The organism is Cryobacterium sp. M25, assembly GCF_002929635.1.
Lineage (GTDB): Bacteria > Actinomycetota > Actinomycetes > Actinomycetales > Microbacteriaceae > Cryobacterium > Cryobacterium sandaracinum.
Map to the genome: position 1 here is coordinate 1 of NZ_PJJU01000041.1, position 57671 is coordinate 57671.

Genomic DNA, 57671 nt, shown 5'->3' on the forward strand with positions numbered 1-57671 from the left:
GGGCCGCCTGGGCCGGGGTGACCGGCCGTGACGCGGGCTGCTGTGCTGCGGGCTGGGGCGCGGGCTGGGCCGCCAGCTGCCGGGGCGTGCTCTTGCCGCCCGCGGCCTTCTGGGCGTCGGCTGCGGTCTTTTGGGCGGCCGCCGCCTGCGCCCGGGCGAGGGCCGCCGTCGCCGCCTCGGCATCTTGACCGGCTCGGTAGGCGCGTTCGGCCTCGGCCGTGGTGTCCTTCAACAGGGCCAGCTGCGCGAACAGCTCGGTGGAGCGCCGCTGCTCGGTCTCGTAGGCCGTCTCGGCGGCCTGCGCGGCCACATTCGCCGCCTCGTAGCTGGCCAGCGATTCCGCGCTGAGCCGGGTGCGTTCCTCGGCAGCGGATGCCGCCTGCTCCCCGAGCGACTCGGAGGTGTTCTTATCCTGCAGTGCTTCGCGGTAGATCGTGTCCGACTGCTCACTCAGCTTGCTCGCGGTGCCGAGCCGTCCAAGCAACTCATCGGAGTTGTCGCCGTTGAGAAACAGGCTCAGCGACAGATCCTGGGCGCCGGTCTTCGCCAGGTGGGCTGCGATCAGGCCAGCCCGCAGCTTCGAGGTCGCGGCACGGGCCTCCGCCGTCTGGGCCTGCTTCGCCAGGCTCGCTTCACGGGCCGTGGCCGCTTCGAGGTCGTCCAGCGCGACCCGGTAGGCCTCCGCCGCGATTAGCGAGGCTTTGGTGGCCGCCGCCGCCGAGATCTGCAGGCCCTGGAGCATCTCGGTGATCGATTCGATCTCGGCCTGCTTGGTGGCCTCGCTGAGCTTGGCCTTAGCCACGTCGTCCCAGCTGGGGTAGCCGGGCACGGCGAACGCCGCCGGCGCCGCGACGCCCACGGATGCCGAGACAGCTCCGAGGGCGACCGCCGCGACCAGACGGGAGGGCTTCTTGCGCCACCCCCGTCGGTCGGTGTCCCTAGCCAAGGGACGCGCCCCGGTCCGACATGAACGGAACCGGGTTGATCTGGCTGCCGTTGGTGCGCACCTCGAAGTGGAGGTGGCAGCCGCTGGCCGCACCGGTCTCCCCAACGCTGGCGATGTTCTCCCCCGCGGAGACGCTCTCGCCGTTGGAGACGAAGATGCCGCCCGAGCGGATGTGGGCATACCCGGTGGAGATGCCGTTGGCGTGCTGGATCAAAACGAAGTTGCCGTAGGTTCCGTAGAGACCGGCGTAGACGACGGTGCCGCTGCTGGCCGCGTAGATTCCCGAGCCGCAGCCGGCGCCGAGGTCCGTGCCGCTGTGGAAGCCCTTGCTGCAGCCCTCGTTGCCGCAGATCTGCGCACGCGGGCCGTAGCCGTCCGTGATGCGCCCGCCGGATGGAACCGCCCAGCCACCGCCGCCGACTGAGCCGCCGGAGCTGCCGGACGAGCCTCCCCCGTTGCTCGGCCTCGCGGCCGCTGCAGCTGCGGCCGCTGCGGCCGCCCGCGCGCTGGCCGCAGCGCGCTCGACGCGCACCCGTTCCGCTTCGATGGCGGCCAGTCGCGCCCGCTCGACCACGCCGGCCTCGTAGCCGGCCGACGTGGTGGCCTGCGCATCCTGCATGAACGCCAGCTGGGCGTCGAGTTCGACTCTCTTCGCCTCCGACTCGGCCAGGGCATTGGCGGCCGCCTGCGCGGCGGCCTGCGCGGCGACGAGCGCTTCCTCGGCCGCGATGCGGAGCTTCTCGCGCTCGGCTTGGGCGACCTTGGCCTGGTCACCCAGAGACTCGGCCACGTTGGTGGCGGTCTGCGCCTGCTCGTAGACGCTGCTGCTGCGTTCGACGAGCTTACTCATGCTGCCGAGCTTGGACAGGAGCGCATCGGCGTCTTCGCCGCGCCCCTCGCCGTCGAGAAAGAGGTTCACGCTCAGGTCGGTGCCGCCGGTGCGGTAGAGCTGGGCGGCAAGTTGACCGGCCTGGCGAGTCGCGGTCGCCGCCACCGCGGAGCTCGCGGCGGACTGCGCCTCGAGGTCGGCGGCGCGCCGGCTGGCCTCGTCGAACTTCTCTTGCGCTGCCTGCAGTTCCGCTCCGCGGGCCTCGGATTCGGCTTGGGTCTGCGCCACCTGGGTCTGCAGGTCGGCGATCAGACCCTGGATCTGGCTGACCTGCGCCGAGGCGGCGGCCGTGTTGGACTTGGCGTTCTGCACGTCCTGCCACGTTGGATAGTCGATGGCCCGGGCCGGGCCGACCGGACCGATGAGGGAGACAAAGAGGGAGAGCGCAGCAACGAGACCGGTCGCCAGACTGACACGGTGGCGGCGACTGCGCCTGCTGCCCGCGGATCCGTCACCCGCCTTTCTCGCTCGTGCTTCCCGGCTGAAGGGAACTGTCGTGCGCTTCATTACTCCCCGATCGGGCTCGTTACACACATCTGCTACTGCTTGAGAACGGCTCAGAGTAACAACAACAGGGCAAAAACACCCCCCTTGAATCTAGCGGCCCGTCAAGCGAAACCTGGGAAATTCACGGGCTCAATGCCTGCGACACCCCCGGGAGGAACACTTTCTGCTCTCGATTTGAGATTCCCGGGCGGTAGACCGTATGCTTATGCGTCGGAAGCCATGAGGTTTATGGCGTCTCGGCCCCATCGTTTAGCGGCCTAGGACGGCGCCCTTTCACGGCGTTAACACGGGTTCGAATCCCGTTGGGGCTACGCATCCTGCAGGTCTGGGATGTGCAAGAATAAGGAAGTACGAAAACAGCTAGACAAAGTTCGACTCTCGTTAGCTCTTCATACGAGGCCCTGTAGCGCAGTTGGTTAGCGCGCCGCCCTGTCACGGCGGAGGTCGCCGGTTCAAGTCCGGTCAGGGTCGCACAGGCAACAAGCCCTTTCGAAAGAGAGGGTTTTTTTCCTTGGAGCGGCTTCTCGGAGCCACTTCTGGCCCTGTAGCTCAGTTGGTAGAGCGTTCGACTGAAAATCGAAAGGTCACCGGATCGACGCCGGTCGGGGCCACTGAAGGTCATTCCCAGGCTTCTACTGGGGTGGCCTTCTTTTTTTGCCTCGCAGCCCGGTATCCGTAGGCCGCCCGGGCAAGACTCCGGCTCGCAGCGCGTTCATCTCCCGAACCAAGCCCCCCCCCCCCAAGAGGTCCTAGTAGCTTGCGTCCGAACGGGGGTACATTCCGTGCTGTGACACGCTGAGAAAACGTCAGATTGTTCGCAGATATCGTGCGAGGATTCCCGGCAGCGGCGCACGCGGCAACCACCGCGGCAGCACTTCTCCGACCTGTAACCCGAACTGCAGGGAATCACCGTGAATACGCTTCTTTATCGTCGATTCCTCCGCCCCCTCGCGGAGCACCCGACCCTTTCCCTGCCGCCCGAGGGACCGTGATGGGAGTCGCGGCGTCGGCCGAGATCGATCCAAGCGCCATCATCGGCCCCGGTTGCACGATCCGCCCGCTGGTGCAGGTGCGCGAATACGCGCGGTTGGGCCCCGAGTGCGTTCTCGCCCGCGGCGCCTATATCGGACCCGGCGTCGTGGTTGGGCGGCACTGTACGATCCAGGACTACGCGGTCATCTACGAGCCTTCCCTATTGGAGGACGGGGTTTTCGTGGGCGCCGCGGCGGTCTTCACCAATGACACGCATCCTCGGGCCGTGAATCCCGACGGAACGCTCAGGGCCACCGACGACCGCGACCTCGTGGGGGTGACCGTGCGTACCGGCGCGTCGATCGGCGCCCACGCGGTCTGCATCGCCCCGCTCACGATCGGACGGTGGGCCATGGTGGCAGCCGGTGCGGTCGTCACCGAGAATGTCCCCGACTACGCCCTGGTGGTCGGCGTGCCGGCTCGGCGCACCGGCTGGGTCGGGCGCAGCGGCCTGCCCCTGCGGGCCGAGGGAGACAACCGCTTCGTGTGTCCGGTCACCGGCGAAGATTACATCGAACACGACGGCATGCTCACGCGCAACTGACTCGCCCGCCCTACAGCACCGCGTCGGCCGGCGCGAACGTGTCGCAGCTACCGGCGCCTTCGTCGAAGCCTGTCTGGAACCACCGCTGGCGCTGTTCGCTGGAGCCGTGGGTACAGGCCTCCGGGTTGACCTGGCCCTGCATGGACTCCTGGATGCGGTCGTCGCCGATCGCGGATGCCGCACTGAGAGCATCTTGAATCTGTGCCGGGGTGATGGGCATCAGCAAGGGCACTCCGCCGGTCTCGCGGGTGCCGGAGGCGGCCCCGGCCCAGGCGCCGGCGAAACAATCGGCCTGAAGTTCGACGCGCACCGCGTTGGAGCCGGCCCCGGTCTGTCCATCGTGGGAGGCCGCGAGGGTTCCATCGAGATTCTGGATGTGGTGGCCCCATTCGTGCGCCACGATGTACATTTCGGCGAGCGGGCCGCCCGACGAGCCAAAGCGGGTGCGCAGGTCGCCGAAGAACGCGGTGTCGATGTAGATGGTCGCATCCGGCGGGCAGTAGAACGGCCCGGTGGCGCTGGCGGCCCCGCCGCCGCCCACGGCGATTCCCGTGGTGCGGCCCCTCTTGCGGGCCCGGCCACCCGTCCGCCGTGCACATGATGCTCCAGCGCACCGAGAAGCGTGAGCTCCGCCCGCCCCGTTACTTTCTTCGTAGGCCCGAAAAGTGTGGACTGGATTGGTAATGGTCTGTCGGGTCCAGCATGATTATTGCCCCCAGTCGTTGATGATCCAGGGGGTGTCGTCACCGGACTCGATTGGCGACGGGTGATCGCTGATAGGGGCTCGATTAGGAGTAAAGCCGAGGTCGTTCAAATCGTGGATGCCGAGACTTGACGCCGTAGACCAGACCACGAATACGACTCATCGAGCAGTCATGATCGAAAACTATGACCGCGTCGACGTGTTCGTCGGTGTGGATGTTGGCAAAGGCGAGCACCACACCGTCGCCCTAAACCGGGGCTGCAAGGTCCTCTTCGACGAAGCATTACCGAACGACGAAGGCAAGATGCGGGCGGTGCTGGCAAAGCTGAAACAGTCCGGCACGGTGCTCGGCATCGCCGACCTCCACGGGGGTGAGGCGAAGACCGACGCTCGCGACGCCGCGATCACCGCTCAAGCCTCCCGCACGGTGCCACACGCGTTGCGGTCAATCCAGCTGGCCGATGAATCGGTCGCGGAACTGCCGATGCTGTGCAGTTTTGACGATGACATCCTCGGTCAAGTGACCGCGGCCAGCAACCGGATCCGCGGGCTACTCACCCAGATTGACCCAGCGTTGGAGCGGGTCGCGGCTCCGCACTTGGACCACCCGACGGTGTTACACCTGCTCCAGCATTATCCGCCACCGGCGGCGATGAAAGTAGCCGGCACCACCCGGATGGCCACTCGGCTGCAGAAGCCGGCCCCATGGATGGGCCGCCGCCTGGCGGAAGAAACCACCCACGCACTGGGCGAATAAACCGTCGTAGTCGTCGGCACCCATGCCGCCGCGACCCTCCTCCCGCGCTTGGCCGAACAGCTCGCCGCCCTGCGTCGGCAGCGGTCAGATATCGCAGTCTTGGTCGAGAAGTTGATAAACGACCACCCTCTGTCCTCCGTCCTGACGAGCATGCCCGGAGTCGGGATCAGGACCACAGCCCGGCTCCTCACCAAGGTCGCCGGCAAGTACTTCGAAACCGCCGGCCACTTCGCCTTCGACGCCGGCCTCGCACCCGTGACCCGACCCTCCGACTCCTCGATCCGCGGCGAACATCCCTCCCGACGAGGAAACAAGATCTTCAAACGTGCTTTTTCCTGTCCGCCTTCACCGCCCTGCGAGACCCCGCCTCACGGACCTACTACGACCTCAAAATCGCCCAAGACAAACGTCATAACCACGCCCTCATCACCCTCACCCGACAGGGATGTGATGTGATGTTCTATTCGCCATGCTGCGAAACTGAACACCAACTCGCCGCTTGATAAAAATATAGGAGCACCCCCCCCCTTCGGGGTCCGAGCCGACTTGGGCAATCGGGGGTATGGTCAGCTCTCAAGCAGGTGAATATTTATCATTTGTTGGATTGTTCGGGTTGTCTCGTTCCCTAGACAGGCTCCCCCGGGTGAATCCCATCCAGCTCTGTACACCCGAAATGCAGAGGATTTACGTGATCACGTCCGCGACGTGTCGACTTACTTGTCGACCCATTTTCACCGGCCCCACCCAGGCCGAGCCCCGAGCACTTCCCCGTGCCCTGCCGCGCTTCTTTACTGGCGGGGTGAGCAGACGTTGACGGACCCTCGACCGCGCCTGCCCTTTGCGGGGCGCCTCCCCAACGCCCAGCCGAAGCTGGCCCTGGTGCCGGAACCGGCGCTCAAGAACCCAGTCAGCGTCGACGCGAAGTCGTCCGGTCTGGTCTGGGCCAGACAGTTTCGGGCGAAACTTTTGATGAGCGACGTGGGCATCGTCACGACCGCGGTCGCGACAGCCCTGATCGTCAGGTTCGGCGGTGAGGATGCCCAAGCATCCGTCGGCGGATATCGGGCCGACTACTGGCTGGTCGCCCTGCTCATCGCGCTCAGCTGGATCGCGACCCTGGGGGTCTTCCACACCAGGGACTCCCACGTCATTGGTATCGGGGCCACCGAGTACAAACAGGTGATCAACGCGAGCGCGATCTCCTTTGGCCTCCTCGCCATCGGCTTCCTGGCATTCCAGGTCGACGTCGCGCGCGGCTTCTTCGTGCTCGCACTCCCCCTTGGCATGTTCGGCCTCGTCCTGGAACGTTGGCTGTGGCGCCGGTGGTTACTGCGTCAGAGGCTCTTCGGCCACTACCTAGCGCGAGTCATCGTGGTGGGCAATCGCGCCGATGTCGAGTACGTGGTCGGCCAGATCGAGAATGCCGGCGCCACCTACTACGTGGTGGGGGTGGCACTCGCGAACGGCTCGGAGTCCCCGGTGAAAATCGAAAGCCGAACGATTCCGGTGGTTTCCGATCCGGCACACGTCGCCGTCGCGGCCGCCGATCTTGCCGTCGATACGGTGATCGTCGCGGGCCAGCCTAGCTGGGGGAGCGAGTACATCCGCACCCTCGGCTGGCAGCTGGAGGGGACATCCGCAGACCTGGTGCTGTCCAATCAACTCACGGATGTCGCCGGTCCTCGTATCCATTTCCGGCCGGTCGAGGGCTTGCCCCTGATCCACGTTGAGATCCCGCAGTTCGAGGGCACAAAGCACGTACTCAAACGATTCCTGGACATCGGCGTGTCCGGGATCGCACTTCTTGTCTTCTGGCCGCTCCTGGTGGCTATCGCGATTGCGGTGAAGCTCGACTCTCCTGGTCCCGTCCTCTTTCACCAGGAGCGGTGCGGGCGCAACGAACGCACCTTCCTCATGGTCAAATTCCGTTCCATGGTGCAGACGGCAGAGGACGACCTCGCAGGCCTGCTCGACCAGAACGAGGCATCCGGGGCGCTGTTCAAGATTCGCAATGATCCGCGCATCACTCGGGTAGGACGTGTGCTCCGCAAGTACTCGCTGGACGAACTTCCTCAGCTCTGGAACATCCTGGTCGGGAACATGAGCCTCGTGGGCCCGCGCCCACCACTTCCGGTGGAGGTTGAAGCCTACGAAACTCACGTGCACCGGCGTCTCTATATCAAGCCGGGCCTGACGGGGATGTGGCAGGTCAACGGCCGATCGAATCTGAGCTGGGAGGACAGCGTGCGGCTCGACCTCTATTACGTGGAGAACTGGTCGCTGGCTGGTGACCTGATCATCATCTGGCGCACTTTCAAAACCGTCATGCGCCCGGTGGGTGCGTACTGATGGCGAACGAGAAAAACCGATCAACGGAGGAATCACCGTGACAAGAACAGTCGGCTACGCTGGCGGGGCTTTCGACCTCTTTCACATCGGCCACCTCAACATTCTCAAACACGCGAAGAACCAGTGCGACTATTTGATCTCCGGCGTGCTCTCAGACGAGATGCTCCTGGTGACCAAGGGTTCACTACCCGTTGTGCCGTTGGCCGAGAGGCTTGAGATCGTTCGTCATATCGCCTTTGTCGATGAAGCGGTAGCTGAAATCACCGAAGACAAAATAGCCACCTGGCGCTCACTTCGCTTTGACGTCTATTTCAAAGGCGACGATTGGAAGGGCACCGAGAAGGGGCGCCGTCTTGAGCATCAGTTCGCCGAGGTGGGCGTAGAAATCGTCTACTTTCCGTATACTCTTTCGACCTCGAGCACGGCCCTTCGCCTTGCACTGACGGCCCTGTCCTCCAACGCGCCGAGCAACCAACCGGTTCATGACTTCAGCAACAGCGAGCGATAGGACGACCATGGTTCCGAAACGGGCACTCATCACCGGGGTAACTGGCCAGGACGGCTCCTATCTGGCCGAGTTTCTTCTGTCCATGGGCTATGAGGTGCACGGACTCAAGCGCCGCTCGTCGCAGCTCAACACACAGCGAATCGATCACATTTATCAGGACCCGCACGAGCACAACGCGCGCTTCTTCCTACATTTCGGGGACCTCTCCGACTCCTCAAACCTCACTCGCATTATTCACGAGGTGCAGCCGGATGAGATCTACAACCTGGGTGCACAATCCCATGTTGCAGTGAGCTTCGAAATGCCCGAATATACCGCTGACATCGACGCTCTGGGCACCCTGCGACTACTAGAGGCGGTGAGATTGCTGGGGATGACGGACAGGGTCAGGTTCTACCAGGCCTCGACATCTGAACTGTTCGGACTGGTCAGGGAGTCACCTCAGAGCGAGATCACACCCTTTTATCCCCGTTCTCCGTATGCGGTCGCCAAGCTGTACGCCTACTGGATGACCGTGAATTACCGAGAGTCCTACGGGATGTACGCCTGCAACGGGATTCTTTTCAATCACGAATCCCCACGCCGCGGTGAAACGTTCGTGACGAGGAAAATCACTCGGGCCATCGCCAACATCACCCAAGGTCTCGAGCCCTGCCTGTTCCTCGGAAATCTGAACTCTCTTCGCGACTGGGGCCACGCACGCGACTACGTTCGGCTGCAATGGATGATGCTCCAGCAGGATTCACCGGAGGACTTCGTGATTGCAACGGGAGTGCAATATTCTGTGCGCGAATTCGTCGAATGGTCGGCGAGCGAGCTCGGCATCACCCTGAGATTCGAGGGTGGGGGACTTAACGAGATCGGCATTGTCGACAGCGTCGTCGGCGACCTGTCGCCTGCCGTTCACCCCGGTGATGTCATCGTACGAGTCGATCCCCGTTACTTCAGACCAGCCGAAGTCGACACCCTGCTCGGCGACTCGACACGCGCGCGCCTCAAGCTGGGCTGGCTGCCGGAGATCAGCGTGCGAGACATGTGCGCGGAAATGGTCGCTTCCGACCTGATGATCGCGCAGAAGACCGCCCTCCTGAAAAGTCACGGTTTTCCCTCCCTCGTGTCCCTGGAAAGCTGGTGAACCGCAACACCGGTGCTGCTGTCTATGTCGCGGGACACAACGGAATGGTGGGTTCGGCGATCGTGCGCCGACTCATGTCGTTGGGTTACGTCCACATCGTGACTGCCAGTCATTCGGAACTCGACCTTGTTGACCAGCGAGCAGTTCAAGGCTTCTTCGAGAGCAATCGCATCGATGAGGTCTATCTCGCCGCCGCGAAAGTCGGCGGCATTGAAGCCAACAACTCCTCACCGGCAGATTTCATCTACGACAACCTCCTGATCGAGGCCAACATCGTCAAGACCTCACACGACTTCGGCGTTTCGAAGCTTCTTTTTCTCGGCTCGTCCTGCATTTATCCCAAGTCCGCCCATCAGCCGATGGCCGAAGACGCCCTCCTGACCGGCGCGCTCGAAGCCACCAACGAACCGTATGCCATCGCCAAGATCGCCGGAATCAAACTGTGCGAGAGCTTCAATCGCCAGTACGGGCGGGACTACCGAAGCGTGATGCCCACGAATCTCTATGGTCCTGGAGACAACTATCACGCATCCTTCAGCCATGTCATCCCCGGTTTGCTCAGGCGTTTCCACGACGCACGAGAAAGCGGGGAGGATGAGGTGGTCATTTGGGGCAGCGGCAACCCGCGACGGGAATTCCTTCATGTAGACGATATGGCGGCGGCCAGCGTGCACATCATGGAACTAAACCGGGAGGTGTACCAGGCCAGCACTTCGCCGATGCTGTCGCACGTCAACGTCGGGACCGGCTCGGAATGCAGCATCAGCGACCTGGCGTTGGCGATCGCGAAAGTCACCCGCTTCACCGGCCGTCTGACTTTCGACAACAGCAAGCCCGACGGCACCCCGCGAAAGTTGATGGACGTTACCCGCATCCAGGCGCTGGGCTGGAAACCGACGATCGATCTCGAGGACGGCCTTGAAGACGCTTACGCCTGGTTTGTTTCCCATCAAGCAAATTTTCGCGGGCGGTGAGCGGGCAGATGAGGATCACCATCATCGGACTGAACTATTCCCCCGAGCCGACCGGCATCGCCGTCTACACCGCTGGGCTCTCGGAGGCACTGGCCGCGACCGGTCACCCGGTAGCTGTGATCACCGGCAATCCCCATTACCCGCAATGGCGTATCTACGACGGCTACGGCGGCCACAATCGCGCAGACGGGCGTGAACATGAGCACGAAAGAATTAGAGGTGTCAACGTCACCAGGGTCCCGCATGGTGTGCCGTCGCGACCGCGTCTGTGGAACCGATTGGGCATGGAACTCGGCTTCGGGATTCGGGCAATGTTCAGCAAATGGGACAAGCCCGACGTCGCCGTGCTGGTCACGCCGGCCTTGTTCTCCGTGGGCGCGGCGATGCTGCGTGCGCGCCTGGTCCACACCAACACCTGCATTTGGGTGCAGGACATCTACAGCCTCGGAGTGTCCGAGAGTGGAACAGGGGGCCACCTGGCCACCTGGCTGCTCCGCCGAATCGAGCGGTCCATCCTTCGCAGTGCGAACACGGTCGTCGTGATCCACGAGCGGTTCAAACGCTATCTGGTTGAGGAGCTGGCCATCGACGTCAACTCCGTTGAGGTCGTTCGCAATTGGTGCCATACCGACTACTCGAGCGACCACCGTCGGGAAGAAGTGCGCACCTCACGCGGCTGGAAATCGGACGATATCGTCGTCCTCCACGCGGGGAACATGGGTGCCAAACAGGCCCTCGAGAATGTTGTCCACGCTTCAGAGATCGCAGAGAAGCGGGGATCGAGAGTGAGATTCGTTCTCCTCGGCGACGGAAACAAACGGCACCAACTCGAAGCCATGGGCGGAAACCGCCGTCTCGACTTCATCGATCCCCTACCCGAAGGAACGTTCCAGGCGACCCTCTCAGCCGCGGACATCCTGCTCGTCAATGAGCGGCCTGGCTTGACGGAAATGTGCGTACCGAGCAAACTCACGACGTATTTCAACACGGGGTTACCCGTCATCGCGGCAACTGATGAATCCAGCGTCACTGCCGATGAGCTTGCGTTGGCCGGCGGCGGAGTCAGAATTAACGCCGCGGTCCCTGGCGACCTGGTGGACGCGGCGGAGATGCTCGGTAGCGATGCGGAGTCTTCGGCCGCGTACGGGGCGGCCGGGCGGCGGTTCTCGGCCGGCTTCCTTTCCTCAGATTCTGCAATCAGCCGGTTTCGGCGAATTCTGGAGCAGGGAGCATGTGACAGCGGTGTTGAGAAAGATCGGTTGGCAAGTCCTTTTCTGACCGGGGCAACGGATGCATACGAACCGAAGTAAAGCGGAAATGGAAAGCCCAGAACGAATGGACGTCAACTGACAAGGATTGACCTGAATTCGACCGGCGGTCCGTCCTGGTAGTTCTTGCACAGCCAGAAATAGCCTCCCCGGTAGCTCGCATCATCTATTTCCATCGACCAGCCCGCACCGTCAAGTCGCAGGATGCGAATACTGTTTGCGAGGACTTCGATCTGGAGACGCACCCATTCCGAAGCCCGGGGTGGGGCGGTCAGCATGGCTTTCAACTGCGTGCCATCGGTCGTCCCCGCGACCCGGCTGAACAATTCAAGGGAGCCATTCGCCCGGAGAATCATGTGGTACGCGGACACATCGCTAGCCGCCCTGACTCGGTAGGGCCGGTCGTCTGCGGCCCCGAAAGCGATCCCGGCGTGCTGCTCCGCCCTCGGAAGCGATTCCGGCCAACGGAGCTCACACGTGATCCGATACGAGCCGGGACCCACCGGGCACATTGAGCCCATCAGGTAGCTCTGCACGTCCCGGTGGCGCAGTGCCACGGATGCGGCGCCCGCATCGATCAGGGGCTGCACCTGGGTGCCCTCGTCAATGGTCCAGGGCAGGTCGCCGGCGGCCCGCAGCCCGGTTTCGAAGGAGTCACCTTGACTCCCAGCGGTCGTCCCGGTCACGTAGGGCAGATTGGAGCACATCATCCCGGCCACGCCCAGGTCGCTCATCCGGTCACGCATCGAGCGATAGTGCACCTCCCATGCGATAACCGGTTTGCCGAAGCCCACCAACTTGGCCACCTGCGCATCCGTCGCCCTGTGTGATACCCCGAGCAAATCGAAACGCGGCGCAAGTTCATCTGCACGCTCGAAAAGTTCCGGAGTGAAATATCCCCAGGTTGTGTAACCGTGCCCGTCGACCAGTGCGTATTGCGTTGCACCTGCCCATTGTTTCCACACGAAATGCTCCGTGGAGTGCGAGTAGCTGTCCATGACCTTGAGCAGGGCTTTCGTGTTGGTGCCTTGCTTGTCTTCGAGGAAGATCACGTGCGTTGTGGCGAAGGCATCCAATACGTCCGCGAGCAACGGCAGCGGTTCCTGTTCTGCCGCGGGGCCGAGCCAGGCTCTCGCGTCGCTGCGGAGTTGCGACAGTTCCTCCCAGGTGACTTCCGCGATCGGGAGGTCGACACCCGTCATCCGCTTGGTCGTCAGATCGTGATGGCACACGAACACGCCGTCTGAGGTGGCGCTGACCGAGACTTCGATCGCTTTGGCCCCACTATCGATCGAGCGGCTGTACGAATCGAAGCTGTGCTCAACCCAGTTGTCTCCGGAGCCACGGTGAGCTATGTAGAACGGTGTCGTTCCGAGGAGCTCTCCGATCGCATATCGTGCAGCAGCAGCCGGGGGAACGGCGACCGGGGGCACGGGCGCGGCTGCGGGTGCGGCTTGGCAGGCCGACAGCAGCAGTGTCGTGGCGCCAGCCAGGAGGAACTGCCTGCGGTTCATTGACGGCAGGGATGGAGCACGGCTGGTGTCAGCCGTGCTCCGTCCCTCGATACCGCTGGACACCTAGCCCGCTGTGTAGGTCAGGGTGAGCAGTGGGCGATACGTCGCGTTGGTGCTGTTGGTCGACCACAGCCGGAGGTTGTCCAGGCCTGCACTCACGAGCGCGACGGACACCGTTGAACCAGCGAGAGTTCTTAGCTGCGCCGCATCGAGCGTGACCGAGTAAGCCGTGTTCGTTGCCGATGCGCCGGTGAGGCTCCCCAGGTCCGCGCCCAGACCGGTGGGCCGGTTGTTCCAGTTCACCGAACCCTCCGTCCAATTCCCACTCAGCAGCTTGAACATTTGGGCGTCCGCCGTTGCCGCAGTGGTGTCGGTCGAGGTTCGGACCCGCAGTGTCGCTCCGCTGAGCACAGTGGCCTCCGGCGCGGCCGGAATAGCGAACTTCAGGTACGACTCGATGGGCGAAGTGCCGGCGCCCCTCGACGACAACTGGACATCCGATCCGAAGTTGGTCGTGGGAAGCACCCTGTAGACCATCGCATCCTCACTGGCGCCGGCCGTCAGCACCACCGGCTGCGGCGGAGCGGCCGCAACCGTCGCCGTCGCGGCGCCAGAGGCAGCACTCACGTTGCCGGAAGCATCACGCGCCACCACCTTGTAGAAGTAAACACCCGCCGCCAGACCGGAATCCGAGTACGCCGCAACCGAGACATCTGCGATCTTGTTCGACGCATCGGCGACGAACTCAGCCGTAGACCCCCGGTACACCGAATAACTCGTCACCGCGACATTGTCCGTCGACGCCGTCCAGGCCACCGAAACCGCACTCCCCGACACCGACGCCGTTAGACCGGTCGGAACACTCGGCACGACAGTGTCGGGGGTCGCCACCGTCGCAGGTACCGACGCGGAAGCCGGGCTGGCGTTGCCTCTAGCGTCGTAGGCGACCACGACGTAATGATACGTACCGTCGGCGAGCCCTGGATCCGTATAGGACGGAGCTGTCACGTCGGCGATCTTGTTCGTGGCGTCAGCGACGAAGCCGGATGCAGACCCGCGGTGCACCGAATAACCGGTGACGCCGACATTGTCAGTTGACGGAGCCCATGCCAGCGCGACGGAGCCGTTCGAGACGGTTGATGTCAGGCTGGCGGGAACGCTCGGCGCTATGGCATCGGGAGCGGTGCTGGAGCCCAGCTCGTAGTGAGCCGCGACGGCTGCTGCGCTCAGTGCCGACGGATAGACCGCCACTTCGTCGAGCATGCCCGCAAAGTAGGGACTCGCGGGCTGCGAGGGCCAGCTATTGAGGTTGCCACCACCGGCACGCCAGTAGCCGTCGAACGCTTGGTTGAAGTTGGTAGGGTTCGAGCCGACCTCTGCGCCATCCAGGTAGAGCTTCATCCCATCGGGTCCCTGCGTGCCCACTACGTGATGCCAGGCGTTATTGTTGAATCCCGCCGGCGATTCGATGAATTGGAAGCCCCCGACGTACACGCCGAAGATGATGCTCCCGGAATTGGTCAGGTAGATCTGCTTGTCGTAATTCGAACCCTGACCGTTCGCGACATTCTCAAAGCCGACGATCTTCCCGCCGGATGTCGTGTCCGTCTTGAACCAAGCTTCCGTAGAGAACTGGGCGACCGACGAGCGTGCGGTCTTGGTCGCAATGCCGCCGTCCTGAGTTCCGCTGGTCTGCACGGCAGTCCCGACCTTGATCGCCTTCGGCTGCTGCAGCTGGACTGCAGCGCCGTATTCTCCTTCGCTCTGGCCGTCGAACGATGAGTCTTTCGCCGTGCTTCCAGAGGTCTCGTCGAGGCGCCAGTACACATCAGGCTCGTCCGTGTAGATCCTGGCTCCATACGCGTCTGTCGGAGTCGGCGGAACGGCGGGGGTCCCCCCAGCGAGAGTGAAGTGCTGGGCAATCTGCGCGGCGCTCAAGGCGGATCCATAGACCGCGGTGTCGTCTATCTGACCGCCGAAGAAGGCGCTAGACGGCTGGCTGGGCCATCCATTCAGGTTGTCGCCACCGACATGCCAGTTGCCGCTGTATTGCTGGCTGGTGCTGGTGGCGTTCTGGCCCACCCGGACGCCGTCCACGAACAACTTCATCCCGGTCCCGCTCTGGGTTGCCACGATGTGGTGCCACTTATCATCGTTGTACGACGAGGTCGTCTTGATCGTTTCGGTGCGACCGATGTAGACACCGAAGGTCAGGCGACCTTGGTTATCCATGTAGATGTGTTTGTCGTAGCTCCCGCTCAGGTTCGTGTTGCCAGTCCCGGTGTTCGGCCGACCATCCCCGAACCCGATGATCTTCCCCCCTTGGGTCGACGTCGTCCTGATCCAGGTTTCGATCGAGTACGTGGTGGGTGCCGGTTTCTGCTGGTCGCTCCAGATGTAGCCATCAGTCCCGTTGAACGCTGCGGAGGTGTTGGTGTCACCGGCGATCGCGCCAGCCGCCCGGTAGGTGACGCCGTTCTTGTACAGGCCGTTCAGGCCCGTGACCGTGGCACCGGACTTGTCTTGCGCCCAAGGACCGGAGGCCTCATCCATGCGCCAGTACAGCTTGGCTCCGTCCTGGATCACCTGGCTGGGGTAGTCAACCCCCTTGGTGACGGCGCGGGCTGCGACCGACGCCGAGAGCGGACTGGTGTTGACGCCGTCATTCGCCGTCACCCGGTAGGTGTAATTCGTGCCAGCGGTAACGTTCGTGTCGACGACGGTCACCTGCGGACGGGTCCACCACAGGGAACTGGCTAGGCCGGTCCAAATGGGGGTCGCCCCGCCATTCCGGTAGACGTTGTACGTCAAGGCACTGTCATCAGGGTCGACCACGGTACGGAAGCGAATCTGGTTGGCACCCGAGGTGAGCGCCTCGGCCGCAACGACCGGGGTGGGCGGCGCACCGACGTCATCCGGACCGAACCGCGTGAGGCCCTGCTGGACTGTGCCGTTGACGACGGTGAACTCACCGCCGTACCAGAGGTACTTCTTTCCCGTTGTGGCACCGGTGGCAATGGTGAGCGCTCGAGGGCCGATGCCTTCGCCTGTGCCGTCATTTGAAGTCGGGAACCAACCCAGCAAAGCCGAGTCTGAGGCGTTCTGCGCCATGAAGAACGTACGTTTCCCGTCAGGGAATGCGTTAATCGATGAGCAGTCGTGCGCGTGACTCGCGGAATACAGGGTCCCTTGGTGTTCGAGCACCGCCTGTGTCGCGCCCAGGCAGTTGTCGCGCCAGGTTTGGTCGAGCGTGCTCCAATTGATGGCGAAGCGACCGTCGAAGACTCCGCCCCCCGTTCCCTCGTTACCTCCGTAAAACGACGTGCCGTCCGACCACAGGGACTTGGTCACCGATGTCCGCGGAATGAAGCCGAGGGGGTAGTCACGCACGTTCGCGCCGGTGGTCGAATCGACGACCGCGATGGAGTGGGAGTCTTGACCGTTGACCGTGAAAAAGTCACCACCGATGGCAACTTTGGTTCGGTCGGGCGAAACGGCCACGGCCCGCCCGATAGTCTCAACCGCCGGGGCCCAGGGCAGAAGCGCCCCTGACGTCGCGTCCACCGCTGCAAATCGCTTGCGCACCTGGCCGCCGACGGACTGGAACTCTCCAGCCAGGTACAGAGTGGACGAGGTGGCAGTCATGCCGAAGACGAATGAGGACATCCCCGCCACCCGGAACGGCTTGACGGTGCAGGCGACCGGGTCGATCGCGGCAACCCGCGCGGCGTTCACTCCGCCGACGGTCGAAAAATTACCCCCGATGTAGATGGTGTTGCCGTCAGGTGACGCAATCACCGAGCGCACGGTTGGCGTGGCCCCGTTCAGAGTCATGGCAAATTGACAGCTGTCGGGGGCCCCTGTCTCCGCGTTGAAAATGGCCAGCGTGCCCTGGTTCCTCGGCACTCCCGTACCGCCGCTGGGCGGCCTGATCTGAGAAAATGTTCCGCCCGCCACAACTTTTCCATGCACCGTGCCGACCCCGTAGACGACGCCGTTCGTCTGCCAAGTCGAAAGGTTGTCCGCGCTGAAAGAGACGCCGGCGGAGAGCGCCGACGCCGGTTGCGGCACGGAACTCGCCGTGACGAGTCCGGCTACAACAGCCACGGTCGTAAATATTGCGGCAAGCGTTCGCATAGCTTCCTGTCCCTCGGGTGAACAGCCTCGTCGCCGAAAAGCTCGGATGACTGCGAATTAACTATGAGATCCAGACTCACGCGGCCTCGGAGCGCTTTGGGTAAGAAAAGCATTGCTCATGTTTTGCGAGAGGAGGTATCGGCGGAAACGTACGCCCTGTGCGCCACACGCGCAATGCCCCGAGGAGTGACGAGTAACGAGGGGCTACCATGAGCCGAAGACGGGGCACCTGCCCTCGCTTCATCAATTCGAGGATGGCCCGTGATGACACAGTTTCGTGGAACTCACGCACAGCTTGCGAGTGCGCAAAAGGCACAGGCCGGGGTGTCTCTGTACACGCGATACGTCAACCGGCCGTTGGGGCGCGTGCTGGCCTCGGTGTGTTTCGGACTCCGGATGACGCCCAATCAGGTGACCGGGCTGTCGGCCCTTGCGACAGGCGGGGGTCTTGTTCTCCTGGTCAGCGGAGAACCAAGCCCGCTCCGAGCCGCCGGCGTAATGGTCCTCCTCGTTCTCGGCTTCGCACTGGATTCGGCAGACGGTCAGGTCGCGCGCCTGACCGGTCGAGGTTCCCCCGCAGGCGAGTGGCTCGACCACGTCGTGGACGCCGGCAAGATCGTTGCCGTCCACGCCGCGATCCTCATCACGGCGTACCGATTCTGGTCGCCGGAGCCGATCTGGTATCTCGTGCCCCTCGCATTCCAGGTCGTGTCCGTAGTCACCTTCGTGGGCGGCCTGCTGACGGAGCTGCTCCTGCGTCGTTCAGCCGAAGCAGCCTCAACTGCCCCGGCCATCGGCGAGGGCAGGGTTCGGCGCCCCTCGAGAGCGAGGGCCATTGCTCTGCTGCCGGCCGACTACGGGATCCTCTCGCTCAGCTTCATCCTCACTGGTTGGCCTGGTGCCTTTGTCGTGGTCTACAGCCTGCTCTTGGCCGCCAACACGCTGATAATGGCGTTACTGCTCGGCAAATGGTTCCACACACTGTCTGCCCGCAGCTAAAGCGCGTCTTCCACAGTTTCTCCCGTGGCCGGAATGAAGACCCGGCTGGTTCCCGTGGCGGAACGCTCGAACCACTCGCCGTCGATCGGCCCGCGGAGCACAGCCGGAACACCGGCCCACAGTCCGGGCAAAGCGCCCGATCTCGCACGGGCGAGCACCGATCCCCCCGCAAGTACCGACCGGTCAGGCAGAACAGCGCCGCCAAAAAACAAACAGCGCGCTCCGACAAAACTCCGCGCTCCAATTCGCACCGGATACGCCGCTTGGGCATTTCGTTTAACGTCGATGCTGTGAGTCACAATTTTGGTTTCGTGCCCTGCGACACTGGAATACTCCCCGATGACTATGGATCCGGAGCAATCGAGCTGATGCCGGCTCGTAATTTTTGAATGAGGCCCCATTTCCAGTACCGCGCCGTTCGGGTAGAGCCGCTTATACACGGGGTGGGATGAAATGACGTTCAAGCGGCCGATCGATGCGTCATCACCAATCGACACTCGTCGCATGTTCTTGAGCAAATTCCATCGACCGATCCGGCTGTTCGCTCCCATTGAAACCTGTGTCACCCGAAGGACGAGACACGATCGAGCGATTGCGGTCGGATGAATGTCGTGGCCGATCGAGCGAAGGAGCCGGTTCTTAGCCGTGCTCGCCGGTAGCGCCCAAGCCAGCGCCCGTATCGCGTCTTTGATCTGACTCACGAGCCGCTCACCTCGATTTCCGGATCCATTGTGACGTCGAGTGCGCCCTCATTGCGATGGGCGATTGCGCGGCGCATGCCTAAGAGTTCGAGTAGCAGCCTGAGCGAAAGCCCGCCGAGAATACCACAGAGTGCACCCTCTGCCCCCCACAGCACTGCTCCAATAGCGACGCAGGGGAGGCCGACCAGAGATCCGATGGCTGTCGCTCTGGTCACCACATCGAGTCTGCGCAATGCCGCCAGGCAGGCCTTGCTGACGACCGCTTCGATCAGGCTCACTCCGGTGATGAGCGCCATCAGCATCAAGGTGAGAAAGGACGGTTTGATCTGGCCGCCGCCGAGCCAACCCACCAGTTCCGGGGCTATGGCCAGCATGAGACCAACGAGCGCAACCGCGAACACCACGGCGGCGGCCAGCCCCTTCCGCACTCGGCGGACGAGATCCTGGTTACGAGCCTTCGGCACCCAGCCCTGGAGGATCGTGACAAAGGGCCCTAGTCCCACGATCACCTGGCGCTGCACCTTCTCGACAACGGCGTAAACCGGCTGCGCGCCCGGGGCAATCAACGACACAATGACAATCGGGGTCGAGGTATATAGCGAGGAAAGCACGGTCGAGGTGACACCCAGCCGCTGCGAAGCAAGCACCACCTTAACCCGCCTGCGCGGAAGCGACCGGAGTCGTCGGAATTTCCATGGTCGCAAGATCCACACGGTGGAGGCCACGAATGCCGCCACCATCCCGATCAGCTGCCAGAGCACACCCACGAGAGCGCTTGACCCGTGAGTCATGTAGAAAATGCCGATTCCGGTACCGAGCACCCGCGGGATGGTTTCCAAAACCAAGAGTCGGTACGGTTGCATGAGACCGACGAACCACCAGTTCGCCGTCAGTCCCACGGTCGCGGTGGACAGAGCGCCCACTCCGGCGAAAACGGCGTAGTCGCGACCGACACTCCAAGCCACAAAAAAAACAAGAAGGCTGATCGGAACAATGATCAGCAGCTTGCAGATAACCGACTCTGCATATGCGGTGAGCCGCATGTGCGCGTCTGCCCTCGCCACGGAAGCCGGCCCGGAGAGCCCCCAGCCGTAAGCGACGATTACCGCACCCACTCCGCCGATGGACTGGCCTGCAGCAATCATTCCCCACGCCGCCGCGCCGCTTGCCGCGACCATCGAGGGGATGACCGCAAGCGAGACAACGGCCAGGAGCACCATAGAAATCGAATATCCGATGATGGTGTTCATGCTTGCGCGAACGCGCCTCAGCCGTCTGCTGCGCGGCGCACCTGCCCTCATCGCACCCTCATCTCGTCAGCCCACGCTCAGATCGACGGGGTTGCATGCGAACAAGCTAGCAGCACATCGTTCAACGGGATATCTAGCCGCTGATCGGTTGTCTGCGTACACTGACCGTCATGTCAGTCAACGACGCGAGACCACAGATGGCCCAACCGTCAGGTCTCCCTCGCCGGAATCTGGCCGGATTCTCTGGCGCGGGCTACGAACGGGGGCGGAATTCGCTCTGGCAGATCGCCTGGCTGCTCATCTCCGGACTCGTCGTTATCCGGTGGTGGTGCCCGGCCCGTCTCCGCGTGGTGCTCCTACGGCTTTTCGGAGCCACGATCGGTGACAATGTCTTGATCCGCCATCGCGTGCGCATCCACTGGCCATGGAAACTGGTCGTCGGTGACAACTCGTGGATTGGTGAAGAAGTCTGGATTCTGAATCTCGAGCCGGTGGTCATTGGAAGTGACGTGTGCATTTCCCAGGGTGTCATGCTGTGCACGGGCAGCCATGACCGCACCTCGCAGACATTCGAGTTCGATAATGCGCCGATTGTCGTGGAAGACGGCGCCTGGATCGCGGCCAGGGCAACAGTTCTCCGAGGCAGCAGGATCGGCCAGGACAGCGTCATCGGCGCGACGGCTCTCGTATCCGGGACCGTGCCCGCCCGCGCACTTCTGCGAGCTCCGCGCGCGGAACGACAAGCACTCTCACAGGACCGGGACCAGACCTGAATGCGTGTGCTCTCCATCGTGACACTCGTCAGTCCCAACGGTGAGTACGGAGGTCCCGTGCGCGTCGCGTTGAACCAGGCCAAAGCCCTCCGTGAAGCAGGCCACGATGTAGTGGTAGCCGGCGGCGCCCGCGGTTTCGGCGAGGCGGCCCCCCATGAATTCGACGGGGTGCCGCTCCGTCTGTTCCCCGCCCGAACGATCATCCCGGGTATTGGTTTCGCCGGCCTGTGCGCACCCGGCCTGCAGCACTGGCTCAAACAGGCCGCACGCTCGTTCGACGTCGTGCACATTCATGCCGCTCGTGACCTCGTCACCCTCCCTGCGGCGCGCTGGTTACGCAAGGCCGGCATACCGTACGTGATGCAGACTCACGGCATGATCGACCCTTCGGACAGTCCATTGGCGATTCCACTGGACGCGTTCGTCACCCGGCCGGCTCTGAGGGGGGCGCAGGTGGTGTTCTACCTCACCGACCAGGAACGGAATGATCTCAGAGCCGTTGCCGGCACGGGGCTCAATCTGAAGCATCTCGCCAATGGCGTACCAGCGCCGGCGAGCAGGAGCGGTCCCAATGCGGGCACGGAAGTTCTCTACCTGGCTCGACTCGCCCGCCGGAAGCGCCCGCAACTTTTCGTGGAAATGGCGCTCGCACTCGCTGATGAATTCCCGCAGGTGTCGTTCACCCTGGTCGGTCCCGATGAGGGAGAGGGGCCAGCGGTACAACGCCTCATCGACGCGGCCGATCGTAGAGGCGTACTTTCTTGGGAGGGGCCACTAGCCCCGGGTGCAACCAACGAACGGTTGGCGCGGGCCGCCGTCTACGTTCTGCCTTCAGTCGATGAACCGTATCCGATGTCAGTTCTCGAAGCCATGTCACTCGGCGTGCCGGTGGTCATCACAGATAGCTGCGGACTCGCTCCGGCGGTCAATGAGATCGGATGCGGAATTGTCGTGGACGACTCTCTCGAGGCTCTCATCGGCGCCGTTGCAACGGTTCTACGCGACGACGTTCTGACTCACAGCATGGGCCGCGCCGGCGCGCTGGCTAGCCGGAACCGGTTCGGGATGCAGGCGATTGCTGAAGCTCTGGCCAGTTCGTACCGCTGAGAGAGTCGCTTCCGGGGGGCCTGCCCGGCTGTCGGACGAAAAGCAGACACGCCAGCGCGACCGCCACCGCTCCCGTCGCCTGAAGCAGTGAACCGCGCAAGAGAATTGTCATATAGACCGGGAAGATTGCCCCGACAATGGCCCAGTAGCCCGAGGCATTGAATGCGGGGAGAAGTCGACTGTCCATGACACGCAAGGAGTAGCCCACCAGGAGAAAACCCACGATGAGGATGCCGATGCCTCCATTGACCAGGAATTCCGCCCAGAGCGGGGCAGAGAGGTTCTGAAAACTGTAGCCGCGATATTGAGCGAGCAAAATCCCCGTGTCCACAGGCTTATCCGGCCAGACGCCTCGGGGCACCCAGAAGAGAACACTGCCGAGCGCCTGTCGCCCCGGTTCAATCAGACCGTCAAGACCGTACGAGAATGCATTGGCGACTTGCCAGAATGCGTCATAGTCAGGGTTCCCCTCGTACTCCCCGAAGAAACCGTTGCGCACCAAGTTGACTTCCGGTCGCCGGAAGGCATCCGCCAGGGGGAACAGAAAGATCAATCCGACGAGTGCCGCAGTCAGGGTCGTTCGAACACGCGCGACGGTGAGTAGGGCTCCTGCGTATACGGCGAGGGCGAAGAGAACAGTGCCCAGGCTGTAGCGCGCACTGCTGACCGGATTCACCACCGTGAGAAGGACTGCAATCCCGACTGCGATCAGGCCGCTATAGGCCATCGACAGCGGCCCCGTCGTCCTCCGCCTCAGTTGCACGAGTGCACCGATGCCTACCAACAACGGATAGATGGCAACTGCGTACATGATCGAGCGCACGGCGGGGTCCGTCCACGCCGCTGAACGCGCGGCAAAGGCTTGATCCCTGCTACCGAATAGCGATCCCACACCGACCTTGGAGATGAAATACAAGCTGAATATGAAGCCCGCGCCGACGAGGACCAGAGTCGGCCAGGTTCGCACCCGGGTTACCGCCCGAACGGGGGCACTCCCCTGGTCTCGAATCCCGGTCGTCAGCTTGCTGCGCTCATGCCCGTAGGCAACCAATCGCCCGATTTCATAGCAGGCGACGCCGAGACAGACCAAGGCCGCCGTGGGGAGCTCGAGTGACTCGTCGATCCCTTGAGTCGTCCGCGAGATGAGACCACTTCGGATCTGGACGGTTGGAGCGATCCCCATGAAAACGTAGACGAACATCCAGAAGAAGAAGTCGAACAGCATCGGACGGCCGACAACGATGATGAGGGCGAGTCGTAGGCCCGCCCACACCACGAGGATCAAGGACAGAATCCACGCCTGTCCTCTGCCGACGTCGGGCACCTGCACCATGAGCGACAGCGGCACGACAGCGGCGAGGATTGCACCGAGAACGGTAACCCCGAGGACGGTGCGAAAAGTCGTTGCTGACCCCGACGTACTGCCGACTGCGCCGTGTCCGGGTTCCTTCACGAAAGCGCAGTTTTCACACGGGCTGCGATTGCGGCATGTCCTGCTTCGTTCACACTGATACCGTCACTTGCGACCATCGATGGATCGAGAACATTCGGTTCGAGCAGACTAACGTACGCGGCGCCGACGCGTGCCACGGCGGAGCGAACCTCTCTGTCGAATTCGACTGCCCGAGTATCGTCCATTCCGATGAGCGCCGCCGGGCCTACGACGACCAGAGTCGCATCGGGCAGTCCGACGCGCAGGGCGGCAAGTGCGGCGTTGATGGTTGCCACTGCTTCAGGCAGATCCACATTCGTGCCGGCCCGCTCCGCCGCCACCACGACGACGGAGGGATTCAGGCCGACGGTCTTGGCCACCAATTCCTGGTAGCTCGGACACGGCGAGGGCCCACAGGTTCCGGGTGTGACTCCAAAAGCGATGTCACCTCCTTTTGTCGCGAGATTGATCTCTTGCCAGCCCTTTTCTGCAGCGAGCCCAGTGGACCAGCGGGTGGCCTGGCCGCTGACTCCGGCTCCCGAGGTGGATGCCCCACCAAGGAAAACGGCCGTGGGCGCACGTGGGACGGAGGTGATGGTGGGATAAGGGTCTTTCGGCACTGCTACATCCTCCGCGCCGACCGGCCGCAGCGCGAGGAGTGCGAGCCCGATGGCACCCACGGCAAGCACCGCGACGACGGGGAATTTCCACCACCGAGGCGGCATGAGAGGTCGGGCAATCATGTGCTCATAGTGTCACGCATATGCCACCCGTACGCGGGTCGCTGTGACGAAGAGGTTCTTGATAGAGTCTCAGCATTGGCTGATCGACCCAGTGCAGCTCAAAATGGGGAAGGGCGAACGCGTGGATCAACGTGGATTCTGGAACCTATTACGATCCCGGTGGGTTGCGCTCGTCGTGTACACCATTCTTGGCGTCGTCGCCGCCTCGGGCTACGTGCTAACCACCGAGCCTGAGTACTCCGCGGAAGCAGAATTATTCGTTTCGGCAATCGGTAGCGATAACACCAGTGACCTCGCGCAGGGCAGCAACTATTCACAACAGCAGGCCCGCAATTACAGCATCATGGCGACCCGCCAGATCGTCTTGGACCCTGTGATAACCGCGCTTGGATTGAAAACCACTGTCGGCGAACTCGGTGATCGGGTATCTGCTTCGGTGCCACTGAACACGTCTCTCATTTCGATCGCGGTCACGGATACCTCGCCGGACCGCGCCGCCGCCACTGCCGACGCGGTGGCGACAAGTCTGGTCAATACTGTGATCCGTCTGGTCCCGAAAAGAAGCGACGGCACCACACCGCTACGCCTCGAGTCCGTGCAGAGTGCGACGATACCCACCTCGCCTTCCGCCCCCAGTCCGTCGATCGCACTGGTATCCGGGTTGTTGGGCGGGTTCGTTGCCGGGCTCGGCTTCATCCTCCTGCGGGAGCTGACGAGCGCAAAATTGAGGACCGCGGAGCAGCTCAGGCAACTCGGTCTGACGCTGCTCGGGACGATTGTGTACGATCGCGGGAGTGTCAACAACCCCCTGGTACTGCAGCGGGGCTTCAGCCCGATCCGGGCCGAGGAATTCAAGCAGGTCAGAACCAACCTGCATTTTCTCCAGGCAGATGAGCGCCACAAGGTGTTCGTCGTCTCCTCGTCAATTCCGGGCGAAGGAAAATCCGTCACGGCGGCCAACCTCGCCATCACACTCGCGGCTTCCGGCAGCCTAGTGTGTCTCGTCGAAGCAGACCTGCGGAGACCGTCCCTGGCCAATTATTTTGACCTCGAGGGCTCGGTCGGCCTCACGACAATTCTCGCCCACGACGCCAGCGTGGATGACGTCCTCCAATCCTGGGGGCCGGACCGGCTCCAGATCCTGTTGTCAGGGCAAGTTCCCCCGAATCCGAGCGAACTGCTTTCCTCCACACATGCACAACAGGTTTTCGCTTCGCTGCGTGACCGGTTCGACGTCGTTGTCATCGACTGCCCGCCGCTCCTGCCAGTGACTGACGCAGCAATCCTCGGAAGGTATTTCGGCGGAGCAGTTCTCGTCGTCGGGTCGGGGAAGGTCGAAATGCGAGAACTCCGGAAAGCCGTCGAGAGCCTCAAAGCGGCAGGGACGCCGGTGCTCGGCGCGATACTAAACCTTGCACCCGCTCGGCTTCTCGGCCGAAATCGGGCCAGGTATTACATGTCGAACGCGGCGGCGGAGCAGAAGCCGTCACGACATGAACAGCTCGTTCGCAGCCATGAAGAAGAAAACGCATTCCGCAAACGGTGACGGTACCACCACATCAACTCGAAACCGAAAGGTGCCGCCGACTCTCAAGCAGTTCGGCAGCTCCCATCCATGCTGTGGCGATCTTGGTCAATTGGTCCTGCTGCCCGCGGCGTAATACTGCAGGTCCTGTACAACAGGATGATCAACAACTGTGTAGGGAGATGTGACCGCGGCTATCTCGCCCCCGTTCCGGTCCGCACTCGCACTGATCGTGCCCAGCGCCAGAGGGAACGTCCTGCTTGATTCTCCCGCCGGCGCTTCGAACGAAGTCTTCTTTCCTCCAATTGAGACGGTGACCGTCGCCGGCGCCGTTAGGAATGTGAGCACTCCGACGGTGTCCCGAGGCTTCATGGCAGTTCCGCTCAACGTGGGCGACATGAGCTGCTGAGGCGTGGTCGGCTGCGCAGCATAGGGCTGAATTCGGTGCGTCAAGTAGATCGAGTCTTCGACGACAGCCGGCGGTGAGCCCGTCTTGAACTGGCTCAAGTAGTACGCGTTGATATCCAGGAAGGCCTCGCCGTGCGCTGCCGAAGGAGCGAACGACGTCCCCTCGGAATAGTCATTCCACGTCACCAGTTGCGCGAATTCAGAACCGTTCGACAGCGCACGATTCCATGATGCCTTCAGGGTTTCCGTATTGCCGGCTTCGTCGTAAAGGTAGCTCCGGGGCCGGACGTCTTGGACGGCAACGGGAGACATCCATTTCACGCCGAGTGCATGTGCCTTCGCTGCGTAGTCCTGACCGTTCTCGATGGTCACCGGCGTCCGGGTTCCCCAGTTGCTCAGCGCATAACTGATCGGTGCGAAACTCTTCAGGTTCTCGTCACTGGCATTCAGGAATACCGCGATGAATGCCGTCTTGATTCCATACTGTGAAGCCAACGTCGACTTCAACTGTCCCCACCAGGCCGCGTTCTGACGCTCCGCGGCGAAGGAGGAGAGAACAAATTCGCCTGTGCTCAGGCGGTAGGTGGCCGGGGACTCGTAGAGTTCGGCGAGCTTTGCTGCGATGGTCGAGATGCCTGCCTTCCCGGCGCTGGCCGTCATGTCCAGGTTCGGGACAATGGTGAAATTTCTGCCGGACTGCTCCGCGCCCTGCACCAAATCAAGCGTTCGCTCCCAGTTGAGGCCGGACAAACTCATGATGTCGACGGTGAAGCCATCGATACCGGCGTCTGCCGCGTCTGTGACTTCCTCCTTCATATCGATGAGTTTCCAATCCCCCGAACGCGGAGCGCGCCCCTCAGGGCGGTCGCGCAGCAATCCACCGTAATTGGCGTGAATGCCCCCCTCACCCTGCGCGGTGAGGTAGTTGATTGCGTAGTAGTCCGATGAGGGTTCCTTGTTCTCGATGGAGATGGGGTACGGCGGAAAGTAGTGTGCAAAGACCTTTTTGCTGCTGGCATTCGGCCCGGGCACCGCGAATGACAGGTTGTCGGATCCGGTGGCCGACTCTGGCGCAGATGTCGAAGCCGCGAGGACGAGCCTCAGCGTAGGGAGCGCCTCCCCCTTACCTGCGAACGAGGTGCTGACGAACTTTTGAGCGTAGCGCAACTCAAACGAAGTCGACCCGGACAGCGCAGTGCCATTCAGACCCGAGAGCGGAACAGAAATTGTCTTTCCGGTCAGCGCCCGAACCGATGCACCACTCAGTTCCGTGTCATTGTGCGCGGGACGGTTTGACTCAGTCAGAGACGATGCGCTCCAGGCCGAAGAGACCGGGTAGACCTGCACTCCGGGCGCAGTAGAGGTGGTGCTCGCGACTTTCAAGTCCAAAGTTGCCGAAAGGATGCTTCTTCCCGTGTATTGTGACGTGTCGAATTTCAGGAAGGTCTTATCAGCCACCGACGTGGCGCTGACGTACAGCGAGGTGCTGTGGGGCGAGTTGGGCTCGCGGATGGAGGTCCAGGTGGCCTCTGCCGCTTTCACTGCGATCGGGGCACCGGCGACGGCCTGGGCAGGGGTCAGCGCCGACACGGGCATCGGAACTAATGCCGATAATGCCAGCACCGTCGCCGCAAGGGCGGCCGTGCGTTTCCATAGCTTGGCGAGACGTGGCTTGTTATTGATGTGTCGGTTCAGGGATTTGTCGAGGGGTTTTTGGTGTGCATAAGAAGCAGACATACAACATCTCAAGATTGTGCGCGATCAAGGGCGCGAGTGATGTGACCCCCCGAAAAGGGGTTACCTGAGCAATATTCGTATGCTACCGAAATGTGTAGCGCGATACCAAACAGAGCGAGAATGTCTTAGGTCTGGATGGGCCGCCGGCAAGAATCGTTTCGTTGGGAGCGAGCACATCTTCTGGACCGCCATCCGACCGTTCGGTGCATGCTGTTGCCGGGGTTCCCGCGCCGGCCTCAGGCCGCGAAGCGGTCCGTCGCCTCGATGATCGCGTCCAGGTTGCCCGGCTCGTCGAAGGAGTGACCGGCATCCGGGATCAGCCTGAAATCGGCCTCCGGCCAGTTCTGGTGCAGCTCCCAGGCGGTGAACGCGGGGGTGCACATGTCATAGCGGCCCTGCACGATGACGCCGGGAATGTCTTTCAGCCGGTCCGCGTCGCGGATCAGCTGGTTCGGCTCGAACCAGCCCGAGTTGGTGAAGTAGTGGTTCTCGATCCGGGCGAAGGCCACCGCGAACGCCGGCTCGGTGAAACGCGCGATCGTGTCGGGTTGCTGCAGCAGCGTGATGGTCGAGGACTCCCAGGTGGACCAGGCCACGCCGGCCCGCTCGCGCACGTACTGGTCGGGGTCGTGCAGCAGGCGCTTGTAGGCCTTGATCAGGTGGCCGCGCTCCTCCACCGGAACCGGGGCGATGAAGCTCTCCCAGAGGTCCGGGTAGATCGCCGACGCGCCGCCCTCGTAGAACCAGTCGAGTTCCATCGGGCGCAGCGTGAAAATGCCCCGCAACACGAGTTCGGTGACCCGGTCCGGGTGTGTCTCGGCGTACGCGAGGCTGAGGGTGCTGCCCCAGGACCCGCCGCAGACCAGCCAACGCTCGATCCCGAGGTGCTCGCGCAGTTTCTCGAGGTCGGACACGAGGTGCCAGGTGGTGTTGGTGGTGAGGTCGGCGTCCGCCGCGCTCGCGTGCGGCGTGCTCTGACCGCAGCCACGCTGGTCGAAAAGGATGATGCGGTACTTCTTCGGGTCGAAGACGCGGCGTTGCTTCGGGCTCGATCCGCCGCCCGGCCCTCCGTGCAGGTAGACGGCCGGCTTGCCGTCGGGGTTGCCGGATGCCTCCCAGTAGATGGTCTGCCCGTCACCGACCTCGAGGAGTCCGGTTTCGTAGGGTTCGATCTCGGGGTAGAAGGTGCGCATACCCCCGAGCCTATTCGAGCCGGTGGGCCAGAATGACGACCTGGATGCGGTCGCGCAACTCCAGTTTGGCCAGGATGCGTCCGACGTGGCTCTTGACGGTGGACTCCGACAGGAAGAAACGTTCGGCGAGCTCCGGGTTCGACAGCCCCTCCGCGATCGCGAAGAAGACCTCTCGCTCCCGCTCGGTGAGCAGGTCGAGTCGGCCGGCGTCGGCATCCGCTTCGGTACCGTCGGTCTCCCGATCTGCCCCCGGAAGCTTCGCTCCAAACAGGTCCAGCATGCGCCGGGTCACCCGCGCCGAAACGGAGGCGTCGCCCGAGGCCACGGCCCGGATGGCCGCGGTGAGTTCAGCGGGCTGGGCGTCTTTCAGCAGGAACCCGCGCGCGCCCGCGCGGAGGCCACCGAAGGCGTACTCGTCGAGGTCGAAAGTGGTGAGAATGATGATCCGGCTGTCGGGGCACGCGGCGGTGATCCGCCGTGTGGCCTCGATGCCGTCGATTCCGGGCATCCGCACATCCATCAGGATGACGTCGGGATGCAGGTCGGCGGCGAGTGCGATCGCCGCGGCGCCGTCGCCGGCCTCGGCCACCACGGTAAAATCGTCCTCGGCCTCGAGCACCATCCGGAAGCCCGTGCGCAGCAGCGCCTGGTCGTCGACGAGCAAAATCCGGATCGGCGTCATGCCCGTTCCCCCGTCTCGTCGATCGTCATCGTCGCGCGCACCTGCCAGCCGCCGCCGGGACGGCACCCGGCCACGAGGGTGCCGTCGTAGAGCGCGACGCGCTCACGCAGCCCGATGATGCCCCGCCCGGCAGCCGACGACGGCAATGTGGCCGACGCGTTCCGGCCGTCGTCGGCGATGACCACCTCGAGCCGCCCCGGCACCCGGGTCAATCGCACGGTCACCGCGGTCGGATGCGCCGAATACCGCAGCGCGTTGGTCAGCGATTCCTGCACGATCCGGTAGACCGTCAACTGCAGACCCTGGCTCCCGGGAATGCGCCCGGTGAGTTCCAGCCGGGCGGGCAGTCCGGCGGCGCGGAACGATTCGACCAGGTCGACGAGCTGGTCGGCGCCGGGTTGGGGCCGGAGGGGGACATCCGTCCCCTCGGGGTCGCCCTGCTCCTGAGGACCCTCACTCAGCACGCCGAGCAGCCGGCGCATCTCGGACATCGAGCCGCGGCCGGTCCGGGCCACCTCGCGCAGCGCAGCGCGCGAACGTTCCGGGTCTTTGACGAGCAGCGCGTCGGCGCCGTCGGCGAGCGCGACCATGACCGAGAGGCTGTGCGCGATGATGTCGTGCATTTCCCGGGCGATGCGCCCGCGTTCGGTGATGCGGGCGAGCTGGGCCTGCTGGTCGCGCTCTCGGGCCAGCTGTGCGGCCAGTTCGACCAGCGCGGCCACATAACGCTTGCGATCGCCGACCGTGACGCCGATCAGGGTGGCCGCGAGCATGAGGACCGCGGATTGGGAGGCGACCGCAAGCCAGGATGCGTAGCTGCTCGCGCCCAGAAAAGCACCCAGGGCGCCGATGCCGATCGCCACGGCGAGGCCGAACCAGGCGCTTCGCACGCCACGGTAGACCGCGGCGGTGTAGAGCGCGATCAGCACGGGCAGGGTGTCGCCCTGGCCGGGGAAAGCGACGACCAGTCCTGCGCAGGTCACCCCGAGCACGAGAAGCGGGGCATGCCGCCGGACCAGCAGTGCGGCCGTGATGACCATCACCACCGCGGCGGTGATGATGGCCTGCGGCGGCAGTCCGGGTCCGGCCTGCCGTGTCAGGTCGATCAGGAAGACGACGGCCATCGGCACGAAATAGGCGCTCGCGACCAGCGCATCGCTGAGCCACGGATGCCGCGCCCAGAACCGCCCGGCCACCCCCGGCGGTGTCGGCAGACGCAGTTCGCCCTCGGTCGGCACAAGCGGCCGACCGAGGGCGAGGAGTGATTCGGTCATTCAGAGGACTCTACGCGTCCCTCCGCTTCAACACCACAGCGGCACCGACCAAGCTGACCGCGAGCCAGCCGAGCACCACCAGCAGGTTGACCCACCATTCGATCGGCACCGGGCTGAACGACATCAACCCGAACATGTTGATGCCCGCGTTCGACACCAGATACGGCAGCACCGCGGCGGCCCACGGGGCAGCGATCACCTGGAACACCATCGGGAGCAACAGCACGATACCGAGCACGACCGCGATGCCGCCGGCCCCGCTGCGCACGATGGTGCCGATGCCGAGGGCGAAGACCGCGATCAGGGCCAGGTAGAGCGCACCGCCGAGCACCGGCAGGAACACGGCTGGATCCGCGATGCTGACGCCCAAGCCCTGCCGGGAAAGCACCAGCGACGCCACCAGATAGGAACCGAGGTTGGCGGCCAGACCAATCACGAAGGTCGTGACGAACAGCACGGCGGCCCTCGCCGCGAGGGCGGGCAGCCGGCGCGGCACCGCTGTCAACGTGGACCGAATCATGCCGGTGGAGTATTCGCCGCTGATGGTCAGCGCGCCGAGGACGGCCACGATGAGTTGGCCGAAGAACACCCCGAATGTCGCGGTCTGGGCGATAAAAGTCGCCTGGTCGGCCGCGGGGATCATCGAGGCGTCCGCACCCTGCAGGTCGAGCGTCGAGGACATGACCGCCGCGAGGGCGAGCGAGACCAATACGAGCAGGGCGTACGACCAGGCGGTCGAGCGCACGCTGCGCAGCTTGATCCACTCCGACCGCAGCAAGCCCGCCGCGCTCAGGCCGTGCACAGCGGATGCGGCGCCGGGCACGGTGCCGTCCGCGGCCGGGGAGGAGGAAGCAGCGGGCGCGGGCGTCTTGGTCGCGGTTGTCTCGGTCATCGTCCTGCCTCCTGCAGTTGCGCGGAGCCGCTGGCGCGGTACTCCACCTCGTCTTGGGTCAGGGCCAGGTAAGCCTCTTCCAGTGACGCGCTCACGCCGGTCAGCTCGTGCAGCACGATGCCCGCGGCGGCGGCCTGTTCGCCGATGTCACCGGCCGAAATACCGGTTACCTCGAGCAGGTCCGGCTCTCCGGTGGTGACGGTGACGTCGGGCTGGGCGAGCAGGGCCGCGAGCTGGGCGGACTGAGGGGTGCGCACGCGCACCCGGTGCGTGCCGGCCATGCCGATAATCTCGGAGACCGGGGCATTCACGATCACCTTTCCCCGGCCCAGCATGATCAGGTGGTCGGCCGTGAGAGCCATTTCGCTCATCATGTGCGAGGACAGCAGCACGGTGCGGCCCTCCGCGGCGAGGTGCCGCATCAGCTGGCGCACCCACTGCACACCCTCGGGGTCGAGCCCGTTGACGGGCTCGTCGAGAATCAGCACCGCAGGGTCGCCGAGCAGCGCCGCTGCGATGCCGAGGCGCTGGCCCATGCCGAGGGAGAAGCCGCCGACGCGCGTGCGGGCGACGGCTCCAATCCCGGTGAGCTCGATCACCTCGTCGACCCGGGCGGGCGGGATGCCGTGGGTGGCCGCCAGGGCCAGCAGGTGGTTGCGGGCCGAGCGGCCGGTGTGCACGGCCCTCGCGTCGAGCAGCACGCCCACCTCGCACAGCGGCGCCCGGTGCTCGCTGTAATGCTTGCCGTTGACCGTGACCGAGCCGGCGGTCGGCCGGTCCAGTCCGACGATCATGCGCATGATGGTGCTCTTGCCGGCGCCGTTCGGACCCAGCAGGCCGGTCACCTTGCCGGGCTGCACGGTGAAGTCGATCGCGTCGACCGCGGTCTTGCCGCCGTGCCGTTTGGTCAGGGACTGTGCCTGAATCATCCGTCTCCTCGTTGTACATCGGTGGGGCCGGTCTCACCGTGTGAAATCGGCCCGTCATCGACGCTACGGGGGACGGATGCTGCACGCATCGGCCCAGCGGACGCTTGTGCGCCCGCCGGCCTCGTACCTGGGTACGACACGAGGGTGCCCGTTCCGGTAGAGAGCGGCCGGCGGAACGGGCACTCTCCACCGGATCGGGGCTACCTCTTGGCGGGAGCCTTCTCGGCGCGGGGAGCGGTGCCGTTGGAACGCTGGGTTTGGTAGTAGTCCCTGGCCTCGTTCTGGCGCTCCTGCTCGGCACCGCTGGCGATTGCCGACCGGAGGTGGTCCTGGCTGTAACCGAAGGCGTCGACCAGGTCGACGGCGTGGGGGCGGAGCCGGGCGATGATGCGGTCGATGTAGGCCGTGACCGACTGTGCCCGCTTGGCCGACAGGCGCCCGTGGATCAGGTACCAGGCCAGGTGCTTCTCCACCAGCCCGAGGCCGAACAGGTCGCGCAGCCAGGTCAGGACCTGCTTCGTGCCGGCGTCTTCGGCGGTCTCGACCGCCCGGGTGAACGCCTCCCACTGCAGCAGCTCGCCGTGCGAACGGGCCGCCTCGATCAGCTGGTCCTGGTTGGCGTTGAAGAGGGCCGCGGCATCCTTCGGTGCCAGCTTGCCGGCCGAGCGGAGCTTGCCCGCGATCTCGGCGATCATGGTTTCGACCCGGTCGGTGAGCAGCTCCCGCTGCACCGCGGTGTCGCGGAGGTGGCCCACGGAGCGAGCGGTGGAGCCGAAGTCGGAGACCGCCTGGCCCAGGGTGCGGAGCCCGCTACCGTGGTAGGCGCGGCCGGCAGCTTGCTGCACGACGTAGCGGGCGAGCACGCCCGGGCCGGCTGAGGCGAACTTGCGGCTGTAGTCGGTGAGCAGACGCTTCGCGACGAGCTGCAGGAGCACGTTGTTGTCGCCCTCGAAGGTGGCGAAGACGTCCAGGTCGGCGCGCAGGCCGACCAGCCGGTTCTCGGCCAGGAATCCGGCGCCGCCGCAGGCTTCGCGGGCCTCCTGCAGGGTGTCGAGAGCGTGCCAGGTCGAGAGCGGCTTGAGGGCGGCGGCGAGGGTTTCGAGGTCTTGCCGGTCGGCATCCGTGTCGGCCTGGCCGCTGAAGACCTGATCGAACTTGACCAGGAACTCGTCGTGGGCGAACGTGTGCGCGTAGGTCGTGGCCAGGCGCGGCAGCAGACGGCGCTGGTGGCGCTGGTAGTCGAGGATGACCTCCTCGTCGGTGTCGCTACCGGCGTTGAACTGGCGGCGCTGGCTGCCGTAGGTGATGGCGATCGTGAGGGCCATCGCCGAAGCCTGGGTGGCGGCGCCGTCGAGCGAGACGCGGCCCTGCACGAGGGTGCCGAGCATGGTGAAAAAGCGGCGGCCGGGGCTGGAGATCGGGCTGGTGTAGGTCCCGTCCTCGGCGACGTCGCCATAGCGATTGAGCAGGTTTTCGCGGGGGATGCGCACCCCGTCGAAGTGGAGCCGCCCGTTGTCGATGCCGTTGAGGCCGCCCTTGAGGCCGTCGTCCTCGCCACCGATGCCGGGGAGGAAATCCCCGGACTCGTCGCGGATCGGCACCCAGAATGCGTGCACTCCATGGTTGACGCCCGCGGTGATCAGCTGGGCGAAGAGAACGGCGGCGATGCCGTCTTTCGCGGCGTTTCCGAGGTAGTCCTTCCACGCCGCGCGGAACGGGGTGTCGATAACGAATTCCTGCGTGGCAGGGTCGTAGGTCGAAGTCGTGCCGATGGCCGCGACATCCGAGCCGTGTCCGGTCTCGGTCATCGCGAAGACGCCCGGGACCTGCATGGTCATGATGCCCGGCAGGTAGGCGTCGTGGTGCTTCTTGGTGCCGAGGTGCAGCACGGCCGCGCCGAACAGACCCCACTGCACGCCCGCCTTGATCTGCAGGCTGGGGTCGGCGGTGACGAGTTCCTCGAACCCGGCGATGTTTCCGCCGTGGTCGTCGGCGCCGCCCAGGTGCGTCGGGAACGCGCGGTGCACGTGCCCGTTCTCGGCCAGGATCAGGAGCTGGCCCAGCACGCGTTCGCGGTGCTCGGCCATGGATTGACCCTCGATGCGCTGCAGTTCGGGCTTGGCCGTGAGCTCGCGCGCCCGCAGGCGCACGTCGGCCCAGGTGCCGAGCAGCTGCCGGTGCAGCGACTCGATGTTGACCGTGGGGGCACCGGCCTGGCCGGCGATCATGACGGGGCCGGTGTCGACGCCGGGCGCCACGAGGGGCGTGACGGCGACGGTCGTGGCCAGGGTCGCGTCCGTCTTCTTGTCCGTCTTGGCGCGGGTCTTCTCCGTCTTGGCGGGGGTAGTGCTGTTGGAGCGCTGAGCAGTGTCAACCATCATTGGTCCTTCGTCTTCGCGCGAACTCGAAATTTTCTTACACGCTAGGCGGCTCTCACGAAGCGGGGAAATAGTGCGTGACGGGCCTACAACGAAGGAGGCTCCGCCCGGCATTCGTCTTGTAGGTTTCCACAGCGGTAAAGGGTCTGACGGCACCGTTACCCACAAACGGGGCACCACCTCTGCCGGAGCGACGGCCCGGCCGCTCCTAACGAATTCGACGGAGATTTTGCCCTAGAAGCCCTAAAACAAGCCCCAAACGTGGCTTTAGCTCAAAATCTCCGTCGAATTCGTCGGGGCACAGGTCGTCGGGGTGCGGGCGGTGACGTGGAAGAGGTGCCAGTAGCGAGGGCCGAATGCGGACTGACCGGGGCGGTCGTCTTCGACGAGGCCGACGACGTGCAGACCGGCCAGGAGCGCCTCGACCTGGCCGCGATCATGGAAGTTCATGTCTGCGCGGCCGGCCCATTCATCGTGGGGGCCGAAGAATTCTCCGGCGAACCAGGCGCCGGGCTTCAGCGCCGCGCGGATGCCCGCCCACAGGTCGGGGAACACCGCGGGGTCGCAGAAGGGCAGGGAAAACCCCGCATAGACGAGGTCTGCGGCGGGCAACTCGGGGAGATCCTCGAAGCGGGACCGGTGAAAGACCAGGCGGGACTGCTCCGCGGCGCGAAGGCCCGTCCGGACCCTGGCCTCGGAGCCCGGGTCGGCGTCGAACGCGTGTACGGTCCAGCCGGCGGCGAGCAGGTGCCGGGTCTCGGTGCCCGCACCGCAGCCCAAGTCGATCGCAGTGCCGGGTGGGGCGGGTGGCGCGTCGGCGCGGAGGTCGAGGGCACGGAGGTCGAGGGCACGGAGCAGCACCGCACGCGGTGGGCGACCGGCCTGAGCGTTGAAGTACTCGGTCCAGTCCATGACTCAGTTCTACCCGGTCCTGCGGGATGCCGCGGGTTGGGTCCGGGACGGGACGGGAGGCGTCAGGTTCCGGCGGACACGACCTCGAGGAGGGCGGCGCCGTAGGCGTCGAGCTTCTTGGCACCGACGCCGGAGATGCCGTCGAGGTCGGCCAGGGTGGCCGGCTTCGTCGCGGCGATCGCCAGCAGGGTTGCGTCGCCGAAGATGATGTAGGCCGGCACGCCCTGCTCTTTGGACTGGGCGGAGCGCCAGACCCGCAGCGCCGCGAACAGGGTCTCCTGCTCGGGGCTGAGATCGGCCGCGGCCGCCTTCGCGGCGCTCTTGCGGGCCCCGGCCGCGGGGCGGGCGGCCCGTTCGGGCTCGGTGCGGAGCTCCACTGTCCGGCGGCCAGCGAGGACCTCCGCGGCGGCATCCGTCAGCACCAGGGTGCCGTATTCGCCGGAGGTGGCCAGGAAACCCTGGGCGAGGAGCTGCCGCACGACGCCGCGCCACTGCTGGTCGCTGAGGTCGGCACCGATGCCCCAGGTGGCCAGCTGGTCGTGGCTGTGCTGAGTGGTGCGCGGGGTCACCTTGCCGCGCAGAATGTCGATGAGCTGCCCGGCGCCGAAGCGCTGATTGCGCTCGCGCAGCAGGCGCACCACGGTGGAGAGCAGTTTCTGGGCGGGGACGGTGCCGTCCCAGCCGACGGGGGGTTCGAGGCAGGTGTCGCAGTTGCCGCACGGCTCGCTGGACTGGCCGAAGTAGCGCAGCAGGTTGACCCGGCGGCAGCTGACGGTCTCGCAGAGCGCGAGCATGGCGTCGAGGTGGGCGGAGAGCTTGCGCCGGTGGCCGAGGTCGCCGGGCGACTCGTCGATCATGCGGCGCTGCTGCACGACGTCTTGCAGGCCATAGGTGAGCCAGCCGGTGGAGGGCAGGCCGTCGCGGCCCGCGCGGCCAGTCTCCTGGTAGTAGCCCTCGACGGACTTGGGCAGGTCGATGTGGGCGACGAAACGCACATCCGGTTTGTCGATGCCCATGCCGAACGCGATCGTGGCGACGATGATGACGCCCTCCTCACGGAGGAACCGGGACTGGGTGCGGGCGCGCAACCCCTGGTCGAGGCCCGCGTGGTAGGGCAGCGCGTTGAGCCCGTTCTGGCGCAGAAATTCGGCGGTCGCCTCGACGGTCTTGCGACTGAGGGCATAGACGATGCCGGCATCCGTGGGGTGCTCGGCCTTGATGAAGGCCAGAAGCTGCTTGCGCGGCTCTGCCTTGCCGACGATGCGGTATTGGATGTTGGGCCGGTCGAAGCTGGCGACGAAGTGCCGGGCATCGCCCATCTGTAGCCGGGTGGTGATCTCTTTATGGGTGGCGTCGGTGGCCGTGGCGGTGAGAGCGATGCGGGGAACGTCGGGCCAGCGGTCGGCCAGGTCGGACAGGGCCAGGTAGTCGGGCCGGAAGTCGTGCCCCCACTGCGACACGCAGTGGGCCTCGTCGATGGCGAAGAGGGCGATGGTGCCGCGGTCGAGGAAACGCTTGGTGGCCTCGGAGGAGAGTCGCTCGGGGGCGACGTAGAGCAGGTCGAGGTTGCCGGCGAGGTAGTCGCGCTCGACCGTGCCCCGAGCGGCGGAGTCCTGGCTGGAGTTGAGGAACGCGGCGCGCACGCCCACGGCGGTGAGCGCGTCGACCTGGTCTTGCATGAGGGCGATCAGCGGCGAGATGACGATGCCGGTGCCCTCCCGCACGAGCGAGGGGATCTGATAGCACAGGCTCTTACCGCCACCGGTGGGCATCAGCACGACGGCGTCGTTGCCGTTGATGACCTGGTCGATGATGGCGGCCTGCTCGCCGCGGAAGGAGTCGTAGCCGAAGACCGTGCGCAGGGCCTCGCCGGCCGTCGCGAACTTCGCGGTGGCGCGGCGGGGCGGGGTTGCGGGTACGCGAAGGGCGGATGCGCCGGCACCAGCGCGGCCTGCCGGGCCCGCCAGGTCCGGGGCAGGTTCCCACTCCCTGGCTCCGCCGGCATAGCCGTCGGGCGGTGGCGGGGCGTCGAATTCGTCGGGTGGTTCGAACTCGTCAGGATTCCACGGTATTTCGGCGTTCCAACTCACCCGGCAACTCTACCTGCGCCCTCCGATGGTGCGGGTCGGCTACGCGGGCTGGTCGGGCTGCTCGGGCTGATTCGGTGGGCGCGGCGCGCGTCGGCGGATGGCGAGGAGGGATCCAGCCACGGCGAGGAGGACGGCACCGAGGGCGGCGGCGATCCAGACGGCGACGAGGGGGGCTTCGGCGAGGGCGACGGCGCTTGTGTCGGTGGAATCCGGGGAAGCCGCATCCGCGGCGGCGTCCGCGGTCTCGGCGCAGACCGGCTTGGCCGGGGATCCTTCAGCCAATGCCTGGTCGGCGGCCGGTTGCCAGGTGAAGGTGAAGTCGCCGGACACCGGATGCCCGTCGGTCGAGACCACCTGCCAGGTCACCGTGTACTCGCCCGGCTGGCCCAGCTGGGCCTTGGTCTCGACGGTCGGGCCGAGCAGGCTGATACAGCCGTCACCGTAGTAGAGAGGCGTGGCCGCACGCGCGGGCCCGCTGATGAGCATCCCGCTGCCCGCTCCCCCGCCGCCGAGGTCAAGCAGGGCGTCGTTCGTTGTCACGGTGAACAGCGAAGGCTGTTCAGTCACGACGGCCCCCGCGGCCGGGGAGGACCCGCCCACGGAGTTGTGGGCCGACGCCGGGGCGGCGGACCACCCCAGCACCGCGGCCACCACGGCGGCGCCCAGCGCGAGCGCTGCCCACTGCCGCGCCCTGTTCCCTCGTTTCACAGCGACCTGTCTCCCCGCCTCACACAGTTGTGGGTTTTAGGATACCGGCCACTCGCTAAGCTCGTTTTCTATGCTTACCGCGGTCCTCGGCCTCACCGGCGCACTCATCTTCGGGAGTGCCGACTTCCTTGGCGGGCTCGCCGCCAAGCGCATGAGTTCCCTGCTCGTGACGGCCGTCGCCGCGGCATCCGGGCTCGTGGCCCTGCTGCTCGCCCTACCGTTTGTGGTGGGGGTCTGGTCGCCGTCGGCCGTGCTGTGGGGCGGATTGTCCGGAGTCAGCGGCGCAATCGCGATCTCGCTGCTCTATGCCTGCCTCGCGATCGGGCCGATGAGCATCCTCTCTCCGCTCACGGCCGTGGTGTCGGCGGTCGTGCCGATGACGGTGGGGCTGGCCGGCAGCGACCGCCTCGCCCCGATCGGCTACTGGGCGCTCGGCCTGGCGCTCGTGGCGGTGGTGCTCGTGGGTTTCGTGCCCGAGCGCGGCGCCGTGCGGCCGAGCCTGCTCGGCGTGCTGATGGCCCTCGGCTCCGGCACGATGATCGGCGCCTTCATGGTGATGATCGACCTGACCCCGGCGGACAGCGGGCTCGTGCCGCTGGTGATGAACCGCGCGGTGAATGCGGCGATCATGTTCTCCGTGGTCGGGCTGCTCGCCCTGGTCGCGTTGCGGCGGCGACGTTCACTGGTGACGACCGCGCCGATGACGGGCTCGTTCAGACCGGTGACGGATGCCGCGCCGCAGCCCCGCTCGACGCTCACCATCGGGCTGCGGCTGGCCGTGGCCTGCGGCGTGATCGACGTCGTGGCCAATGTGTTGCTGCTGCTCGGCATGCGCGCCGGGGACCTCAGCGTGATGAGCGTACTCACGGCAATGTACCCGGCCGGCACGATCCTGCTCGCCGCCGTGGTGCTCCGGGAACGGATCGCGCCGGTGCAGTGGTTGGGCCTCGCGCTCGCCCTCGGCGCGGCCGGGATGCTCACGCTGGCCTGACGGACCGGGCGCCGACTGGCATCCTTTCACCGCCGACACCGTCACCCACTCGTTACGAACGACTGCCTCGGGACCCTTGCCGCGCGCGGCGATGCCACGGTACTGTCAGGCCCACACCTGAATTAGTGAACGACTGGTCGGTCACTAATTATCTGTTCCTCTGAAGGAGATTCCAATGAAGAAGTCTCGTCTGCGTTTCATCGCGCCGATTGCCGTTATCACAGCCCTTGCGCTGGCCGGATGCAGCACCTCGAACCTGGGGGGAACGGCCAAGGAAGACCCTGCAGCGGAGGCCGGCCCGATCAAGATCGGCGCGGTTCTCGACGTCACCGGCGTCGGCGCCAGCCTCGGCGTGCCGGAGCAGAACACGCTCACAATGCTGGCCAAGCAGCTCAACGACGACGGCGGCATCGACGGCCGCGACGTCGAGCTCACCATCATCGACAACCAGTCGACCGAGGACGGCGCGGCCAAGGCCACGAGCAAGCTGATCGAGAGCGACAAGGTCGACATCATCATCGGTGCCTCACGCACCGGGCCCAGCCTGGCCATGCGCCCCATCGCGGAAGCCGCGAAGATCCCGATGATCTCCGTCGCGGCCAACGTGGCCATCGTCGAGGGCTCGAAGTGGGTCTTCAAGACCGCACAGAACGACGTGGTCGTGCTCGAGCGCATCCTCGACGACGCCGAGGCGAAGGGATACACCAAGCTGGCCCTCGTGCGCGACGCAAGCGGTTTCGGCGAAGGGGTCGCGGAGTACATCACAGACCTCGGCGCCGAGCGCGGCATCACCCTGGTCATGACGGAGGCCTTCGAGCCGAGCGCGACCGACTTCACCCCGCAGATGACCAACGTGCGCGGCTCGGACTCCGACGCCGTCATCATCTGGGGCATCAACCCCTCGGCCGGCCTGGCCCAGAAGGCCTATGTGCAGCTCAGCGTGAACAAGCCGGTCTACCACTCGCACGGCATCTCGAACCAGGCATTCTTCGACGCCGCCGGTGACGCCGCCAACGGCGTCATCGCCCCGATGGGCCGCCTGCTCGTCGCCGACCAGCTGGCGGCCGACAACACCCAGCGCGAGGTCATCGAGCAGTTCCAGGCGGACTACAACGCGGCCTACGGCGAGCAGCCGTCCGGTTTCGCGGGCCACGCGTTCGATGCCTGGCACATCGCCGTCAACGCGATCGAGGCCGCCGGCACCGACGCGGATGCCCTGCGCGACGAACTCGAGAGCGCCCAGTGGACCGGGATCTCCGGAGTCTTCCAGATGACCGCGAAGAACCACTCCGGCCTCGACGCCACCGCCCTCATCCTGGCTGAGGCCGAGGATGGTCGCTGGAACCTCCTCAAGGACTAATCGTGCTCACTGATTTCCTGCAGTTGACGGTGGCAGGGCTTTCACAGGGCTCTGTGTACGCCCTGCTCGCCGTCGGCCTGATCGCCGTCTACACGGTTCGCCACGTCATCAACATCGCCCAGGGCGAGTTCGCGATGCTGGCCGGACTGGGGAGTGCCTGGCTCGCCGCGGCCGGGATGCCGCTCCTTCTCGCGATCCTGTTCGCCATCCTCTCGGTGACCCTGGTGGCCATTGCGATGGAACGACTGATCATCGCGCGGGTGAAGAAGCTGACCCCGCTCACGTCCATCATCCTGACCCTCGGCGTCTCGACTCTGCTGCAGGCGATCATGCTGCTGGCCTGGGGGCCCGAGGCCAAGGGGGTGCCCCTGTTCCCGGGGACCAACATTCTGATCGGCGGGGTGAGCATCCGTTCTCAGGAATTCTGGATGATCGGCGCCCTCGTCGTGGTCGGCGGCGGAATCGTGCTCTTCTACGAGAAGTCGCGCTGGGGCAAGGCCCTGCGGGCGTGTGCGGAGCAGCCCGTTGCGGCGCGCATCGTGGGGATCTCACCGGTCACCGCGTCAGTGCTGGCTTTCGCGATTGCGGGTTTCGTCGGGGGTGTCGCCGGCGTGGTGGCTTCCCCGATCTACCTCTCGCTCTGGTCGGGCGGCGTACTGCTCGGCCTCAAGGGCTTCGTCGCCGCCGTCCTCGGCGGCTTCGTCTCCTTTCGTGCCGCGATCGTCGGGGCTCTCCTGCTCGGCGTGATCGAGGCCTACGTGGCCGGGTACGTCTCGTCCGGCCTGAGGGACGGCGCCGCCTTCCTCATCCTCATCCTTGTGCTCGTCGTCCGTCCCCAGGGCCTCGTTCTCAAGCCCACAGCGGTCAGGGTGTAGCGAAATGACACATGCAACCACACCTAGCCTCGCCGGGACGCGCTCCCTCCGCACGCGTTTCTGGGCGAACAACAAGAGCACGCTGATCGGCTGCGGCGTGCTCGTCGCGCTGATGATCGTGGTCCCCTTCACGGCAAGTTCCTCGGTTATGAACATCGTCGTGTTCGCCATGATCTTCGCCCTGCCGGCCATCGGGCTCAACCTGCTGATGGGTCTGGCCGGGCAGGTCAGCCTCGGGCAGGCCGCGTTCTTCGCGATCGGCGCGTACACCCACGCGATCCTGCTGACGAAGCTCGATCTGCCCGGCCCGGTGGCGGCCACCGTCGGTGTTCTCGCCGCGATGCTGGTCGCCCTGCTCGTGGGCCTTCCGCTGATGCGCCTGCGCGGCCACTACCTCGCGCTGGCGACGCTGGGGCTCGGCTTCATCGTGATGATCGGCGTGCGCGAATGGGATGTCACCGGACGAACCACGGGCATCTACGGCATCTCGCGACCCACGGTGCTCGGGATCCCGATCGACAACAGCGGCTTCTTCCTCTGGTTCGTGACGCCGTTCGTGGTGATCGGGCTCATCCTGGCCCTCAACCTCACCCACAGCCGCGCCGGTCGCGCCCTCTCGGCCGTCAACGACTCCGAACTCGCCGCCGAGAGCCTCGGCGTCAACACCTATGCGCTGCGGCTGGAAGTCTTCGTGCTCTCCGCCGGCTTCGCGGGCCTCGGCGGAGTGTTCTACGCCTACCAGGTCGCGATCGTGAGCCCCGCCACCGCCGAATTCCACCTGTCGGTCTCGATCCTGCTGATGGTCGTCATCGGGGGCCTGGGATCGGTCTGGGGCGCCGTCGCGGGTGCCTTCCTTGTGCAATTCCTCGGCGAGGGCATGCGCGACGTCATCCCGGCCGTCTTCCCCGGCGCCACCGGAGAGGTGCAGTTGCTCGGTTACGGTATCGTCCTGATCCTGGTGATCCTGCTCCTGCCCGGCGGCCTCCACCAGGCGGCGACCACGCTGTGGCAGAAGTTGCCGTTCACCGGGAAGCGCCCACCCGGCGACGCGCATGCGCACGTCCCGGAGGATGACACGACGATTCCGCAGCTCCCGGCGGTCAGCACCCCGGTCGCGGCCGGTGAGCCGATCCTCGTCCTCGAGGGACTGAGCAAACGATATGGCGGCGTCGTCGCCGTCAACGATGTGAACCTCACCGTGCCGGCCGGCAGCATCCTGGGTCTGATCGGCCCCAACGGTGCCGGCAAGACGACCTGCTTCAACATGATCTCCGGAGCACTGACCCCAAGCGAGGGCACCGTCACGTTCCTCGGCCAGGTAATCTCCGGCCGCAAACCGCACGTCGCCGCCGCGCACGGGCTGACCCGCACGTTCCAGAACCTGCAGGTCTTCACCTCGACGGATGTCGTCGGCAACGTGTACATGGGCAGGTACCGCAAGGGAAGCGCGGGCGTCCTCCGCGGAATGCTGGGGCTGCAGTCGGGTGAGCAGAGCGCCCACCGCGCCGCGTCCTACGAGATCCTGCAGTCGATGAAACTCTCGGATGCCGCGGACGACTCGGCCTCGGATCTGTCGTTCGGCAAGCAGCGAATCATGGAGGTCTGCCGGGCTCTGGCCGCCGAGCCGGCCCTGCTCCTCCTCGACGAGCCGATGGCCGGCCTATCCGGCGCTGAGCGCGAGGTGATGGCCGAGCTGCTGCGGCGGCTGCGGACCGCCGGGCTCACGATCGTGCTCGTCGAGCACGATGTGGCGCAGGTCATGTCCCTCGCCGACCATGTCGCGGTGCTCGACGACGGTGTGCTCATCGCCTACGGCGACCCGGTTTCCGTGCGCAATGACCCCGCCGTGGTCGTTGCCTACCTGGGCACGGACCTCGACGAGGCCGAAGCGGAACTGAACGAATTGGAGGAGCACGCATGACGCTGATCGTTTCCGGACTGGACGCCGGCTATGGCAAGCTCGCGGTGCTGCACGAGGTCAGCTTCGAGGTGGCGCGTGGGGAGATCGTGGCTGTGGTGGGCTCGAACGGGGCCGGAAAGACGACCCTGCTGCGAGCCGTCAGCGGCCTCATCCGGCCCACCGGGGGCAGCGTGAGCCTCGAGGGTCGCACGATCACCGGGAAGCCCACGGAGAAGATGGCCGGATTCGGCCTGACCCATGTGCCCGAGAACCGGCTGTGCTTCCCGACCCTCTCGGTGCGTGACAACCTCATGCTGGGTGCCTGGACGAAGAAGGGCCACGGCGACGTCGACTCGATCCTCAAGCTGTTCCCCCGGCTGCGCACCCGGATGGGTCAGGCCGCCGGAACCCTCTCGGGTGGCGAGCAGCAGATGGTGGCGATCGGGCGCGGCCTGATGGCGAACCCGACGGCGATCATGCTGGACGAGCCGTCCATCGGCCTCGCGCCGAAGGTGGTCGCGGAGATCATGGACGTGCTCTCCCGGCTCTGCGTCGAGAAGCAGCTCGCGGTTCTCCTCGTGGAACAGAATGTGCGCGCCTCGTTCAAGATCGCGCACCGGGCAGTGGTCATGCACCGCGGACGGGTGGCCCTCACGGGAACCCCGGCCGAGCTCGTGGAACTCCCCGAGGTGCACAACGCCTACCTGGGTGGCGCAGCCGCGTAGCGGCATCCGTCGCACGCTCCAGGAGCGGTACGCGGGTGCTGCGCCGCAAAGCGCGTGGCGTGCCAGCCGCGCAGCGGCGTAGAACCCGCGCCGCGGACCTGGTCGGCAGATGCTGCGGATGTGGTCGCTGCGGGCGACCGCGGCGACCGGCCCTAACGAATTCGACGGAGATTTTGCCCGAAACGGCCCCAGAACCTTCGGGAACCGCCTTTTTCCCAGAATCTCCGTCGAATTGGTTCGACGCGGGCGGCAGGGACGGGCCAGGACAGGGACGCGACGGGTCAGTCGCGGCCGGTGAATGCGGGCTTGCGCTTCTGCTGGAAGGCGGCGAAGCCCTCCCGGTAGTCAGCGGTGTCGCAGAGGGCCGCCTGCGCCCGGTTCTCGGCGGCGACGCTCTGCCAGAGGCCGAGCCGGTCGTCCCGGAGGGCGCGCACGAGCTCCTTGCTGGCGAGGAACGCCTGAGTCGCCCCTTGTGCGGCCCGTTGGGCGGCCGTCGACGTGGCATCCGTCACCTCGTCGGCCGGGAATGCCTGGCTGAACAGGCCGGCAGCCACGGCCTCCGCGCCCGACATGAGCCGGCCGGAGTAGATCAGGTCGAGAGTGCGGTGCGCGCCGAGCCGGTCGACGAACAGGGCATGGCCGCCGGAGTCGAGCGTGGCACCGAGGTTCGCGAACGGGGACCCGATCTTCGCGGTGTCGGCGACGTAGACGACATCCGTGGCGATCAGCAGGCCGAGGCCAACCCCGAGGCAGGCCCCGGTCGCGGCGGCGAAGGTGGGCGCCGGGAAGGCGCTCATCCGCTGCAACAACGGCGTGACGAGTCCCCCCAGGAAACCCATCACATCGTCGTCGCGCGGGTCGATGCCCGAGATGTCACGGCCCGCGCAGAATGCGCGGCCCTCGCCGCGCAGCGCGAGGGCGCGCACGCCGGCCGCCTCCGCGGTCTCGTATGCGGCCGCGAGCTCGGCCAGGCCGGCCTCGTCGAGCGCGTTCAGCTTGTCGGGGGCGTTCAGGACGACGTAGGCCACGTCGTCCCGGATGGACAGCTCGATCACGGGAACCGCTTTCTGCGCTTGCGCGCCATATCTGATGGGCGAGTGGCGCTACACGTCGTAGTCGACGACGACCCGGTCGGTCGTTGGGTGCGACTGGCAGGTGAGCACATAGCCGCGGGCCAGTTCGTCCGGTTCGAGGGCGTAGTTCTCGGTCATCGTGACGTCACCGCTGACGAGCTTGGCGCGGCAGGTGCCGCACACTCCCCCAGCGCAGGCAAACGGAACGTCCGGCCGCACACGCAGGGCGGCGTTCAGGATGCTCTCCTTCGCGTTGACGGGCGTGGTCACCGTGGCGCTCTCGCCGTCGAGCGTGAACTCGATCTCGAAGGTCTTGTCGCCGATTCCGACGACCACCGGCCGCCCGGTGTCGCCGACCGCGTGCGTCGGCTCCCCCGTCGTGAACAGTTCGAACCGGATGTGGCCCGGCTCGACGTCCACGCTCTCCAGCGTGTCGCGGCACAACTGCACCAGTTCGAACGGCCCGCAGAGGAACCACTCGTCGACGGCGGCGGGACGGATGATGCTGGCCAGCATCAGGCGCAGCTTCTCCTCGTCGATCCGGCCGGAGAGCAGGGCGGAGGAGCGAGACTGGCGCGAGAGCACGTGGTGCAGTGCCAGCCGGGCCGGGTACCGGTCTTTCAGGTCGGCGAGCTCGTCGAGGAACATCACGTCGAGCGCGGTGCGGTTTGTGTAGACGAGCGTGAAGCGGGAGGTCTCCGAGCGTTCGAGCACGGTGTGTGCGAGCGACATCAGCGGCGTGATGCCGCTGCCGGCGGCGATGCCGACGATGTGCTTGTCGTCCAGAGTGTCCAGCGCGGTGGTGAACGTGCCCTGCGGGCTCATCACGTCAAGGCGGTCCCCGGCCCGGAGTTCGGTGTTCGCCCAGCTGGAGAAGACCCCGCCGAGGTCGCGCTTGATCGCGACGCTGACCGAGCCGAGCGCGTGCGGACGACAGATCGAGTAGCTGCGGCGCAGCTCCCGGCCGCCGATCGTGGCGCGCAACGCCAGGTGCTGCCCGGGGTCGTAGTCGAACTCCCCCTGCAGCGCCTCGGGAACCAGGAAGGTCACCTCGACGCTGTCCTGGGTGAGCTGACGCACCTCGCCGACGGCGAGGGTGTGGAACCGGGCGCGGCGCTTCGTAGGCTCGGTGGCAGGGTCGAGAACGGCTGAATCGGTACTGCCCAGATTGAGTGCGGCCATGGTTACAACACCTTGAAGTAGTCGAACGGTTCGAGGCAGTCCCGGCACTCGTAGAGCGCCTTGCACGACGTCGAACCGAAGCGGGCGAGTTCCCGCGTATTCAGTGAGGAGCAGCGCGGGCACTTGACCGCGAGTTGGAGCCGGACGGCGCCGGTCGGGCGCACGCCGGAGTGGCCGGTCGGGGCGGCGATGCCATAACTGACCAGCTTCGCCTTGCCCTCCTCGCTCATCCAGTCGGTGGTCCAGGCCGGGGCGAGCACGAGTTCCACGGTGACGTTCTGGTAGTGGGCATTGGTGAGGGCCGCCCGGACGTCGTCGCGCATGGCCTCCATCGCGGGGCATCCGCTGTAGGTCGGCGTTAGGATGACGTGGGTTCCGTCGGCCGAAACGGCGACCGACCGGAGCACTCCCAGGTCTTCAATCGTGAGCACGGGGACCTCCGGGTCGCAGACCTCGGCGGCGATATCCCAGGCCTTCTGCGACGCCGCGTCGCCCGGACGCGGACGGGCGAGGGAGGCCACGGTCACCATTTCGCGCCGGGGTGCGCCCGCGCCAGCACCTGCATCTCGGCGAGCAGCGGCCCGAGGTTCTCGGAGTGGTCGCCGCGGCGCCCGCCCCCGGAGGAGATGAAGCCGCGGGGAACCTCGAGCTCGGCTTCGGCGAGCACGGGGAACATGGCGCTCAGGACTGAGGCCTGGAGGGAGGACGGCCGCACGGCGACGCCCTCGAGCCGGCCGATCAGCGGCTCGTCGACGAAGAGCTCCTCCACGAACGGCCATAGGTCGGAGAGACCGGTGATCATGCGCCGGCGGGATTCCTCGGTGCCCTGAGCGAGGCGCAGCACCCACTGGATGGAATGGTCGCGGTGGTAGTCGACCTCCTTGACGGCCTTGGCCGCTATCGCGGCGAGCGTCGCATCCGTCGACTGCATCAGCGCGCTGTAGAGCTCGAACAGGTAGTGCGCCGCGATGAACTGACGGGCGATCGTGTGCGCGAAGTCGCCGTTGGGCTGCTCGAACAGGTGCGCCGAGCGCCACTGGGGTTCGTCACGCCAGTACGCCAGGTCGTCCTCGGTTCGGCCGGATTCGGCCCCGGCGTAGTGCAACAGGGAACGGGCGTGCCCGATCAGGTCGAGGGCGATGTTGCCGAGGGCGATGTCCTCTTCCAGCTCCGGGGCGCGGGAGATCCACCAGCCCAGGTTCTGGGCCAGCACGAGCGAGTCGTCGCCGAGCCAAAGCGCGTATTCCGCCACGTCGTGCGAGGCGACGGATGCCGCTTCGACCAGTTCCGCGGAGAGCTGGACCGTGTCGACGTCGACGTGGCCGTGGCCGTCCTGCTCGATGGTGTCGCTCACAGGTGCTTCACCCCTTCGCTCTTCGTGTAGTAGCTCGCGTGGCGGTAGTTCTTGCCGGCGGGCGATTCGAAGAAGGCACCCTTCGCATCCGGATCGCTCGTGGTGATCGCGTCGGCAGGCACGACCCAGATCGAGACGCCCTCATTGCGGCGGGTGTAGAGGTCACGCGCGTTGCGCACCGCGAGGGTGGCGTCGGGGGCGTGCAGGGAACCCACGTGGGTGTGGCTGATTCCGCGGCTGGAGCGCACAAAAACCTCCCAAAGGGGCCAGATCTCCTTCTCGGATGCACCGGGAGCGCTCATTATGCGACCGCCTTCACGGCCTGCTTGGCGGCGTACGCGGCAGCAGCCTCACGCACCCACTGACCCTCGTCGTGGGCGTCGCGGCGGCGCTGGAGGCGCCTGGCGTTCGCCGGTCCGCGGCCCGCGAGCACCTCGTGGAATTCGGTCCAGTCAATTTCGCCCATGTCGTACGCACCCTTTTCTTCGTTCCAGCGCAGGTCCGGGTCCGGCAGCGTCACACCGAGCACCTCGGCCTGCGGCACGAGCATTCCGACGAAGCGCTGGCGCAGGTCGTCGTTGGAGAACCGCTTGATGTTCCAGGCCATCGACTGCGCCGAGTTGGGCGAGTCGTCATCGGGCGGCCCGAACATCTGCAGGGCCGGCCAGTACCAGCGGTTGACCGATTCCTGGGCCATCTCGCGCTGGGCGGGCGTGCCGTTCATCAGCTCGAGCAGGATCTCGAAGCCCTGCCGCTGGTGGAAGGACTCCTCCTTGCAGATGCGCACCATGGCGCGCCCGTAGGGACCGTAGGACGCGCGGCAGAGCGGCACCTGGTTGCAGATCGCGGCGCCGTCGACGAGCCAGCCGATGGCGCCCATGTCGGCCCAGGTGGGACTCGGGTAGTTGAAGATCGAGGAGTAGCGCGCCTTGCCCGCGATGAGCTGGTCCGTCATCAGGTCGCGGCTGATGCCGAGAGTCTGCGCGGCGGAGTAGAGGTAGAGACCGTGGCCGGCCTCGTCCTGCACCTTGGCCAGTAGGATCGCCTTGCGCTTCAGGCTGGGCGCCCGGGTGATCCAATTGCCCTCCGGCTGCATCCCGATGATCTCGGAGTGCGCGTGCTGGGAAATCTGGCGGATGAGGGTCTTGCGGTAGCCGTCCGGCATCCAATCACGCGGCTCGATTCGCGAATCGGCGGCAATCAGGTCGTTGAACTGCTGTTCCTCGGCAGACACCGTGGCGGCGCTGTCCGGGGCGATAGCGTAGGGAACTGGCGGGATTGTCATCGTTGACTCCTGGGTTTGGCGAACTTTTACCAACCGATCGTTCAGTTAGTATATGGTTTCCCTACGACCCCCACAACCATGCGTTGCGGCCCGCGGAACTCAATGAGGAGAACCACATGACGGAAGTTTTACCGCCCTCCAACGGGGCCATGATGGAGAACGACCGGGCATCGGCCGCACTCGGCATGGTCGTGCACGCCTCAGAGCCCGGCCGCGCGGTCGTCTCGATGCTCTTGCGGGACGACATGATGAACGGCTTCGACGTGACGCACGGCGGGATCGTCTTCGCTCTGGCCGACACGGCGTTCGCGATCGCCTGCAACGACGACCACCACGTCACGCTCGCGTCGGGCGCCGACATCACCTTTCTGAAGCCCACCGCCGCCGGGCAGACCCTCACCGCGACCGCCGTGCTGCGCACCAAGAGCGGTCGCTCCGGACTTTATGACGTGCGCGTTGCCAACGAGCACAACGTGCCGGTGGCGGAGTTTCGCGGGCGCAGCCGCACCACCAACTTTCCCGTGCCTGGTTCCGTCGCTCCCGTACTTTAAATCCGCATTCCACCAGGAGGCCTCATGTCAACGATGACCAAGACCCGCTTGCACGCCCCGGCCCAGGATGAACTCGATCCCGAGGAGCGGATGTCCCGTGACGAACTGCAGGCGTTACAGCTGACCCGGCTGCAGAAGACCGTACGGCTCGCCTACCAGAACGTTCCTCTCTATACCCGCAAGTTCGACGAGGCCGGAGTGCACCCGGACGACATCCGCACCCTGGACGATGTGGCCATGCTGCCCTTCACGACCAAGGACGACCTGCGCGTCTCCTACCCGTTCGGCATGTTCGCGGTGCCGATGGACCAGGTCGCGCGCATCCACACCTCCTCCGGGACCACCGGGCTGCCGACCGTCGTCGGCTACACGAAGAAGGACCTCAGGATGTGGGCGGGCCTTGTGGCGCGCAGCCTTCGCGCCTCCGGCGTGCGGCCCGGCATGCGCGTGCACAACGCGTACGGTTACGGCCTCTTCACCGGCGGCCTCGGCGCGCACGCGGGCATCGAAGCGCTGGGCGCCACCGCCATCCCGATGTCCGGCGGCCAGACCAACAAGCAGGTCAAGATGATCCAGGACTTCGAACCGGACGTCATCATGGCCACGCCCAGCTACCTGCTGACGATCACGGATGCGATGGTCGCGGCCGGCATGGACCCTCGCTCGTCCAGCCTGAAGGCGGGCGTGCTCGGCGCGGAGCCGTGGACCAATCAGATGCGGCTCGAGCTGGAAGACCGCCTCGACTTCGACGCGCTCGACATCTACGGGCTCAGCGAGGTGATGGGCCCGGGCGTGGGCAACGAGTGCATCGAGACGAAAGACGGGCCGCACCTCTGGGAGGACAACTTCCTGCCCGAGGTCATCGACGGCGACAGCGGACTCGTGCTGCCTGACGGCACCCAGGGTGAGCTCGTGTTCACGTCGCTGACCAAGGAAGCTTTCCCGGTCATCCGTTACCGAACCCGCGACCTGACCCGCCTGCTGCCCGGATCGGCGCGCCCCGGCATGCGCCGGATGGAGAAGATCACGGGTCGCAACGACGACATGATCATCCTGCGCGGCGTCAACCTGTTCCCGACCCAGATCGAGGAGATCGTGCTCAGCATCCCGAGCCTCTCCCCGCACTTCGTGATCGAGCTGACCCGGCCGAACCGGATGGACGAACTGACCGTTCGGATCGAACGGCACGAGCACGCCAGCGATGTCGCCTCCGACATCGCCTCAGCGCTGCTGATCCATAAGATCAAGGACCTGATCGGGTCCAGCGTCAACGTGTTGATCGTCGAACCCGGCACGCTCGAGCGCAGCACCGGCAAGCACAAGCGTGTCTACGACCTGCGCTGAGTCTGCCGCACAACCCGCGCAGTCACGGGCCGGTCGTTCCTCCGGAAACCCGGCCCGTGACAGACTTCTCGATTATGTCTGAACCAGCCCTGGCCAAACGTGGCCGCCCCGGATACGACCAGCCCGCCATTCTCGAGGTGGCGGTCGCCGCCTTCAACGAGTTCGGTTACGACGCCACCTCGATGGGCGTGCTCGCGACCCGCCTCGGCCTGTCGAAATCGGCGATCTACCACCACTTCACCTCGAAGGAGGAGCTGCTGGAACAGGCTCTCGGCGAGGCCCTCGACGGACTCGAAGGGGTGCTGCTCAAGCAGAGCGCCCAGTGCGGCCCGGCCATCGACCGGCTCGCCGCGGTGCTGCGCGGAGCCGTGGAGGTGCTCACCTCCCGGCTGCCCTACGTGACGCTGCTGCTGCGGGTGCGCGGCAACACGGATGTCGAGCGCGCCGCGCTCGCCCGCCGCCGCACATTCGACCGGGCCGTATCCGCCCTCGTGGTGGAGGCCCGCGATGAGGGTTCCCTGCGCGGCGACATCGACCCTCGGATCGTGACCCGGCTGCTGTTCGGCATGGTGAACTCGATCGTGGAGTGGTACCGGCCGGAGGGGCCGGAAGATGCCGGTCACCTCGCCAACGATGTGCTCGCGGTGGCGCTCGACGGGCTGCGGGTGGCGCCGGGCTCGCGGGTCTCGGCGAGCTCGACCACCGAATAGAGGAGAAACGTGAACGAGAACTGGAAGATCACGCTCGGCGAACTTGACGAGAAGATGGGCGTGACCATTGTCGAGCAGTCCGCGGAGCGGGTCGTCGCGACGATGCCGGTGGAGGGCAACCGGCAGTCCTTCGGGCTGCTGCACGGCGGGGCATCCGTCGCCTTCGCCGAGGCTCTCGGCTCGTGGGCTGCCGTGATCCATGCGGGCCCGGGGCGGAGCGCGGTGGGCCTCGACATCAACGCGACCCACCACCTCGCGGCGCGGTCGGGAATCGTGACCGGGGTGGCGACGGCCATCCGGCTCGGGCGCACGATCGCCTGCCACGAGATCGTGATCAGCGACGACCAGGGCCGTCGGTTGTGCACCGCGCGCATCACGAACCTGATCGTCGACGCGCCCGACCGGCCGGCGTTCGTGCCCCGGGCGCAAGACGGCGCGACACCGGTGGACTAATCTCACTTACATGAACGCATCGGACCCTGACCAGGAGCCCCGGCCCACCCCCGGGAGCGACGCCCGCTGGACGTTCCTGACCAACCACGCGCACGTTCTCGTCACGATCGCGCGGGATCCGCAGTGCCGGATGCGCGAAGTGGCCTCCCGGGTGGGCGTCACCGAGCGCGGCGCCCAGAAGATCATCGCCGATCTCGTGGCGAGCGGTTACATCACGAGAACCCGGGTCGGGCGGCGCAACAGCTACCAGATCGCCCCCGGGCGACCGTTCCGGCATCCGGTGTCCGAAGGCCACGAACTCGACGAGCTGCTCGCCGTGCTCGTGCCGGTCCCACCCCCCAAGTTGGACACCTGAACGGCAGTTCGCTAATCTGGAAGTGTTCTGATCGTTCTTCCTCATTCATCCCCCAGTTCGGAGAGTCCGCCGTGAGCACCGAAGGCACCACCCCTGCAGGCACACCGGAAACCGCCGAGGCGTCCACGCCGGCGCCGTCACCGGCCGGCAGCATCGTCGTCGGCCACGACGGCTCGGCCTTCGCAGACCACGCGCTCAGCACGGCGCTCGGGCTCGCCGATCAGTTGCACGCCCCGGTCGTGATCGTGCGCGCCTGGTCAATCGACACCGCCCCCAGGCCCGCGAACTGGGAGTTCGGCTACGTGTCGACGTTCGCCGAATACTCGGAGGCGGTTCGGGCCGCACTGATCGAGGACACCGCTGCGCTGGTGCATGCCTTCCCGCACATGACCGTCGACTACCGGGCCGTGCATGCGGGGCCTGCCCGCAGCCTGATCGAGGTGTCGCGTGAGGCGCGGATGCTCGTGGTCGGTTCCCGCGGGCGCGGCAACCTGGCCGGACTGTTGTTGGGCTCGGTCAGCGACCAGTGCACCCGGCTCTCGGTCTGCCCGGTGCTGGTGACGCGCAAACGGCCGAATCGCTGACCCAGACGGATGCCCACCACCTCTCCCGCAGCGGCGGCCACCGAGCACGCCGCCTGGCACACCCTCTCGGCCGCTGAAACCACGGCGGCGCAGGACGTCGACGCCCGCGCCGGGCTCGCCGCATCCGAGGTCGACGACCGCCGTCGGCGATACGGACCGAACCTGCTGCGTAAGCCGGACCGCGTGCCGACCTGGCGCAAGATCCTGCGCCTTCTCGGAGAGAAGATGACGATCGTGCTTCTGGTGGCCGCGGTCGTCAGCGCCGTCGTCTCGCGGGAACTCGAGACACCGATCGTAATCCTGGTCGTGATCATCCTCAACACCGTTCTGAATTATGTGCAGGAGCGGAGGGCCGAGAGCAGCCTCCAGGCGCTGCAGCAGCTGTCGGAAGGCAAGGCCGTCGCTCGGCGGGACGGAACCGAACTCGAGGTGCAATTCTCCGATCTTGTGCCGGGCGACATCGTGCTCCTCGATGCCGGGGACTCCGTTCCGGCGGACGGTCGCATCATCGAGAATGCCGGCTTGCAGGTGGCCGAGGCGACCCTGACCGGGGAATCCGAGCCGGTCGGGAAGACGATTCCCGCTCTGGACGATGCGGAACTGCCGCTCGCAGACCGCACCAACATGCTTTTCATGAACACCTTGGTCACTCGCGGCCGCGCCACCATGGTGGTCACCGACATCGGCATGGGCACGGCCGTCGGCGGCATCGCGGTGCTGTTGAACGAGGTGAAGAACGACAAAACACCGTTGCAGCGGAGGATCGACCAGCTGGCCCAGCTGCTCACCGTTGCGGCGCTGGTCGTGGTGGCGATCGTCTTCGTGCTGGGCCTCCTGCGCGGGGAGTCCTGGACCGAGCTGCTGATCACCGCCGTCTCGCTGGCCGTGGCGACCATTCCTGAGGGTCTCACCGCGGTCGTCGCGTTCACCCTGGCGATGGGCGCTTCCCGGCTGGCCGCCCGAGGCGCCATCATCAAGCAGCTCTCGGCGGTGGAAACCCTCGGCAGCGTCAGCCATATCGCCACCGATAAGACCGGCACGCTGACCATGAACGAGATGACGGCCCGCCGACTGCACACCCATGGCCGCGATTTCCGCATCACCGGCGAGGGCTACTCCACCGACGGCCGGATCCTCACCGGCGATGACCGTCCCCTGCCTGACCTCACCGAGGCGTTCCTAACCATGGCCCTGTGCAATGACGCCGTACTGAACGACGGCGTGCTGGTCGGCGACCCCACCGAAGGAGCCCTGGCCGTACTCGCCGAGAAGGGCGGCATCGACGTCGCAGCTGCGAGGCGGACCCACCCCCGGGTAGCCGAAGTGCCCTTCGATTCCGACTACAAATTCATGGCCACATTCCACCGGCCGGCAGAGCCGACGACCGGACTGCCGCGACCGCCCGGACACCGCTGCTTCGCCAAGGGCGCACCGGGCGCACTGCTGCCCCTGACCGACTCGGTGCTCACCGACGACGGCATCCGCCCTCTCGATGCCACCATGCAGCAACGAATCCACGACACCATCCAGGAACTGGCCGGTGAGGGCCTGCGCACGATCATGGTCGCCGGACGCACCCTCGACGCCGGCACCGTTCCGGGCGACGACGCGGGTCGCTCCCTGGTCACCGGTCTGACCCTCTACGCCATCGTCGGAATCGTCGATCCACCCCGGGTTGAGGCGGCCAAGGCCATCGCGGTGGCGCTCGGCGCCGGCATCCGCGTGCACATGATCACGGGCGACCATCTCGTGACGGCCTCGGCCATCGCCCGCAACCTGGGCCTGCCCGGAGAGGCTGCTGCCGGTCCTACGCTGGACGACCTCGACGACCACGCGCTCGCCGCCCGGGCCGCTGACTACGGGGTGCTCGCCCGGGTCACCCCGGCCCACAAGATTCGGGTGGTCAGGGCGTTGCAGGCCGGCGGCAATGTCGTTGCAATGACCGGTGACGGCGTCAACGACGCGCCGGCCCTGAAGCAGGCCGACATCGGCATCGCCATGGGTATCACCGGCACGGATGTCTCCAAAGGCGCCGCAAACATGATCCTCACCGACGACAACTTCTCCACGATCGTCGCCGCGGTGCAGGAGGGACGCGGCATCTACGCCAACATCCTGAAGTTCGTCAGGTTCCAGCTGACCACGGCGTGGGGATTCGTGCTCATCTTCCTGATCGCGGGCGTCACCGGGTGGGCCGCGGGCGCGCCGTTCACGGCGCTTCAGATCCTCTGGGTCAACATCATCATGGACGGCCCACCCGCACTGGCGCTCGGCTTGGATCCGGCCGAACCCGGAACGATGAGCTGGCCTCCGCGCCCGTCCGACGAACCTCTGCTCACTCGGGACAGGATGCTGCGTATTCTCGGGCTCGGCCTCGTCATGGCCGCGGGAACCCTGACCGTGTTGACCCAGGCGTCCGCCCTGTTCCCGGACAGTGCGGGCAACGCGGCCTTCGCCACCACCCTCGCGTTCACGACCTTCGTCTTCTACCAGGTGTTCAACCTGCTCAACGTGCGCTCGGACACCCACTCCGTCTTCTCACTCCAGACGTTCACCAACCGCAGCATCTGGCTGGCACTCACCGCCGTGATCATCCTGCAGGTCCTCGTGGTGCAGATGGACGTGCTCCAGGGACTCTTCGACACGACCTCCCTCACCTCGGGCCAATGGGGTCTGTGCGTGCTGGTCGGGTCGTCGGTGCTCTGGATCGAGGAGGTCCGAAAAGCCATCGTGCGGGCAGCCGGGCATCGCGCAGCTCGCCGCTGAGGCCTGCCCGACCCGCAACGCGAGAAGGAGCACCCACCGTGACGGCGGATGCCCCTTCTCGCGTTATTTCAGGAGGTGCTGGAGTTGCTGGCGACTACATTCCGGCGAGGTCGCGCACCGACGTGTCGCCGGGGGCCGCGTTCGTGAAGGAGGCCTCGATCTCGGCGCGGCCCAGCAGCTCATCCATGCGGCGGCGACGCTGCTTCGGGATGAGCGTGACGACGGTACCGGACTTGCCGGCGCGCCCGGTACGACCGGAGCGGTGCAGGTAGGTCTTGTACTCGTCGGGAGCGTCGGCCTGGATGACCAGGTCGATGTCGTCCACGTGGATGCCGCGAGCCGCGACATCCGTTGCCACCAGCACGTTGACGCGACCGCTGGTCAGCATCTGCAGGTTGCGGGTGCGTCGAGCCTGGTTCAGGTCGCCGTGCAGGCTCGTGGCCTTCACGCCGGCGTCTTCGAGCTGCTCGGCGAGCTGTTCGGCGTAGGCACGGGTGCGCGAGAAGATCAGCGTCTTGCCCTGGCGGTCGACGAGCTGGCCGATGATGGCGCTCTTGTCGCGGTGCTCGATGACGAGCACGCGGTGGTCGATGGTGGAGGAGGCCTGATCTTCGCCGGCAACCTCGTGCACGGCCGGGTTGACCAGGAATTCCTTGACCAGCGAGGCGACGCCCTTGTCGAGGGTGGCCGAGAAGAGCAGCTTCTGGCCGCCCTTCTTGGTCTGACGCAGGATGCGCTGAACCGGCTCGAGAAAACCCAGGTCGCACATGTAGTCGGCCTCGTCAAGGACGGTGACGACGACCTCGCGGAGGTCGAGGCGACCCTGCTCGATGAGGTCTTCGATGCGACCGGCGGTGCCGATGATGATGTCCACGCCGCGCTGGAGGGCGCTGACCTGGCGGTACTGCGGAACGCCGCCGTAGATCTGGGTGGTGAAGAGGCCGACGCTGCGGGCGATGGGCTGGATGGTGCGGTCGATCTGCAGGGCCAGCTCACGGGTCGGGGCCAGAATGAGCGCGCGGGGCTTGCGGGCCATCTTGCGGTCCTTGGCGCCGTTGTTCTCCAGCAGCTTCTCCACGAGGGGAGCGCCGAAGGCGATGGTCTTGCCGGAACCGGTCTTGCCACGTCCGAGCACGTCGCGCCCGGCGAGTACGTCCGGGATGGTCG

At 65.6% G+C, this 57671-nt stretch carries 48 protein-coding genes, 3 tRNA genes and 1 pseudogene (1 of these 52 running past the window's edge); 26 read left to right on the forward strand and 26 right to left on the reverse strand.

Annotated features, from left to right (window positions below; genetic code table 11):
- The coding region (locus CXY81_RS04450; RefSeq protein WP_146067614.1) for an NlpC/P60 family protein at window positions 1–946 on the reverse strand (946 nt) is incomplete at its 3' end.
- Window positions 939–2342, reverse strand: coding sequence for a M23 family metallopeptidase (locus CXY81_RS04455; protein ID WP_104194113.1), 1404 nt, complete (start codon window positions 2340–2342; stop codon window positions 939–941). The genes CXY81_RS04450 and CXY81_RS04455, both read right to left, overlap by 8 nt.
- Window positions 2343–2580: 238 nt before the next feature.
- On the opposite strand from CXY81_RS04455, the gene CXY81_RS04460 reads away from it, so the two are divergent.
- The 4 genes from CXY81_RS04460 (at window position 2581) to CXY81_RS04475 (ending at window position 3918) form a co-directional block, all read left to right on the forward strand.
- Window positions 2581–2653: transfer RNA gene (locus CXY81_RS04460), tRNA-Glu, on the forward strand.
- An 86-nt stretch (window positions 2654–2739) separates the two neighbouring features.
- A tRNA-Asp gene (locus CXY81_RS04465) sits at window positions 2740–2813 on the forward strand.
- 67 nt (window positions 2814–2880) lie between these two features.
- Window positions 2881–2953 (forward strand) — tRNA-Phe (locus CXY81_RS04470).
- 380 nt (window positions 2954–3333) lie between these two features.
- Complete coding sequence (locus CXY81_RS04475) at window positions 3334–3918, forward strand: acyltransferase (protein ID WP_104170507.1); 585 nt, start codon at window positions 3334–3336, stop codon at window positions 3916–3918.
- 10 nt (window positions 3919–3928) lie between these two features.
- Here the strand turns inward: CXY81_RS04475 and CXY81_RS04480 are convergent, their stop codons facing one another.
- Entirely contained in the window at window positions 3929–4459 is a 531-nt protein-coding gene (locus CXY81_RS04480; RefSeq protein ID WP_369828340.1) for a neutral zinc metallopeptidase, read from the reverse strand.
- 334 nt (window positions 4460–4793) lie between these two features.
- Between CXY81_RS04480 and CXY81_RS04485 the strand changes: the two are divergent.
- From CXY81_RS04485 to CXY81_RS04510, 6 genes and pseudogenes are all read left to right on the forward strand, one after another.
- Window positions 4794–5881: pseudogene (locus CXY81_RS04485) on the forward strand (transposase).
- Window positions 5882–6188: 307 nt separating this feature from the next.
- Window positions 6189–7727, forward strand: a complete 1539-nt coding sequence (locus CXY81_RS04490; RefSeq protein ID WP_233193983.1) for a sugar transferase — start codon at window positions 6189–6191, stop codon at window positions 7725–7727.
- A gap of 37 nt (window positions 7728–7764) precedes the next feature.
- Entirely contained in the window at window positions 7765–8235 is a 471-nt protein-coding gene (locus CXY81_RS04495; protein WP_104194115.1) for an adenylyltransferase/cytidyltransferase family protein, read from the forward strand.
- A 7-nt stretch (window positions 8236–8242) separates the two neighbouring features.
- On the forward strand, window positions 8243–9370 hold the full coding sequence (gene gmd / locus CXY81_RS04500; protein WP_104194116.1) for a GDP-mannose 4,6-dehydratase: 1128 nt from the start codon (window positions 8243–8245) through the stop codon (window positions 9368–9370).
- The gene (locus tag CXY81_RS04505; protein WP_104194117.1) at window positions 9367–10344 is read left to right on the forward strand and encodes a GDP-L-fucose synthase; all 978 of its coding nucleotides are present in this window, start codon (window positions 9367–9369) and stop codon (window positions 10342–10344) included. The genes gmd and CXY81_RS04505 overlap by 4 nt, the downstream gene beginning before the upstream one ends.
- An 8-nt stretch (window positions 10345–10352) precedes the next feature.
- On the forward strand, window positions 10353–11654 hold the full coding sequence (locus tag CXY81_RS04510) for a glycosyltransferase family 4 protein (protein ID WP_104194118.1): 1302 nt from the start codon (window positions 10353–10355) through the stop codon (window positions 11652–11654).
- Window positions 11655–11686: 32 nt separating this feature from the next.
- Here the strand turns inward: CXY81_RS04510 and CXY81_RS04515 are convergent, their stop codons facing one another.
- Window positions 11687–13126, reverse strand: a complete 1440-nt coding sequence (locus CXY81_RS04515; protein ID WP_104194119.1) for a glycerophosphodiester phosphodiesterase family protein — start codon at window positions 13124–13126, stop codon at window positions 11687–11689.
- Between the two features lie 63 nt (window positions 13127–13189).
- Entirely contained in the window at window positions 13190–17263 is a 4074-nt protein-coding gene (locus CXY81_RS04520) for a LamG-like jellyroll fold domain-containing protein (RefSeq protein WP_104194120.1), read from the reverse strand.
- A gap of 396 nt (window positions 17264–17659) precedes the next feature.
- Between CXY81_RS04520 and CXY81_RS04525 the strand changes: the two genes are divergently transcribed.
- Window positions 17660–18262 carry a CDP-alcohol phosphatidyltransferase family protein gene (locus tag CXY81_RS04525; RefSeq protein WP_233193984.1) on the forward strand — a complete coding sequence of 201 codons (603 nt, stop codon included), beginning with the start codon at window positions 17660–17662 and terminating at the stop codon, window positions 18260–18262.
- Here CXY81_RS04525 and CXY81_RS04530 read toward each other — a convergent pair.
- Window positions 18259–18963 (reverse strand): DapH/DapD/GlmU-related protein, encoded by a 705-nt coding sequence (locus tag CXY81_RS04530; protein ID WP_104194122.1) that lies wholly within the window; start codon window positions 18961–18963, stop codon window positions 18259–18261. The two genes, CXY81_RS04525 and CXY81_RS04530, sit on opposite strands and share 4 nt — an antisense overlap.
- Window positions 18960–20213 carry a lipopolysaccharide biosynthesis protein gene (locus CXY81_RS04535; protein ID WP_146067615.1) on the reverse strand — a complete coding sequence of 418 codons (1254 nt, stop codon included), beginning with the start codon at window positions 20211–20213 and terminating at the stop codon, window positions 18960–18962. The genes CXY81_RS04530 and CXY81_RS04535 overlap by 4 nt, the downstream gene beginning before the upstream one ends.
- A gap of 170 nt (window positions 20214–20383) precedes the next feature.
- Here CXY81_RS04535 and CXY81_RS04540 point away from each other — a divergent pair, with 170 nt between their 5' ends.
- Both CXY81_RS04540 and CXY81_RS04545 read left to right on the forward strand, forming a co-directional pair.
- The gene (locus CXY81_RS04540; RefSeq protein ID WP_233193985.1) at window positions 20384–20986 is read left to right on the forward strand and encodes a putative colanic acid biosynthesis acetyltransferase; all 603 of its coding nucleotides are present in this window, start codon (window positions 20384–20386) and stop codon (window positions 20984–20986) included.
- A gap of 57 nt (window positions 20987–21043) precedes the next feature.
- A complete protein-coding gene (locus tag CXY81_RS04545) occupies window positions 21044–22093 on the forward strand; it encodes a glycosyltransferase (RefSeq protein ID WP_233193986.1) in 1050 nt (349 codons plus the stop codon).
- Here the strand turns inward: CXY81_RS04545 and CXY81_RS04550 are convergent.
- Together CXY81_RS04550 and CXY81_RS04555 are read right to left on the reverse strand one after the other, a co-directional pair.
- Complete coding sequence (locus CXY81_RS04550) at window positions 22032–23546, reverse strand: hypothetical protein (RefSeq protein WP_104194126.1); 1515 nt, start codon at window positions 23544–23546, stop codon at window positions 22032–22034. The genes CXY81_RS04545 and CXY81_RS04550 overlap by 62 nt on opposite strands.
- A complete protein-coding gene (locus CXY81_RS04555; protein ID WP_104194127.1) occupies window positions 23543–23905 on the reverse strand; it encodes an SGNH/GDSL hydrolase family protein in 363 nt (120 codons plus the stop codon). The genes CXY81_RS04550 and CXY81_RS04555 overlap by 4 nt, the downstream gene beginning before the upstream one ends.
- 466 nt (window positions 23906–24371) lie before the next feature.
- Here CXY81_RS04555 and CXY81_RS04560 point away from each other — a divergent pair, with 466 nt between their 5' ends.
- On the forward strand, window positions 24372–25814 hold the full coding sequence (locus CXY81_RS04560; RefSeq protein WP_369828341.1) for a polysaccharide biosynthesis tyrosine autokinase: 1443 nt from the start codon (window positions 24372–24374) through the stop codon (window positions 25812–25814).
- Window positions 25815–25901: 87 nt separating this feature from the next.
- On the opposite strand, the gene CXY81_RS04565 is transcribed toward CXY81_RS04560, so the two are convergent.
- The 10 genes from CXY81_RS04565 to CXY81_RS04610 all read right to left on the reverse strand — a co-directional run bounded on the left by CXY81_RS04565 (window position 25902) and on the right by CXY81_RS04610 (window position 38996).
- On the reverse strand, window positions 25902–27938 hold the full coding sequence (locus tag CXY81_RS04565; protein WP_104194129.1) for an endo-1,3-alpha-glucanase family glycosylhydrolase: 2037 nt from the start codon (window positions 27936–27938) through the stop codon (window positions 25902–25904).
- A gap of 236 nt (window positions 27939–28174) precedes the next feature.
- Window positions 28175–29131 carry a prolyl aminopeptidase gene (gene pip, locus CXY81_RS04570; protein ID WP_104102525.1) on the reverse strand — a complete coding sequence of 319 codons (957 nt, stop codon included), beginning with the start codon at window positions 29129–29131 and terminating at the stop codon, window positions 28175–28177.
- A gap of 10 nt (window positions 29132–29141) precedes the next feature.
- Complete coding sequence (locus tag CXY81_RS04575) at window positions 29142–29813, reverse strand: response regulator transcription factor (RefSeq protein WP_104194130.1); 672 nt, start codon at window positions 29811–29813, stop codon at window positions 29142–29144.
- Window positions 29810–31087: a sensor histidine kinase gene (locus tag CXY81_RS04580; RefSeq protein WP_233193987.1), complete on the reverse strand. Its 1278-nt coding sequence runs from the start codon at window positions 31085–31087 to the stop codon at window positions 29810–29812. Before CXY81_RS04580 ends, CXY81_RS04575 begins: the two co-directional genes overlap by 4 nt.
- 10 nt (window positions 31088–31097) lie before the next feature.
- Complete coding sequence (locus tag CXY81_RS04585; RefSeq protein ID WP_104194131.1) at window positions 31098–31979, reverse strand: ABC transporter permease; 882 nt, start codon at window positions 31977–31979, stop codon at window positions 31098–31100.
- Entirely contained in the window at window positions 31976–32908 is a 933-nt protein-coding gene (locus CXY81_RS04590; protein WP_104194132.1) for an ABC transporter ATP-binding protein, read from the reverse strand. Before CXY81_RS04590 ends, CXY81_RS04585 begins: the two co-directional genes overlap by 4 nt.
- 200 nt (window positions 32909–33108) lie before the next feature.
- Complete coding sequence (locus tag CXY81_RS04595) at window positions 33109–35286, reverse strand: acyl-CoA dehydrogenase (RefSeq protein WP_104194148.1); 2178 nt, start codon at window positions 35284–35286, stop codon at window positions 33109–33111.
- 267 nt (window positions 35287–35553) lie between these two features.
- Window positions 35554–36198 (reverse strand): trans-aconitate 2-methyltransferase, encoded by a 645-nt coding sequence (locus CXY81_RS04600; RefSeq protein WP_104194133.1) that lies wholly within the window; start codon window positions 36196–36198, stop codon window positions 35554–35556.
- A gap of 62 nt (window positions 36199–36260) precedes the next feature.
- The gene (gene recQ / locus CXY81_RS04605) at window positions 36261–38288 is read right to left on the reverse strand and encodes a DNA helicase RecQ (RefSeq protein ID WP_233193988.1); all 2028 of its coding nucleotides are present in this window, start codon (window positions 38286–38288) and stop codon (window positions 36261–36263) included.
- Window positions 38289–38327: 39 nt separating this feature from the next.
- A complete protein-coding gene (locus tag CXY81_RS04610) occupies window positions 38328–38996 on the reverse strand; it encodes a copper resistance CopC family protein (protein ID WP_104194134.1) in 669 nt (222 codons plus the stop codon).
- Window positions 38997–39066: 70 nt separating this feature from the next.
- On the opposite strand from CXY81_RS04610, the gene CXY81_RS04615 reads away from it, so the two are divergent.
- From CXY81_RS04615 to CXY81_RS04635, 5 genes are all read left to right on the forward strand, one after another.
- The gene (locus CXY81_RS04615; RefSeq protein ID WP_104170544.1) at window positions 39067–39987 is read left to right on the forward strand and encodes an EamA family transporter; all 921 of its coding nucleotides are present in this window, start codon (window positions 39067–39069) and stop codon (window positions 39985–39987) included.
- Window positions 39988–40162: 175 nt separating this feature from the next.
- Window positions 40163–41347 (forward strand): ABC transporter substrate-binding protein, encoded by a 1185-nt coding sequence (locus CXY81_RS04620; protein ID WP_104194135.1) that lies wholly within the window; start codon window positions 40163–40165, stop codon window positions 41345–41347.
- A gap of 2 nt (window positions 41348–41349) precedes the next feature.
- Window positions 41350–42222 (forward strand): branched-chain amino acid ABC transporter permease, encoded by an 873-nt coding sequence (locus tag CXY81_RS04625; RefSeq protein ID WP_158252000.1) that lies wholly within the window; start codon window positions 41350–41352, stop codon window positions 42220–42222.
- Between the two features lie 4 nt (window positions 42223–42226).
- On the forward strand, window positions 42227–44143 hold the full coding sequence (locus tag CXY81_RS04630; RefSeq protein ID WP_104194137.1) for an ATP-binding cassette domain-containing protein: 1917 nt from the start codon (window positions 42227–42229) through the stop codon (window positions 44141–44143).
- Window positions 44140–44847 (forward strand): ABC transporter ATP-binding protein, encoded by a 708-nt coding sequence (locus CXY81_RS04635; RefSeq protein ID WP_104170547.1) that lies wholly within the window; start codon window positions 44140–44142, stop codon window positions 44845–44847. Before CXY81_RS04630 ends, CXY81_RS04635 begins: the two co-directional genes overlap by 4 nt.
- Before the next feature lie 281 nt (window positions 44848–45128).
- On the opposite strand, the gene CXY81_RS04640 is transcribed toward CXY81_RS04635, so the two are convergent.
- The 6 genes from CXY81_RS04640 to paaA are packed head-to-tail and all read right to left on the reverse strand — an operon-like array spanning window position 45129 to window position 49741.
- Window positions 45129–45902 carry an enoyl-CoA hydratase/isomerase family protein gene (locus tag CXY81_RS04640; protein ID WP_104194138.1) on the reverse strand — a complete coding sequence of 258 codons (774 nt, stop codon included), beginning with the start codon at window positions 45900–45902 and terminating at the stop codon, window positions 45129–45131.
- 48 nt (window positions 45903–45950) lie between these two features.
- Window positions 45951–47102, reverse strand: a complete 1152-nt coding sequence (gene paaE / locus CXY81_RS04645; protein ID WP_104194139.1) for a 1,2-phenylacetyl-CoA epoxidase subunit PaaE — start codon at window positions 47100–47102, stop codon at window positions 45951–45953.
- Window positions 47103–47104: 2 nt separating this feature from the next.
- Entirely contained in the window at window positions 47105–47632 is a 528-nt protein-coding gene (gene paaD, locus CXY81_RS04650) for a 1,2-phenylacetyl-CoA epoxidase subunit PaaD (protein ID WP_104170550.1), read from the reverse strand.
- On the reverse strand, window positions 47626–48456 hold the full coding sequence (paaC, locus tag CXY81_RS04655) for a 1,2-phenylacetyl-CoA epoxidase subunit PaaC (RefSeq protein WP_104194140.1): 831 nt from the start codon (window positions 48454–48456) through the stop codon (window positions 47626–47628). Before paaC ends, paaD begins: the two co-directional genes overlap by 7 nt.
- Window positions 48453–48758, reverse strand: coding sequence for a 1,2-phenylacetyl-CoA epoxidase subunit PaaB (paaB, locus tag CXY81_RS04660; protein ID WP_104102564.1), 306 nt, complete (start codon window positions 48756–48758; stop codon window positions 48453–48455). Before paaB ends, paaC begins: the two co-directional genes overlap by 4 nt.
- The gene (gene paaA / locus CXY81_RS04665) at window positions 48758–49741 is read right to left on the reverse strand and encodes a 1,2-phenylacetyl-CoA epoxidase subunit PaaA (protein ID WP_104194141.1); all 984 of its coding nucleotides are present in this window, start codon (window positions 49739–49741) and stop codon (window positions 48758–48760) included. Before paaA ends, paaB begins: the two co-directional genes overlap by 1 nt.
- Before the next feature lie 116 nt (window positions 49742–49857).
- Between paaA and paaI the strand changes: the two genes are divergently transcribed.
- The 7 genes from paaI (at window position 49858) to CXY81_RS04700 (ending at window position 56504) form a co-directional block, all read left to right on the forward strand.
- Window positions 49858–50292, forward strand: a complete 435-nt coding sequence (paaI, locus tag CXY81_RS04670; protein WP_104194142.1) for a hydroxyphenylacetyl-CoA thioesterase PaaI — start codon at window positions 49858–49860, stop codon at window positions 50290–50292.
- 33 nt (window positions 50293–50325) lie between these two features.
- Window positions 50326–51636: a phenylacetate--CoA ligase PaaK gene (gene paaK / locus CXY81_RS04675; protein ID WP_104194150.1), complete on the forward strand. Its 1311-nt coding sequence runs from the start codon at window positions 50326–50328 to the stop codon at window positions 51634–51636.
- Between the two features lie 74 nt (window positions 51637–51710).
- Window positions 51711–52346, forward strand: coding sequence for a TetR/AcrR family transcriptional regulator (locus tag CXY81_RS04680; RefSeq protein WP_104170553.1), 636 nt, complete (start codon window positions 51711–51713; stop codon window positions 52344–52346).
- Between the two features lie 54 nt (window positions 52347–52400).
- A complete protein-coding gene (locus CXY81_RS04685; protein WP_104194151.1) occupies window positions 52401–52799 on the forward strand; it encodes a hotdog fold thioesterase in 399 nt (132 codons plus the stop codon).
- 10 nt (window positions 52800–52809) lie between these two features.
- A complete protein-coding gene (locus CXY81_RS04690) occupies window positions 52810–53154 on the forward strand; it encodes a winged helix-turn-helix domain-containing protein (RefSeq protein ID WP_104102573.1) in 345 nt (114 codons plus the stop codon).
- Between the two features lie 71 nt (window positions 53155–53225).
- On the forward strand, window positions 53226–53738 hold the full coding sequence (locus tag CXY81_RS04695) for a universal stress protein (protein ID WP_233193990.1): 513 nt from the start codon (window positions 53226–53228) through the stop codon (window positions 53736–53738).
- 9 nt (window positions 53739–53747) lie between these two features.
- Complete coding sequence (locus CXY81_RS04700) at window positions 53748–56504, forward strand: HAD-IC family P-type ATPase (protein ID WP_104170554.1); 2757 nt, start codon at window positions 53748–53750, stop codon at window positions 56502–56504.
- 94 nt (window positions 56505–56598) lie between these two features.
- Here CXY81_RS04700 and CXY81_RS04705 read toward each other — a convergent pair whose 3' ends face one another.
- Window positions 56599–57671 carry the 3' portion of a DEAD/DEAH box helicase gene (locus CXY81_RS04705; RefSeq protein ID WP_104194143.1) on the reverse strand. It continues 1123 nt past the right edge of the window, so the window shows 1073 of its 2196 coding nt (coding positions 1124–2196); the start codon falls outside the window, past its right edge — the gene reads right to left on this strand; its stop codon occupies window positions 56599–56601.

Excerpts from the sequence above, each read along its gene's own strand:
- CXY81_RS04455 (WP_104194113.1), bottom strand. The coding sequence starts at position 2,342 with ATGAAGCGCACGACAGTTCCCTTCAGCCGGGAAGCACGAGCGAGAAAG.
- CXY81_RS04475 (WP_104170507.1), top strand. The coding sequence starts at position 3,334 with ATGGGAGTCGCGGCGTCGGCCGAGATCGATCCAAGCGCCATCATCGGC.
- gmd (WP_104194116.1), top strand. The coding sequence starts at position 8,243 with ATGGTTCCGAAACGGGCACTCATCACCGGGGTAACTGGCCAGGACGGC.
- CXY81_RS04510 (WP_104194118.1), top strand. The coding sequence starts at position 10,353 with ATGAGGATCACCATCATCGGACTGAACTATTCCCCCGAGCCGACCGGC.
- CXY81_RS04515 (WP_104194119.1), bottom strand. The coding sequence starts at position 13,126 with ATGAACCGCAGGCAGTTCCTCCTGGCTGGCGCCACGACACTGCTGCTG.
- CXY81_RS04520 (WP_104194120.1), bottom strand. The coding sequence starts at position 17,263 with ATGCGAACGCTTGCCGCAATATTTACGACCGTGGCTGTTGTAGCCGGA.
- CXY81_RS04525 (WP_233193984.1), top strand. The coding sequence starts at position 17,660 with ATGACGCCCAATCAGGTGACCGGGCTGTCGGCCCTTGCGACAGGCGGG.
- CXY81_RS04535 (WP_146067615.1), bottom strand. The coding sequence starts at position 20,213 with ATGAACACCATCATCGGATATTCGATTTCTATGGTGCTCCTGGCCGTT.
- CXY81_RS04540 (WP_233193985.1), top strand. The coding sequence starts at position 20,384 with ATGTCAGTCAACGACGCGAGACCACAGATGGCCCAACCGTCAGGTCTC.
- CXY81_RS04560 (WP_369828341.1), top strand. The coding sequence starts at position 24,372 with ATGGGGAAGGGCGAACGCGTGGATCAACGTGGATTCTGGAACCTATTA.
- CXY81_RS04565 (WP_104194129.1), bottom strand. The coding sequence starts at position 27,938 with ATGTCTGCTTCTTATGCACACCAAAAACCCCTCGACAAATCCCTGAAC.
- pip (WP_104102525.1), bottom strand. The coding sequence starts at position 29,131 with ATGCGCACCTTCTACCCCGAGATCGAACCCTACGAAACCGGACTCCTC.
- CXY81_RS04575 (WP_104194130.1), bottom strand. The coding sequence starts at position 29,813 with ATGACGCCGATCCGGATTTTGCTCGTCGACGACCAGGCGCTGCTGCGC.
- CXY81_RS04580 (WP_233193987.1), bottom strand. The coding sequence starts at position 31,087 with ATGACCGAATCACTCCTCGCCCTCGGTCGGCCGCTTGTGCCGACCGAG.
- CXY81_RS04585 (WP_104194131.1), bottom strand. The coding sequence starts at position 31,979 with ATGACCGAGACAACCGCGACCAAGACGCCCGCGCCCGCTGCTTCCTCC.
- CXY81_RS04590 (WP_104194132.1), bottom strand. The coding sequence starts at position 32,908 with ATGATTCAGGCACAGTCCCTGACCAAACGGCACGGCGGCAAGACCGCG.
- CXY81_RS04595 (WP_104194148.1), bottom strand. The coding sequence starts at position 35,286 with ATGGTTGACACTGCTCAGCGCTCCAACAGCACTACCCCCGCCAAGACG.
- CXY81_RS04600 (WP_104194133.1), bottom strand. The coding sequence starts at position 36,198 with ATGGACTGGACCGAGTACTTCAACGCTCAGGCCGGTCGCCCACCGCGT.
- CXY81_RS04615 (WP_104170544.1), top strand. The coding sequence starts at position 39,067 with ATGCTTACCGCGGTCCTCGGCCTCACCGGCGCACTCATCTTCGGGAGT.
- CXY81_RS04620 (WP_104194135.1), top strand. The coding sequence starts at position 40,163 with ATGAAGAAGTCTCGTCTGCGTTTCATCGCGCCGATTGCCGTTATCACA.
- CXY81_RS04630 (WP_104194137.1), top strand. The coding sequence starts at position 42,227 with ATGACACATGCAACCACACCTAGCCTCGCCGGGACGCGCTCCCTCCGC.
- CXY81_RS04635 (WP_104170547.1), top strand. The coding sequence starts at position 44,140 with ATGACGCTGATCGTTTCCGGACTGGACGCCGGCTATGGCAAGCTCGCG.
- paaE (WP_104194139.1), bottom strand. The coding sequence starts at position 47,102 with ATGGCCGCACTCAATCTGGGCAGTACCGATTCAGCCGTTCTCGACCCT.
- paaD (WP_104170550.1), bottom strand. The coding sequence starts at position 47,632 with ATGGTGACCGTGGCCTCCCTCGCCCGTCCGCGTCCGGGCGACGCGGCG.
- paaB (WP_104102564.1), bottom strand. The coding sequence starts at position 48,758 with ATGAGCGCTCCCGGTGCATCCGAGAAGGAGATCTGGCCCCTTTGGGAG.
- paaA (WP_104194141.1), bottom strand. The coding sequence starts at position 49,741 with ATGACAATCCCGCCAGTTCCCTACGCTATCGCCCCGGACAGCGCCGCC.
- paaI (WP_104194142.1), top strand. The coding sequence starts at position 49,858 with ATGACGGAAGTTTTACCGCCCTCCAACGGGGCCATGATGGAGAACGAC.
- paaK (WP_104194150.1), top strand. The coding sequence starts at position 50,326 with ATGACCAAGACCCGCTTGCACGCCCCGGCCCAGGATGAACTCGATCCC.
- CXY81_RS04680 (WP_104170553.1), top strand. The coding sequence starts at position 51,711 with ATGTCTGAACCAGCCCTGGCCAAACGTGGCCGCCCCGGATACGACCAG.
- CXY81_RS04685 (WP_104194151.1), top strand. The coding sequence starts at position 52,401 with ATGGGCGTGACCATTGTCGAGCAGTCCGCGGAGCGGGTCGTCGCGACG.
- CXY81_RS04690 (WP_104102573.1), top strand. The coding sequence starts at position 52,810 with ATGAACGCATCGGACCCTGACCAGGAGCCCCGGCCCACCCCCGGGAGC.
- CXY81_RS04700 (WP_104170554.1), top strand. The coding sequence starts at position 53,748 with ATGCCCACCACCTCTCCCGCAGCGGCGGCCACCGAGCACGCCGCCTGG.